Here is a 54,788-nt window from a genome sequence, read left to right on the forward strand (position 1 = left end):
ACCTTCGGGATCGGCGCCCGAAAGGGTGAATTCGTCGGTATGGCAGATGCCGGTGGCCTTGATCTCGACCAGAACCTCGCCCGCCTTCGGACCTTCGAGATTCACCTCCATGATTTCAAGCGGTTTGCCGGCTTCAACGGCAACTGCGGCGCGGGTTTTCATCGCGTTCTCCTCCCTTGACGCCGCTATCTGGGCGATTGATCCCGAGTATAAGTGGGGGTCGAAACCGAACAATTGCGACCTTGGTTGGTATTCGGCGAGATGGACTTCGAAACACGCTCTGCTAGAGTTCCAGGCAGGGAGGAAAGCCATGAAACCAAAGCTGGGAACGCTGGTTCTATGCGCTGTGCTAGGCCTTGGCGCAACGGCGCAGGGGGCGGATTTTTCCGATCCAGGCTGGCCCTGCATTCAACGAAAGGTTGAATCTCTCTCCGTCGGGCTGATGTGGCCCTACCCCGTGGAAGAAACAGAAATATCCGCCGACGTTCAGGCCGATATCGACGAACTGGCGAGCCGGTTCGCCCTGCGCCGCCTTGAGCTGGAAGAGATCGAACCCGCGCTCTCCGCGTTCACCGCCAAGCATGGGCGAAACCCGGATCTGATGGGCGCTGTCTTTGTCGATGCCTTCGACCGGCTGTCGGCGACGCGCAAGGTGATCATGAAGGGAATCAGTGACTATTCATTCTCGCAGATTGCGCTTGCAGAAAAGATCGACGCGGCGCGAACCGAGATGACCGAACTGATGGCGGCGGAAAAGCCCGATTTCGACATGGTCGACGCGCTTGAGGCGCAGGCCGACTGGGACGAACGTATCTATACCGACCGCGCAAAATCGCTCACCTATGTCTGCGAGACGCCGGTGCTGCTGGAAAAACGTATCTACGCAATCGCGCAGATGCTGCTCGCTGCGGCCGAAGAATAGCTTACTCCCATTCCAGTTCCGAAAAGGCCACCGTGGCGTTGCGGCGGTTGAAGGCGTCGAACAACTGCCAGTGCGGAGCCTGAGACGTGGCGATGGTAGTAACCGCGTCACCCATCCGCTGTCCTTCGGCAATGGCCGCGCGTGTATCGCGGGCAAGCGTATTCAGATAGGCCTCAAGCGGGTCAGCCCCTTGGGGCCAGTCCAGAAGCGGGCCGCCGTGACCGGGAACGACGCGTTTGGCAGGAAGAGTCTTGAGTTCCTCGAGCGCCGACAGCCAGCCGAGCAGGCTCCCATCAAGCGCCGGGGTATGTTCGGCAAAGACAAGATCACCGGCAAACAGGATACCACTCGTCGGATCGAAAGCCGTCAGATCATTGCCGGTATGGGCGGTCGGCCATGCCCTGAGTGACAAAACCCGACCGCCAAGGTCAATCTCCCTCGTACTCTCGACCGCGATATCGACCTTCGCCGCTTCTGTGCCGATCAGTGGCACGGCACCGATAAGCGTACGCAGGCTTTCCATATAGTTTTCGCGCCGGTCCGCCAACGCGCGTTCAAGACCGGCATGCGCAACAACCTGCGCCCCGGCACCGGCAAACACGCTGGCGCCAAAGACGTGATCCGGGTGCATATGGGTCAAAATCACATGGCTGACCGGCAGGTCGGTGCGCGCCCGGATCGCCCGCCAGATCGCCTCACCCATCCAAGCGGCACTGCCGCTGTCGATGACAGCAACCGATTGCGCGCCAATGACAAACGCGATGTTCGAGACATCGCCGAGGTTGCCGGCATCGGGTTCCGCGATCTCTCCACGGTGCAGAAAAATGCCCGCGCCGACGTCTTCAAAACCCAGTCCCGGAGGAGATTCCCTGCAGAACGCTCCCGGTTCCGGAGGCTGTCGATCCATCAGCGCCGCCTCGCATCCGGCTTTGTCCGTGGCTTCGTAGTCCGGCGATAACACTTCCCGGCAGTCGGAACTACCAAGAACCAGGCAGAGGGTCACGACGGCCTCGAACATGGGATGGCTCCGCTGGATGATCCTTGGCCAAGACTGGCCGATCACGGTGATTTCAGACCACCCCGACCAAGGGATTAGTGATTTTTGCCCGCTTACGGCGTAAGATCAGCCATGCATGCCGCGTCGTGAGGAGAACCGGAATGCCCTTCAAACTGATACAAGCCGCTGCGCTGGCGGTTATTGCGGCTGGTGCCGCAATGGCTGCGGACCAGGAAATCAAGAACCCGCTTGTCGAGGGTGAGACTTGGGCGGATCTGGAATATGACATCGTCGGGGATCGCGAGATCGGGGATGGGTCGGCGCTCATCGCGCTCGATGCGCCCTATCGTGCCGAGGATGCGGCCATCGTTCCGCTGCACCTGACGCAGACCGATCCGGATGCAGATATCGACAGCCTCATGATCGTGATAGATGAAAACCCCGCCCCTCTGGCGGGCGATTTCACTTTTGGTCCCGGCATGACGCCACTGGATTTCGAGCTCCGGGTGCGCGTCAATCAATATTCCAACATCCGCGTCATCGCGAATACGGGCGACGGGCTGGTGATGACAGGACGGTTTGTCAAAGCCTCGGGCGGATGCTCGGCCCCGGCCAGCAAGGACCCCGAAGTGGCACTGGCCTCGATGGGGCAGATGCGGCTGCGGTCCTTTGGTGACAAACCCGCGATGTCGAACACGCGGCGCGAGGCACAGATCATGATCCGGCATCCGAATTACTCAGGGCTGCAACGCGATCAAATCACACAGCTTTTCATAAACGCGCATTTCATCGACGAACTTGAGGTCTATCAGGGCGAGGAATTGCTTTTCACCATGGAAGGCGGGATTTCCATTAGCGAGAACCCAGTGTTCCGCTTTGCCTATCGCGACAATGGCGCGCCTGCGCTGCGGGTTCGCGCGCGCGATACCGAAGGCAATATCTTTGAACAGATACTGCCCAAGGATGGCGAAATCTGAGGGTTCAGAAACAGACGATTTCGGCTTCGGCCTGCGCGCGGCGCAGGTCCGCGACAAAAGCGCGGGGCATAGCGGCGGAGCGGAACATCGACATACGCTCCCCCCCGGTCTGCTGAAGCGAAAGCACCGTCTCGGCCTCGACATATTTGTCGTAAGGCAGGATCGAGGCGATCACGTCGATGGAACAGGAACACTGCCCAAGCACCTGGCGCGACTGCCCGTTCACGGCCATGCAGGCAAACACGTAATCCGCCCGGGCGGCGGTGGGGTAGTCGTTCAGCCTCTCCTGCACCGAGGTCTGTGCATAGAGACCTCCGCCAATCAGGCTCAGGAAGACAGCGAGCGGTTTCATTCGCTGTCTTCCATTCCGTCAAAGCTGAGGGTCGAGGAATAGATCGGCGCGCCGCCATCCGGGGCGGGAACACTGGCCGAAAGCGAACGATACCAGCCGGGAATCTCGTCCGACATGGTGACGGTTAGCGCAAGATCGCCAAAACCATTCATCCGCGCCGCGTTGGGATCGCCGTCAAAGGGACGCAGGATCACGTCGACGCTGTCGCCCTCCTCATGGCGTTCGGCGGGGCGGATCAGCGACTCTTTCACGCGGTTGCGAATGTAAAAGGGGCTGCCACCCGCCGATTCAGCCATGTCGCGCACAACGGTTTCAACGAAATACATGATGATCGGATTGCCGACGCTCGCCGGAAAACTGCCAAGGTTGCGATACTTGCCGTCCTGCCGGAATTTTAGATTGGCCTGCCCCGCATCCTCGCCACCGAATTCCAGAACGATGCGTCCGGTGTCGCGGGTGGCGGTGTCGGGCAGCAGCCGGTTGCTGACGTGGCGATCATAGACGAGCGACTTGTCACGCGACACGTCATCAAGCGTCCCGTCCCGGAACAACAAGTCATAGGTTTCCGTCTTGGTGGTCTGGGCCGTGTCGGCAAGAACCGGGCCAGAGAGCAGGGTTGTCAGGATGAAAAGCCGCAACAGTCGCATAGAGTCCTCCTTTCGGATCAGCCTAGATCAAGCGTGCCGGGCGTCATCCGAGACTTTTGTCGGTGACGGCGGTTCTCGCTCTGGCGAAACGCGCGTTTTCCAGCCGATCAGGCTGCGCAGCCGCGAAAGTTCGACGGGTTTGGGCAGCACGGTGAAATCATGCACACTGCCAGTATCGACAAGCGACGCGCTGCGGTTGGCGGTGATCATGATGGCAGGCACGTGGAAACCGGTTTCGGCCCGCACCGCCTGTATCGTCTCGATGCCCGTGGCATGGCCGTCGAGCTGGTAATCGGCAAGGATGATGTCGGGTGGCATCCCGAGGTCGCGCACCATTTCAAGCGCCTCCATGGTGGACTGCGCGCCCAGAACGCTGGCCCCCCAGCTGTCGAGTTTCTGGACCGTGGCAAAAAGCACATCGGGATCGTTTTCGACCACCAGCGCTATAACGTCCATATCGGCGAACTGATCGCTTTTCACATCCGGCGACGGGGCGGTGATCATCGGGCGTTCCTCGATCACGTCCATCTCGATGGAAAAGACCGACCCGACATTGGGTTTGGACCGGACCCCCACCTTGTGGCCAAGGTGGCGACAGGTACGGTCGACGATCGAAAGGCCAAGCCCCATGCCAGATCCGGGGGGCACGTTTTCGGCGCGCGTGAATTCCTCGAAAACGCGTTTCTGGTCGCGATGCGAAATGCCGATGCCCGTGTCCCAGACTTCGAGCACGACCTTGTCGCCACGGCGGCGACAACCGATCAGGACACGGCCCTTTTCGGTATACTGGATCGCGTTCACCACGAGGTTCTGGATCGAACGCAACAGGTAGCGTTGGTCGCTGCGGACCCAGACCGTCGAAGGCACCATGTCGAGCTGCACGCCTTTCTTGCGGGCAATCGGCTCCTGGTCCTCGATGACGGTCTGCATGATCGTGCCCAGACAGAAATCTGACGGCGACAGCCCGCTGCCGGTGCTTTCCAGCCTCGATATGTCAAGAAGCGCGTGCAGCAGCGTCTCCATCGAGTTGAACGACCCGTCGAGCCGTTCGACCATCGATTCCATGTTGGTGCCCTGCGACATGTCCCTCAGCGTGGAAATCAGCAGTTTGGCCGCGTTGATCGGTTGCAGCAGGTCATGGCTGGCCGCCGCAAGGAAACGGGTCTTTGAGGAAACCGCCGCTTCGGCCTCTTCCTTGGCAAGGCGCAGTTCCTCTTCGACGCGGGCCTGTTCCTGATACTGCTCGGTCATCTGCGCATTGGCGCGGGTCAGTTCCGAGGTCCGCTCCTGCACCCGTTTTTCCAGCATCGCCGTGGTGCGAGATTCCAGCGTCACATCCTTGATGTCCACCAGAAACCCCTGATCGGGCAGCAGGTGAACATGCAGGTCAAGCACATTGCCGCTGCGATGGCGGAGCCTTTCGCGCAACCGGCCCTCGCGCCGCAGCTTGCGCGACCAGCCGTCATTGGCATTCAGCCCGTCGGCGGAGACCTCGTAGTTTTCCTTGATGAACCGCAGGATGCGCGAGAACTTGGTCCCGTCCTGCGCGAGGACAAAAGGCAGGCCAAGAAGCTCGCAGAACCGGGCGTTATGGATCATCACCGTGCCCGCGTTGGAAAAGGTACAGATGCCAAGGCTCATGTGATCGATGGCCGCCTGAAGGTAATGGGCGTGCCGGTCGATCAGCAGGTCTTTCTCGGTCCGGTTCTTACGAACGATATCGGTGATCTCGGTTTGCAGGACGACGATATTATCAGCGCTCGCGTGCTGCTGGCTGATCTGGAACCAGCGATCACCGACCACTTCGAGCACGAAAGAGATCAACGCGGAACCGGGGGTGGCATTACCCGCACGGCGCAGGTTGCGCCGGGTCTTGTCATCGCGCGTGACGATATGGCTGCTGTTGCGCACCGCCTGAAAGTAATCGGCAACGCTCAGATCGGGCAGGATCTTGTCGGTGATATCCGGGAGCAGAGTCTTGAAAAGATCGTTGCAGACCTGAAGACGCCCGTTGGTAAAGAGTGCAAATCCGCCTTCCATGACCGAAAGCGCATCTGCAAGATTCTTCTGCGTGCGCTCGCGATCAAAGCGCAGCAGTTCAAGTTCGTTCGAAGCGCGTTCAAGATCGCGGGTCTTGGCCCAGATCTGACCCTGCAGCGCGATGGCGGACTGAAAGGCGGAATACGCCGAGCTTCCTACATCGTTCTGCCTCCCGGCGCGGCGCACCAGCGCCTCGATGATCTTGGCCTGCTTGGCTACCTGTACTTCGAGCGGGTCGTCGCTGTTGATCAATGCAAGTCCCGCCTTTGAGGTTCAAAGAAAGCCACGCCGACAAAGGTCTGGTTCACGTGCACGCCGCAATGCTGCTCACCATAGGTGTTGAAACCGATCACCTTGCGGGCCTGCAGAATGCGCGAGGCCGGTTCCCTCAGTTGTTTCTGTTCGATCTCGAGTTTGCGCAGGAAGCAGTCGAAACCCAGCACGAATTCCGGCGACTTGCCGCGCGCGTTGCGCACGTCGAGCTCCTCGTCCAGCGTCCGCAGGATTTCCTGACCCCGCCCGAGGGTCAGCACCAGCCCCACGTCAATGGCCGAAAAGAACGATAGCCCGCCATTTCCCTGCACCTCCTGAATGGCGCGCACATGGTAAAGTGTGTTGTTTCGCACCAGCACGGGGTTCTCGGCAAAGACCTGCGGCGAAAGCTGGTCGACCGGAACGCCGATCAGCCGGGCATATTCCTCGGCGGCCGGTGCCCCGTTCAACTCAAGAACCATCCGTTCGCCGGGGACGGCCTCGGTCACCACCATCTGTTTCTCGGTCGGCAGGAAATGGTCAAAGCCCAGGCCGGTGAATTCGAGATCGGTTTCCAGGATCAGCACCAGCGCGGCATTGCGGTGAAACTTGCCCATGTGCAGCACGGATGTCTCGCGGAACTGCAACCCGTTTCCCGCCGATCCGCCAAAGACCGGCATTTCACCAAGACCCGCGGCAAGCGCCGCAACCAGCATGTCCTCCTGCTTGGACAACCCGTCGGTGAATGTCAGCGCCAGCCGGTTCCAGTTCGCCGTCTTCTGGAACTGTGCAGAAAGGCGATGCACATCCGCCGCGATCTGCTTGATCGAAAGGGGTTTCAGCGGCGACACAAGGAGCGTCGCGCAGCGGAACCGGGATTTCGGGAAGGACACGACAAGAAGCGCGTCATCCTCATAGCCCTCGGGCGTGATCTGACCTGCCGTGGTGCAGCCGAAAACCGGCACCCCCGCGAACCCCTGATCAAGCGCCTCGGCCAAATTGTCCGGGTCAAGCCGGTCGGGCGCGAACACCAGCAAAAAGCAGGAGTCCGAGGTGTCGAGCGTATCGACGATTTCACGCACGGCCTCTCCCGCATCGGACAGGTATGAAATGCCGATGCGGATCGAGGATTGCTGCGGGGCGATCTGAAGCATCAGGGCGCCTTGGGCACTACTGGCTCAGGAAGGCCCGGGCAGCCGCGTCACTGCTTTGGGATTCCCCTTCGAGATTCGCGCTTTCGACCAGCATTGCCGCCTGCGTCCGGTTCTGTACGCCAAGCCGCCGCAGCAGGGCGGTGATATGCGCCTTTACCGTCGCTTCGGCGAGAGACAACTCATAGGCGATCTGCTTGTTCGGCTTGCCTGCACAGATGAGCTTCATGATGCGGGTCTGCTGCGGTGTCAGTTCCGCGATCTTCCAGCTTACATCATGCAGGGCGGCAGCACGCGCGGCGGGGCGATAGCTCTGACGGTGCTCTTTCGGCAGATAGCGACGGCCCATGCTGACCTCGCATAGCGCCTCTTGCAGAACCTCGGAGGAGATATCCTTTGGCACGAAACCCGCAGCGCCCGCGTCCATCAGCGTATGCACCACGTCGGCCGAGGTCAGCGCCGATATAACCACGATGGGCGTATCGGGCAGACGGTCGCGCAGACGCAGGTATCCACTGATACCCGTGACGTCCGGCAGCCGCAGATCAAGCATCACCATATCCGGCTTAAAATCGCCGGTCAGCAGGTTGAGCCCGTCGCAAAGTGTGGAAGCGGTTTCGATGTGGCAACTTGGAAATGCGTGCCGAAGGGTCGTCGCAAGCGCGTCGCAGTACAGCGGATGATCGTCGATCACCATGACAGACTGCACGCGGCAAGGTGAGTGCCTTACCGGTTCGTGTTTCATGAAAGTTCCTCCCGATGGGAATCTAACAACCATCGGAAGATTCGCGCAAGAGTTGCATACCACCGCACACCGGATTGGGCCGGCATGCGGCGGTGCCTGTTCCTCGCGGTCAGGGTCTCATGAAAACTGGACGCCGTTCGCTTTGGCCGTGTGGGTCGCGATAAGATCCATCAACGGCGGCGACAGGCAGTCATAGGGTTCAAGATCGAGCTCTCTCAATCGGCCCCGAATCCCGTCCATCCGGTCCGGTGACACCCCGGATTCGATGATAGACGAAACAAAGGCCGCGAACTCGGGCGCGGACCAGCCGCTTTGGGGTGAAAGCTCGGTATGAACGAAATCGAGCCCGTGGAACGGGTGCCCGGTGTTTTCGATCCGGCCGTACATATGGGTGCCGCATTCCTTGCAGGCGTGACGCTGGATCGCCGCCGAGGCATCGATCACTTCCAGCTTGTCCTCGTTCGCGGTGACCTTGACGTTATCACGGCCAACTACGGCGATCTGTGAAAATACCGCGCCGTCGGGTTTCCAGCACTTGGTGCATCCGCAGACGTGGTTATGGGCGGTCTGGCCCGACACCTCGACGGTTACCTTGTTGCTCGGACACTTGCAGGACAGCGTACCGCCCGAAAAGCTGCCCGATCCGGGTTTGACCCCGCCATCTACAGCGGGATGGATCTTGACGTGGCTGAACTTTGCCCCACCCCCATCGCCGCCGCCGCCCAGCATTTTAGATAGTAATGTCATTGAACTTCCTCCCATGACCTTTCCGGTTGCTCTTGGACGTAAGTCCGACAGAGCGTCGCCGATGCCGGGGATTCGGACAATTCAGCCTTAGGTGGCGGTAGATCGCACGAACTCGCGTCTGTTTTCGCGTATTTCACGGCTCAGCCGGGCCGCGAATTCGCGTGCGAATTCACGCTGATCCCGGGCGATACCGCCTTTTCCAAAAACCGCCTCGTCGAACTCGCGCAGCAGATGCTGCCCCGTTCCTTCGCGCGCGATCAGTGCCGCCGCATGATGGCGAAGGCCGGAAAGATCGCCGCGTCGCGCGGACTGGCGAAGCCTGAACCGCAGCGGATCGAAGGGGCCGAACCGGTCAGTGGCAAGCGCAAGATCGCGCCCCGGCCAGAGCAGCCATGTGCCCGCCCCAAGCGCCACGACAAACGCCAGCGTCATCAGCAGCGGATGCAGCCGGGTGGGTTCAGGGGTCGGCATGCTGGGCGGTGCCGCGCTTTCCTCCATCGCGATCCGCTGGGCCGAGATCGTGACCGTCTGCATCTTGCGGGTCGTGGTATCGAAATAGTCGAACTCGATCGGTTCGATGATGGCCGAGGTGTTGTTGGTGGGCCGGATCGTCCAGCGCCAGAACGCAATGGAAACCGGACCCATCGGTGAAAGTTCAACAAACCGCTTGTCCGGGTGCGGAAAAATCATCGCACTGGGCGAATGCAGTTCGGGCATCGGCGGGATCATGTCCGGCGACACGCCGATGGCCTGAATACGGATCACCCGCAACACGCCCTCGCCCGGTTGCAGCTGGTCCGGCGCATTCGACCATTGATCCGAGATTTCAAGCCGGCGCACCGGAAACCACCAGCCCTCGACCGCAGGCGCGGGGCCCACGTCAAGCGAAACCGGGGCCGAGGCTATCTCATGCTCGAACCAGTCATCGCCCTCATCCGTCAGGGTCAGATGATGCACGAAAGGCGGGATCGTCAGCGCCCCGGTCCGGTCAGGAAACAACGCCATCCGACGCCGGAAATTCTTGATCGGCTGGCCACGCTCGCGGGTCTCGTACCACGTGTCCTGCCCCAGTTGCATCCAGTTGAAACCGTCAAGCTCCGGCGTTTCGAGCTTTTCCAGCGTGATATGCCTTCGATAGCGACCGTGGATGGTGACCAGCACCATTTCGCCCTTCAGGATATCATCGGCCGAGGTTTCAACGCTCACCTCCAGCGCCAGTTCACCGGGATTGACGGCGCGGGTCTGAGCACAGGCCAGCCCAGGCAACATCAACAGGCAGAGCAACAGGAGTCTCATCGCGGATCTTCCGGCTCGGGTGGAGAGAGACCAAGCTTTTTGCGGCGCTTATGTTCCTGCGCGATCCGTGCCTTGAGGTATTCGCCGGGCACGTCCGACAGCGTAGCCAGCCAGCGGGTGTTGGCGACCATGAACCGGTCGTCGAAAATCTTGCGGATGCGCTCGTCGCCGTGGCTTGCCAGTTCCGGCAGACCCAACAGCGCGCCGGTATTGGTGGTGCCGTCCCCTGCCCCGGCGGCGCGGGCGTTGCCTTGCGCAATGGAAGATTTCACCACCGCTCCCTCTCCGCCGTCCTTTTCGGTGAACCACGCAATCGGCGCCTCGGGGTCAAGCGCGAGGCTCGCGTAAAAGGCAGCGAGCAGGTCGAAATTGGCCGCCGCCTGTTCATCGCCCGCAAGCCGCGCAACGTCATAGGCTTCGAGCGCGGCGGCATAATTGCCTGCCTGCGCTTCGGCATTGCCGAGATTGAAAAAATCGCCCGCCCGTCGAAATTCCTCCGCCGCGCCCGCATGATCGCCAGCCCGGTACAGCGCGATGCCTTTCCAACCCGGTTCTGCCAGCAAAGGCTCGGCAAGGCGATTCATCCCAAGCCCAAGCGCAAGACGGCCAAGCGGCGCGGTCCCGTGCCCGGCAAGCAGCGCAAGGACAAGGCAAATCATCGCCGCCACCGCGATATAGGCGGGACGTTTCATGCCGCCGCCCTACGGAACATCAGCAGCACCGGGATCAGCGCAAGCAGCAACAGGTATCGCCCAAGGTCCATCCGGAACAGCAGCGGGTAATCCTGTCGCTCCAGTCGGTCACGTGCATCCTCTTGCAAGAAGCTGGCCAAAGCCTGTGTATCCGAGGTGCGAAACACCTCTCCGCCCCCGGTGCGGGCCAGCGTTTCGGCAGCGGCGACATCTCCCGGCACCACGACCGAAAGCCGCGCACCCTGCCCCGCAATATCTGCTGCAGCCTGCATCGCGTCGGGGCCGATGCCCGCGCCATCGGTCAACAGGATGACATCCCCGGCAAGCGTACCGGATTCAGCAAGGATCGTCGCCGCAAGGGACAATCCCCGCTCGGGCCGCGACCCCTTGTCCGGAACGGTTTCGCCATCAACAAGAGACAGGGTCTGGCCAAGTTGCCGTGTGTCCGCCGTCATGTCGGCCGCCACATAGGCGTCGCCCGCATAGACCACCAGCGCGGCGGGACGGCTTTGCAAGGCCGCCACCCCCACCCTGCCCGCCGTCTGTAAAGCCAACCGGTTGCCGTCCTCCTCAAGCAACTCCGAAGCATCCATTACGAAAACCACGCCGTCGAGATTGCGATAGGCGGCAGCGTCCCGCCGTTCCACCGCCGGACCGGACAGGGCGGCAAAGATCAGACCTGCCGCAAGCAGAGGTGCCAGCGCCGCAAACCCGCGTCGCCCGGCGTCTACCCGGCCAAGCGCCTGCAAAGCCGCTTTCAAATGCGGATCAAGGGCCATGTCCCAGCCCCCCAGACGCGCTGGACGTCGCCCAATCACCAGCACCAACACCGCCAGAAACGGCAGGAGCAACAGCCAGAGCGGGCGCAGAAGCTCTAGATCGCTCATCGCGTTCCCCTCCACCCGATCCAAAGACAGCAAAGACCGGCCAGCAGCGCCGGGTAAATCCAGAGTTCGCGGTAGACCTCGGCGGCAAGACCATCGCCTGTAGTGGCCTCGAGCCGGTCCAGCGCCTGCGTGACCTCCAGCAGATCCTCGCTGGTGCGGACACGGAAACTGGTGCCGCCGCTCAACTCGGAAATCGCACGCAGGGTGGCCGCATCGACGACGCCCCGCTCTCCCGGATCGCTGGTCTCAAGGTCCCTGGGGCCAAGGGCTATCGTATGCACGCGCACGCCCATATCCGCCGCAAGACGGGCCACCGCGCGCGGGTTCGTGGACCCGGCGTTGCTGATACCGTCGGACAGCAGGATCACCACCTTGGTCGCGGCGTCCGACTGCTCCATCCGCTTCAGCGCAAGCCCCAGCCCGTCAGAGATATTCGTCGCCCGTCCAGAAATGCCGATGCTCGCCTCTTCGATTCGGCGCGCGATGGCCTCGGTATCGAATGAAAACGGCGCGGCGTAATAGGCCTCTGACCCGAACACGATCAGCGCAACGCGATCCCCCGCCCGGCGCCGGACGAAATCCGACCCTACCTTTTGCACCGCCTCAAGCCGGGTAACCTGCTGCCCATCAAGGTGGAAATCATCGCGCACCATGGACCCCGACAGATCGATGGCGATGGCAAGATCGCGCCCCGAAACGCGCAGGGCCGATACAGGTTCAAGCAGGCGCGGTCCGGCTAGCGCGAAGACAAGCAGCAGCCAGACCAGACCCGGCAGCAGCAACCGGCGCCCGGATTTCAGCATCTGTTGCTGGCCCGCCTTTAGCAGGGTTTGGGCGACGCCGTCCGGCACAGCCAGGGCCGCGCCCCTATGGGCGTGCCCGGGGATCAGCCACAGGACAACGACCGGCAAAGGCAGCAGTAGCAGGAACAGCGGATCGGCCAGATCAATCACGCCCCGAGACCTCGCGTTCAAGGCCATGCAGATCGGGCATCCCGCCCGGTTCGTATAATCGGGCCGATATCCGCGCGTAAACCTGCGGGTGGTCCTGCTTAAGCAGATGAAGCAGCGCCAGCCTTTGGTCGTCCTCGGGCAACGTGCCAATGCACGTCAGCCTGTCTTTCATACTGACCGGCTTGGTCGACGGTCTGGACCGCAGGAGAAACCGCAAGAGCAGCGCGACAACAACCGCAAGAAAAAACCCCAGCGCGACGGCGGCGAGGAAATCCGCCAGAACACCACCCGCGGAATGCGAAGGCAGACGGATGTCATGCAGCCCGGCCAACATCGCTTCCTGACTGAGGGCGCGGTCAGCCATGAGACATGCCTTCCCGCCTCGGAAAACCTCCGTTAATCACCCGCGCCATCTGCGCCACAGGCGCGGCGGCGTCGACCCGCAGCAAGGGGAACCCGGCGAGCGGTTCCGGCGGGATATCTTCGCGCCCCTCATCGATACGGCCCAGCCGGTGCGACCCGTCGGCAAGCCGGATCGGATAGCTGCCCGGCGGCAGCGCGTCTATGCCATCGCCAACCATCACCAACCGGGGATGACGCCGTCGCGCCAACTGGCCCAGACGGTCCGAAAGATCGCCCCCCGGTCGGTCGAAGCCCGAGGCAATCACCACCTCGGCACCCGCCGGGGCAAGCCGCGTCACCCGGGCAAGCGCGCCGTCAAGATCGGGGTCGTCGAGCCTCCCACTTTGCGCCTCTTCCAGAACCGTTGCATGGGCGCGGGCCATGGCGCCTATCACGGCAAGCATTCCCCGCACCATGCCGCGGATCGATGTCACGACCGGCATCTTCGGACCGATCACCAGCAGCCCGACGCGGCCGCCTTCCTCGATGGCGCGCCACCCGATCAGGGACAGCGCCTCGGCCGCCGCGACGGATCGAAAGGCGCGCCGCGTCCCCCAGAGCATCGAAGGCCTGAAATCGGCAACCAGAAAGGTCACTTGGTCCCGCTCCTCCTGAAACGAGCGCACGTGGAGCACACCGGTGCGGGCGGTGCTGCCGCGATCAAGATGCCGGATATCGTCGCCGGTCACGTATTGCCGCACGTCGGCGACCTCCTGCCCTTGTCCGCGCCGCCGGGTGACGAACCCGCCGGGCAATGCGGCCTGCACCTCGGTCTCTGCACCGTGCAGCAAATGGGTGCGAAGCGCGATCAGTGACCGGGCATCCAGCCAGACTCCGGGCGCTTGCAGGGCCGGGTTCACAGCGGTTCGACGGCTTTCAGCACATCGGCTATCAAGGCCCGCGCCGTCCTCCCCTCTGCCACCGCCCGCCATGCCATTACCAGCCTGTGCGCCAGCGCATCTGCGGCCACCGCCTGCACATCCTCGGGCAACGCATGGTCCCGCCCCTTCAGATAGGCCCGTGCCTTGGCCGCGGCGGCAAGGGCCAGCGATCCGCGCGGCGACACAGGGTGGTCGATATCCTCGGAAAATGGCGGCTGCCGCGTCGCCGTCACCAGCCGCACGATGTAATCTCTAAGCGGCGAGGCAAGATGCACGGCCATCGCCTCGGACCGCGCCGCACGCATATCGTCGAGGTGCAGCCTGACCGGCGCCGCGACAGGGGCCTGATTTTCGGCTTCGACAAGATCAAGGATCTTCCGTTCGGTTTCCTCGTCTGGCAACGACAGGACGACATGAAGCAGGAACCGGTCGAGCTGCGCCTCCGGCAGGGGAAAGGTGCCATCATGTTCGATGGGGTTCTGCGTCGCGACGACAAGGAACGGGTCCGGCAGCCTGTGGGTCGCATTGCCGCTGGTAACCTGCCCTTCGGCCATCGCCTCAAGCAGCGCGGACTGGACCTTGGGCGGAGCGCGGTTGATTTCGTCGACCAGAACGAGGTTGTGGAAAACCGGTCCCGGAACGAACTCAAAATCGCCGGTCTGGGGGCGAAACACCGGCGTGCCGGTCAGGTCCGAGGGCATGAGATCCGGCGTGCATTGGATCCGGGCAAACCCACCCTCGATCGCCTCGGCCAGTCGTTTTACGGCGCGGGTCTTGGCAAGACCGGGCGCGCCCTCGATCAGAAGATGACCGCCCGACAGGATCCCGATCAGCAGACGTTCGATCAGAACGTCATGGCCGACAAGACCGGCGACGAGATGATCGTCGAGCCCTGACAGGCGGGTCTTTGCCTGAACATCCATGCCGCATTCCTCCCCCTGATCGCTCAGGCGACTATAGGCAGGATGCTATCTCTTCAGCGAGGTCAGGCAAACACAGCCCAAAGTCTCAGTCCGGATCGAAATTGAACCTTACCGAAGACAGCGCGGCTGTCAGGCGAACGTAAGAAAGAGCTGTTACGCTTCTTTCTCGGCCAGGTTGACCGACTTGCATTTCCAGTTGGCGATCTGCCAGTTTGGATGCGCCTCGGTCCATTTGGCGAGCTCCGGCTGGGCGCGCATGAGGCAAGTCATCGGGGAAATATCAGTATAAAGCATACTTCTGCTCTCGCACTCGGCGGGCGAGGCGCTCAGGCAGGCAACAAAAATCAACTCAATCATCATACCCTCATGTCAATACAACCATTAGTAGCGGTCCTCAATGTAAAGCTCTGCGGTAAATATAACCCTCACGAAAGCGCACAATCTGCGATTTAAGTCACAAAAGCCCGTATCACAGGCCCAAAGCCGGGGGATTGCACAGATTTCACTCGCATTGCAGGCGGGCCGCCGCACGTGTCCCTGAAATTCAGTTCACTCAAGGCCAAACTTGCCCTTGGGGCAGGGCTGGTGGCGCTGGTTGCATTGCTGGGCGCCGCGCTCAGCATCATCGGCATGGAAATCGTCTCGAGCCGCATCGAGGCCTCGGTTCAGGCAGAAAAACGGGTCGAGCGCTATTCGGTGCTGTCGACGCAGGTCACCAGTTTCATCGTGGTCGCGGCCGAAGCCGCACAATCCGGCCTGTCGCCAGAAGCGCGCGCCGACAGGCTCGACCGGCTGGCCGTGAACATCTCGGAAACTTTCGAGTCTCTCCGTCGCGACCACGAAGCAGCGGTAAGCGGTGCTGCGCCCTCGGGGCTCGACGCTCAGTCACGCCGCGCGACGCAAAGCATCGGACTGGCTCGGATGCAGGCGCTTTTCGATACCACGCTAAATGGGCTTTTGGACGAAACCGCCGGGCCGGAACGCTTGCAGGGGCATATTGACAGTTTCGCGCATGGTTTCGATCCGCTGCTGAATTCGGTGATCAGCGAGGAAATCCGTGACCGGCGTGAAATCATCGCCGGCATCACTGACCTGCGGCAACAGTTGATCCCGATGGCGCTGGCGATATCCGCGGCCACCATCCTGCTGCTGATCGGGTTTTACCTTGTGCTGATCCGGCCCCTGTTCCGGCGGCTGGACCTCTTGCGCGACGCCGCCCGGCAGATCCGGCAGGCGGATTTCGCGGTCTCCCTGCCCGAAAAGGACGATGAGCTTGGGCACGTCCTTGCCGAAACCAACCGCATGGCAAGAACGCTCTCGGACCGAAGGGATGAGGTCGAGGCGGAATGGACCCGGCTGAACAACACCATCGAGGAACGCACCGAGGAGCTGCGCGAAGCCGTCGAAGAACTGGCCCGAACCGATGAAAACCGGCGTCGCCTGTTTGCCGATATCAGCCACGAGCTTCGCAACCCGCTCAGCGTGATCCTGATGGAGAGCGAAATCGGTCTGAACGGCAGCGATGTCTCGAAAGGGTCCTTCCAGACGATCCGGACGAGGGCGCTGCGGCTGAACCGGCGCATCGACGACCTGCTGCGGCTGGCCCGGTCCGAAACAGGGCTGCTGCAACTTAACGCCGGACCTTTTGATCTGGGTGAGACCGTCAGCGAGGCGCTCGAGGACATGCGCCCGCAGGTCGAAAGCGCCGGGATGAACATCACACTCAGCGGGGCAACGGCCCCAATGGCGCAGGGGGATCGCAACTGGGTCCGGCAAGTCGTGGCCGGGCTGATCCAGAACGCGATACGCCATGCAAGGGAAGGGAGGGAAATCGCCATGACGCTGGAGCAAAAAGACGAACGGATCTGCATCAATGTCATCGATCAGGGCCGCGGCATCGACCCCACTGAACAGGACCGGATCTTTGACCGGTTCCGGCAGGGCTCCAGTAATACCGCCAGCGAAGGGTTCGGAATCGGGCTGGCCTTTGCCAAATGGGTGATCGAGCAACAGAGCGGACGGATCGACCTGCAAAGCCCCCTGCCAAGGGCCGAACGCAAAGGCCCGGCACCCGGTACGAAAGTCACGCTATGCCTCCCCGTGGCCCAAGGCTAGGCTTTCGGTATGAGCAGCATCGAAGACCCCGTCCTTATCGTGGATGACGATCCTGAAATCACCTCGGCCCTGTCGAGGGGGCTGGCCCTGCACGGCCTGCGCAGCGTCAGCGAAAACCGTGTGGATACGGCGCTGGAACGCTTTGCCGATACGGCGCTCAGTGCCGCAATCATCGACGTCATGATCGGTTCGGACAGCGGTATCGATCTTGTGCGTAACGTCCGGAACGCCGGGCACAGGACACCGATCCTGATGCTGAGCGCCCTTTCCGAAGTCGAGGACCGCGCCCGTGGGCTCGAAGCCGGGGCGGATGATTACGTGGTCAAACCGTTTTCCTTCGACGAACTCGTCGCCCGCCTCAAGGTGCAGCAACGCCGCGCCCGCCCGGATAAACCGCGCGCCACACTGGACATGGCAAGCTGGATCCTTGCATCCGACCACCGGCGCGTCGAACTCACCGAACGCGAAGTCAACCTTCTGGCGCTGCTATCGCGGCACGCGGGCAAGCCCATGTCGCGCGAAACTGTTTTCGATCAGCTCTGGGCCAGCCAGGGCGCAAGCTCGGAAAACGTGGTCGATGTCTATGTCGGCTACCTGCGGCGCAAGCTTGACCCGGCGCAAGAGTTCGGATTCGAGATAAAGACAATCCGGAATCAGGGTTTCATGCTCGATGGCACGGCACCGAAAATCTCACAACATACTGAACAACAGTAACATTTATTTTTTCTTATAACATTCCCTTTGACGAAACGGGCAGGCAAGCCACATGATAAGCAATACATCCCACATGTCACTTCACTCAGGAGGAGATGAACAATGGCCTGGAACAAACCGATCATCCGCGAAATCGAATGCGGTATGGAAATCAACATGTACGGACCCGACGCGGACGACGACGGCGTACTGTTCTAAGACTGCCGCGCGGAGGGCCTGATGGAATTCCGCGCGCGAATACTTGGTGCGGCCGCCGGAGGGGGGCTGCCGCAATGGAATTGCGGGTGCGAGAATTGTAATCTCGCTCGCGCTGGAAAGATCCCTTCGCAAACGCAGTCCTCGGTCGCTTTTACCGGCAATGGTAAGGACTGGGCTGTTCTGAACGCATCACCTGATATCCGACAGCAGTTCGCAGATTGTCCCGATCTGCACCCAACGGGATTGCGGACCCTCCCCCTGCATTCCGTACTGGTGACCAATGGTGACATCGACCACGTCGCCGGATTGCTGACGCTGCGCGAGATGCAACCTTTCAGCATATTCGCCACCAAGGGCATCCATGACGTGCTTGAAGAGAACCCGGTGTTCTCCGCGTTGAATGCCTCTGTTGTCCGGAGGGAAACCGTCAGCCTCGACACGCCCGTCGAAATCGCCCCGGGACTGATGGCCGAGCTGTTTGCCGTGCCCGGCAAGGTGCCGCTCTATCTCGAAGGCGATGAGGTCGAGACCGATATGATGGGCGAACAGACCGTTGGCGTGCATCTGCGCGCCGAAGATAAGGACGCCTTCTATATTCCGGGCTGCGCCCGCATGAACGACGACCTGCGCGAACGGCTTGCCGGTGCTGCGCTGGTAATGTTCGACGGAACACTCTGGGCAGATGATGAAATGGTACGCGCCGGGCTGGGCCAAAAAACCGGCAAGCGGATGGGCCATATGTCCATGTCCGGGCCTGATGGCAGCATCGCCGCCTTCGACGGGCTGAAAGTCGGCAATCGCATATTTGTCCATATGAACAACACGAACCCGGTGCTGCGCCCCGATTCAGAAGAACGCGCCAAGGCCGAGGCCGCCGGATGGACCATAGGTCGGGATGGAATGGAGATCACGCCATGACACAGGCACCCGCCTCACGTGAGGATTTTGAATCCCGGCTTCGCCAAATCGGAGCCGAGCGGTATCACGACAAGCACCCGTTCCACGACATGCTGCACGGCGGGAAATGCAATCCCGACCAGGTGCGCGCCTGGGTCATCAACCGCTATTACTACCAGCATTCGATCCCGATTAAGGATGCCGCTTTTATGTCCCGCGTCGAAGACCCGGACCTGCGCCGCATCTGGCGCAAGCGCATCGAAGACCACGACGGGACCGATGAAAACGAAGGCGGTATTCGCCGCTGGCTGCGGCTGGCAAGCGCGGTAGGTCTTGATCCCGATTACGTCGCCTCGACCAAGGGGGTGCTACCGGCCACGAAGTTCGCCGTCGATGCCTATGTCCGTTTCGTGCGCGACAAGACCCTGCTCGAAGCGGTGGCGGCATCGCTGACGGAACTCTTTGCGCCAAAGATCCATGCCGACCGGATCGAAGGCCTTCTGAAGAACTACGATTTCGCCGATGACAGCAGCCTCAGCTACTTTCGAAACCGCCTGAAAGAAGCGCCGCAGGACGTGGCCTTTGGCCTGTCATGGGTGCTGGATCACGCGGATACGGCGGAAAAACAGGATCAGGCCGCAGCGGCGCTGATCTTCAAGACCGATGTGCTCTGGTCGCAGCTTGATGCGCTCTACGGGGCCTATGTCGAACCGGGACGGATACCGCCGGGCGCATGGGTGCCGGGCGAAGGCATGGCACTGGCGCGGGCCTCATGATCGAAAAAGAAGACATACCCTTTCTGCCCCGTGGCGTACGTCTGCATTTTGACAAGGTTCGCGATCAATGGGTGTTGCTGGCCCCCGAACGCGCCGTGACGCTGGATCAGGTCGGTCAGGCGATCCTGTCGGAACTCGACGGCATCAGATCGTTCGGCACGATCACCGAAGATCTCGCCAGCCGCTACAATGCGCCCGCCGAGGAAATCGCCAAGGATACCGGCGGCTTTCTTGGTGCGCTGCTTGACCGCCGTTTTCTGGAGCTGCGCCAATGAACGCCCGTCCCCCCATTGCCATGCTGGCAGAGTTGACCCATCGCTGCCCGCTCTCCTGCCCCTATTGCTCGAACCCGATAGAACTGGCCCGGATCGACAGCGAACTGGATACAGAAACGTGGAAGCGTGTCTTTCGCGAAGCGGCCGAGATCGGCGTCCTGCAACTCCATCTCTCGGGCGGCGAACCGGCCAGCCGCCGCGACCTGACCGAGCTTGTCGCGGCTGCGCGCGAAGCAGGCCTTTACACCAACCTCATCACTTCGGGCATCGGTCTGACCGAACGCCGCCTGCGCGAACTGGACGAGGCCGGGCTGGATCACATCCAGCTTTCGCTACAGGGCACCGATGCGGCGATGGCCGACGACATTGGCGGCTACCGTGGCGGGTTTGACCGCAAGATGCAGGTGGCGGGCTGGATCAAGGAGATCGGCTTTCCCCTGACGTTGAACGCGGTCATGCACCGTCGCAACCTGCACCAACTGCCCCGCTCGATCGAGCTCGCAGTCGAAATGGGTGCGCGCCGGATCGAGGTCGCCACCGTGCAATTCCACGGCTGGGCGCTGAAAAACCGCGACACGCTGATGCCGACGATGGAACAGGCGCGGGAAACCGACGCCATCGTGACCGAGGCCCGCAAGCGGCTGAAAGGCGTGCTGGTGATCGACTACGTGCCCGCCGATTACCACTCGGACTATCCCAAACGCTGCATGGGCGGATGGGCGACCACAGGGCTGAACGTGACCCCGGACGGAGAAGTTCTTCCCTGTCACGCGGCGCAGACGATACCGCATCTGCAATTCGACAATGTGCGTGACAGTCACCTGCGCGACATCTGGTACGACGGATCGGCGTTCAACGCCTATCGCGGCACCGACTGGATGCAGGAACCCTGCCAAAGCTGCGACCGCAAGCTGAAGGATTTCGGCGGCTGCCGCTGTCAGGCCATGGCCATTGTCGGGGATGCGGCGGCAACCGATCCGGTCTGCATCAAGTCACCGCATCACGGGGCGCTACAGCTACAGGCCGACGCCCATGCCCATAGCGACCGCAAAGATCTGGTGCACCGCACGGCACCGGGAAAACCGATCCCGGAACCGGCGGAATAGAGTTGGATCAGGCGGCTTCGGCCGCCAGTTCACGGCACCCGGTATCGAGCAGCGCGAAAAGATGCGGCGCAAAGCTGTTCCAGACATCCATGCGAAAGCTGTTCTCGCCGTCACGCCAGATCAGCACGGTCGCGCCATCGAACACGGTCCGGCGACCGGTGCCAACCTCGATAGTGGCGATGTCGCGCGGACAGCCCAGCGTGAGCAGTTCTGCCGCCCGGACTCCTTCGATCACAAAGCTGACCTCACGTGCCGAAATATCGACGAGCGCATGCGGCAGCTCGGCATAGACCTTGGCGCAAGCCTCCGCGATCCCCGCCACGGCGCCGGTTTCGGTTTCCAGCTTCCATTCGTCGGGCCCAAGGCAGATCGCCTCAAGATTGCCTGCCGACACCCGCTGGCCGATCTTTTCGGGCAGGGTCAGGCCAAGCGCCGCGTTCAGCGGTGCAAGATCGCCACGGGCCCGCAGGGAAAGCCGCCCGCAGGGCGATGCCACGCGCACCTGCGCCGCCGAGGTTTCAACCAGCGCGAAGGGATCGAAAGAAGAAATTGGAGCGTTCATCATCGCCTCCGTTTCAGATTTTCAGACGGGCGTTTTCGGGATCAACAAAGATCGTCGAAGTGATCTTGGCCGCGATGGTCCGGTCGGGCATCGGGATATAGACGGTATCGCCCATCCGGTTCTGCCCCCCCTGAACCAGCGCCAGCGCAATCGGCTGGCCGACCTCTTCGGATTCGTAGGAAGAGGTGACATGGCCAACCATCGTCATCGGGATCTGCTGTTTCGGGTCGAACACGATCTGCGCGCCCTCTTCCAGCTTCGATCCGTCTTCGGTCAGCAGGCCCACGAACTGCTTGCGGCCTTCGGCAACAAGGTCAGGGCGGGCCAGACCGCGCTTTCCTACAAAGTCCGGCTTTTTCTTGCCCACTGCCCAGCCCATGCCGCAGTCATAGGGCGTAACCGTCCCGTCGGTGTCCTGACCGACGATGATATACCCCTTCTCCGCGCGCAGAACGTGCATTGTTTCCGTGCCATAGGCCGTCATGTCATACTGCTGGCCCGCTTCCCAGAGAGTCTCCCACAGCTTGCGACCCATCGGGGCAGGCACGTTGACCTCGAACCCGATCTCGCCGGTAAAGCTGACCCGGAACAGACGTGCAGGCATACCTGCCACGGTGCATTCCACGCATGACATATGCGGAAAAGCCTCTTCGGTCAGCGTCACGCCCTCGACAAAGGGTTGCAGCAGCTTGGCCGCGTTGGGACCGTTCAGCGCGATGGTCGACCACTGCTCGGTCGTCGAGGTCAGCCAGACGTTGAGATCGGGCCATTCGGTCTGAAGGTAATCCTCCATCATGTTCAGAACCCGCGCCGCGCCACCCGTGGTGGTGGTCACGTGGAAACGGTCCTCGGTCATGCGACCGATCACCCCGTCGTCGCGGATATAGCCGTCATCGCCCAGCAGCAGGCCATAGCGGCAGCGCCCCGGCGCCAGCTTGGTCCACGGGTTCGTATACATGCGGTTCATGAATTCGACCGCATCGGGGCCAACGACCTCGATCTTGCCAAGGGTCGAGGCATCGAAGATGCCGACGCTGGACCGGGTGGCCTTGCATTCGCGACGTACGGCGGCGTCCATGTCCTCGCCCGGCTGGGGGAAGTACCATGCCCGGCGCCACTGGCCCACGGGTTCGAATACCGCGCCGTTTTCCTCGGCCCAGGCATCAATCTGGGTCTTCCGCGTCAGTTCGAAATGGGCCCCACGGTGATATCCTGCAAACGCCCCGAAGGAAGTCGGCGTATAAGGCGGGCGGAAGGTCGTAAGTCCCACCTGCGGCTGTTTCTTGCCAAGCGCATCCGAAGCGATATTGAGCCCGTTAATATTGGACATCTTGCCCTGATCGGTGGCCATACCGTTGGTGGTATAGCGCTTCACATGCTCGATGGAACGCATGCCCTCGCGCACCGCCAGCCGCAGATCCTTGGCCGTCACATCGTTCTGGTAATCAACGAAAGCTTTCGCCTTGCCGGGGCTGCGATCCGTTGGCAGTTCCTTGTGCGAAACGCCGGTGCCCGTCCGGTCCGCTTCAACCGCATAGGCCACCGCATTGCCGGTGACGCCAAGCGCGTCGGCCACGGCACGGCCCTTTTCGGCCCCGTCCGTCAGCGCCGCCTCGATCCCCCAAAGACCCCGGCTGGCCCCCGCGATCACGCAGTCTTCGGGCGTGACATCGGGCAGAAAGGTCGTGCGATCATCGTCCCACGCCAGCTTGCCCTTGGTATGCGAGAACAGGTGCAGCGACGGCGTCCAGCCGCCGGACATGAGCACGGCATCGCAAGCGATCTTTTCCCCTGCGCCGACCGTATCGCCACTGACTGGGTTCACCCGGATCGAACTCACCCGCAGGCGCCCCGAGGTGGCCGTGGCGGTGTGCGACAGCTTTACCGGAATGCCCAGCGATTTCGCCTCGCTGACCAGCTCATCACGCACGCTGCCGCGCGTATCGACAATGGCCTGAACCTTGGCACCGGCGCGTTGCAGATCGAATGCCGCATACCACGCGGAATCATGGCAGGTGAGAACGACAGGACGCTTGCCGACCAAAACACCATAGCGGTTGAGATAAGTCTGCGCCGATCCGGCCAGCATGACGCCGGGACGGTCATTGCCGTGGAACACCAGCGGCTTTTCCAGCGCGCCCTGCGCCAGCACGACCTGCCGCGCCCGCACGCGCCACAGGCGTTCGCGCGGAGTGTCGGCGGGCAGTTCCGCCAGGTGATCGGTCAGCTTTTCGCAAAGCCCGATCATGTTCTGGTGGTAATAGCCAATCGCGGTGGTGCGCGTCATGATCCGCACGCCCATCTCGCGCAGCGCGGCCAGTTCCGACGCGAGCCAGTCCCAGGCAGGTTTACCATCGATCTTCGCCTGCGGTTCGGACAAAAGTGTGCCACCGGTCTCGGCGTTTTCATCAACGAGGACAACGCTGACGCCCTTTACGGCCGCTGCCCGAGCTGCCGCAAGACCTGCGGGACCGGCACCCACGATCAACACGTCGCAATGCAGGTTGCGCGAGGCATAGGTATCGGGGTCTTCCTCGGTCGGGCTGACGCCCAGACCCGCAGCCGCGCGAATAAAGGGTTCGTACACCTTATCCCAAAAGCTCTTGGGCCACATGAAGGTTTTGTAATAGAACCCGGCCGAAAACAGCATATAGGCCGCGTCATTCACTGCGCCGACATCGAATTTAAGGCTCGGGTACTTATTCTGCGAGCTTGTCTCGAGACCGTTCCAGATTTCCTGCACCGTTGCACGGGTGTTCGGTTCGAACCGCCCTGCCCCACGGCGGGTGCCGATCAGCGCGTTGGGTTCCTCGGATCCCGCAGCGACCGCACCACGGGGACGGTGATACTTGAACGACCGGCCCATCAGGTGAACGCCATTCGCCAGCAGGGCAGAGGCCACCGTGTCGCCCTTGAAACCCCGATAGGTGGCGCCGTCAAAGGTAAAGGTCACAGGCTGGGTGGAGTCGATACGGCCCCGGCCGGAAACGCGGTATTCGCTCATTTCACCTCTCCCGTCAGAGTCTCGAGATCCGGACGCGGCGCGCCCGCCTTGTAGGTGGTCAAGAACCGGTCGCTGACCGTATCACGGACAGCGTTGAAGAACCGCCCGCAGCCATGCAGATGGCGCCAGCGTTCGTAATGCGGCCCCTTCACGTTCGAACGGATGAACAGGAAGTTTTCCCATTCCTCGTCAGTCTGTGCCGAGGGGTTCTCGGGCCAGATGATATGGGCCTGACCGGCATGGGCGAATTCGGCCTCGGGGAGGGTTTCTTCGCAATAGGGGCAATGGATCAGCAGCATGGTCGGTAATCCTCAATGCGCAACGGCGGCAGCGGCGGCTTCGTCGATCAGACGGCCGGTACGGAAACGCTCAAGCGTGAAGGGCGCGTTGATCGGGTGCGGTTCGTCCTTGGCAATGGTCCAGGCAAAGGTATGCGCCGCGCCCGGCGTGGCCTTGAACCCACCCGTACCCCAACCGCAGTTGACGTAAAGGTTTTGAACCGGTGTCTTGCCAAGGATGGCGGACCGGTCAGGCGTCACATCGACAATGCCGCCCCATTTGCGCAGCATCCGCATGCGGTTGAAAATCGGGAAGATTTCCGTGATCGCCGCAACCGTGTGCTCGATCAGCGGAAGCCCGCCGCGCTGCGAATAGCTCGTGTATTGATCGGTACCAGAGCCGATCACCAGCTCGCCCTTGTCGGACTGGCTGATATATGCATGGACCGCGTTCGACATCACGACGCAGGGAAAGATCGGCTTTACCGGCTCGGAAACCAGTGCCTGCAGAGGGTAGCTCTCCAGCGGCAGACGCACGCCCGCGCTGTCCATCACGACCGAGGTATGCCCGGCGGCGGATACGGCGACTTTCTTGGCCTTGATGAAACCCTTCTCGGTATCGACACCGGCCACCGATCCATCGACATTCCGGCGGATCGCCGTCACGGCACAGTTCTGGATGATATCGACACCACGCGCGGCGGCCCCACGGGCATAGCCCCACGCGACCGCATCGTGACGCGCGGTCCCTGCCCGCTCCTGCAAGGCACCGCCCATGACAGGATACCGCGCCTTGTCCGAGATATTCAGCGGCGGGCAGTATTCCTTGCATTCTTCAGTTGTCAGCCAGCGGTTATCAACACCGTTCAACCGGTTTGCATGGATATGCCGCTTGAAGCTTTGGACGTCATGCACGTTATGCGCCAGCATCAGCACGCCACGGTTCGAATACATGACGTTGTAATTCAGCTCCTGGCTCAGGTCCTGCCAGAGATCGACCGCGTGATCGAACAGCCGCGCGCTCTCGTCATAGAGATAGTTCGACCGGATGATCGTCGTGTTCCGACCGGTGTTGCCGCCCCCAAGCCAGCCCTTGTCGATCACGGCGATATTGGTGATGCCGTGCTGAGTCGCCAGGTAATAGGCCGCACCCAGACCGTGCCCGCCTGCCCCGACGATAATCACGTCATATTCGTTTTTGGGCTGGCTGTCGGGCCATTGCTCGGTCCATTTCTTGTGACCGGAAATGGCATGTCGCAACAGATTGAGAGCATTGAAACGTGTCATCTGCGAGCCTGTTCTTGAGGGGAAGACTGAAAGAGCCTGCTACCGTTTTATGACATTCCCGCACTGGACATTTGCGTCTGTCCGAGTGAATATTTGCGTCATGCCCGAGGTTCGTACCAAGAAGCGGCTGAGTGTCGCCTTTCTCCTTGCCGATCGCTTTACGCTTTCGGCCTTTGCAAACTTTGTAGACGTGCTGCGCCTTGCCGCGGACGAGGCCGACCGCTCGCGTCCGATTCTCTGTGAATGGTCTGTTCTATCGGCGGATATGACCCCGGTTCCGTCGAGCTGCGGCGTCAAAGTGCAACCGGATACGCGGCTGCGGCAGGCCGGTCATTACGACTACATCGTCGTGGTCGGCGGTCTGATCGGCGATCACAATACGCTCGCCGGGGAGGAACTGCGGTTTCTTCAGGAGCGGGCAGCAGAAGGCGTACCGGTTGTCGGATTATGCACCGGTGTTTTCACCCTGCGCGAGGCCGGGCTGCTTGAAGGGTACCGGTGTTGCGTCAGCTGGTTCCACCATCAGGACTTTCTGGACCGTTTCGAGAGCCAGCAACTGGTGTCGGACCAAATCTTCGTCGTGGACCGGGACCGGCTGACATGTTCCGGCGGGCATGGGGCGGCGCATCTCGCCGCCTTTCTCGTCGAGCGCCACATCGGACAGTCCGCCGCCACGAAAAGCCTCAACATCATGATGATCGACCGGGCGCTGAGCGGTGAAAAACCGCAGCCCGGTCAGCAATCCCTGCGCCAGCCCCGGGACGCACTCGTGAAAAAAGCGATCCTCAGGATGCAGCAGAATATCGAAACGCCGCTTTCGGTCTCGGATCTCGCCAAAGGGCTGGGCGTCGGACGGCGGTCGCTCGAACGACGCTTCCAGAAGGATATGAACCTCGCCCCGTCGCGCATCTACCTCGAACTGAGGCTCGAGCGCGCGCTTTTGCAACTGCGCACGACGCAGGAAACTGTAACCGACATCGCCCTTGCGACCGGCTTTTGCGACGCACCCCATCTTGCCCGCGCCCTGCGCGCCGGACGCGGACTTGGCCCGCAGGAATACCGCCGCGCGCAGGTGGGCACCATCACCGGCGAGGAACCCCCCGTTGGGGTCCTGATGCCAACAAACGCAATCTGACTGGCGAGATATCAAGAGAACTTTCACCGGACTTCCGGTGCCGCTGTTTTCTCCAAACTCCATCCATGGACGAAGGCAAAATAAGAATTTTCAAGCCCTTCGCATCAGCGCGTCATCAATCGCTTGTTAACTGAAATTGGCCCGCCCACGCCGAAATGTCATACGGGAGGTGTACAGGGGGTGTACGGATATCATACAGCCTGTGCCCCGGTTTTGGGCCGCCTCACCGGCTGCGTCCACGCTTGCGCCACCATTGATTCAGGGCCTGATCCGCGTTCTCGAACTCCTCGGCCTGTTCAACCTGCTGCCGCAGCCGCGCCTCGGCAGCCTTGCGCACGGATTCATAGGTTTTCATCTCGCGAAAGGCCAGTGACATGCGGTTTTCGATAGCCCGCAGATCGGGATCGATCCGCGCACGATCGCGCTCGGCACGGCCGATTTCGCTGCGCAGCGATCGGACATAATTGCCCAGATAAGGCACGAGTGACGGGTCGGAATTGTAACTCGCCGTCTGCGACTGTTCGAGCAGTTCCTCGCGTCGGCGCTCCAGCCTGTTGGCCTCGCTGCGCAGCCGTCCCATCTCCTGTGCCTCGGCTTCCATCTCGTGCCGCTTCAAACGTTCAATCAGACCCAGCGCCCGGATGCGTCGCGCTTCCATGTCAGTGACCAGAGGCCGGTTTGGGAGCTTCCTGCTCCTCAGGCTCCTCTTCCAACTGCCCGGTTTTAATGAGGATTTTTCGGCGCATGTCTTCCAATATCGTGCTGGGGAACCGATGTCGGGCGGCGGGCATCGTCGTCTCATAAGTCGGTGGCGAAGGGTAGGTCACCGCCGGTTCCTCGGGCGCATCCTCTGCGCTTTCCTCGGGCGCCGGCGCCGGACCAGCGGCCAGGGCCGCCCCGGCCCAGAGCAATCCGGCCAGCGCGGCGCACGTCAGTTTCATGAGACCGAAAGCTCTTTCTGCGACGCTTCGACAGCGTAGAAGTCGGGCTGCATCCGGGTCGGGATATTCCCGCGACCGATCTCGACGCAGATGTTGGGCGAATGGTTCGCAACGATGGCCACAAAGATATCGCGGATCACGTGGTAGAACGCGCCGTCTTCGTCCTCGATCTGTTTGAGACGACCGGAGATTGGCTGCACCATGCAATAGGCAAGGAACACGCCAAGGAAGGTTCCGACAAGCGCGCCGCCGATCATACCGCCAAGCACCTCTGGCGGCTGGTCGATCGAAGACATCGTCTTGATCACGCCGAGAACAGCCGCGACGATCCCGATCGCGGGCAAACCGTCCGCCATCGTCTGGATCGCATTTGCCGAAGCTAGGGATTCATGGTGATGCTTCTTGATCTTGCGATTGATGATTTCCTCGGTCTGGAACTTGTCATCGAACTGCATCGACAACATGCGGAAACTGTCGGTGATCAACTCGGTCGCAAAATGATCCTTCTGGATCTTGGGATAGCGCTTGAAGATCTCGCTGTTGCTCGGATTCTCGATATGGTCATCCAGCGCAAGGATGCCTTTTTGCTTATAGATCCGTGCGAGTTCGTACATCAGGTTCAGCAGATCCTGATAGTCGGCGGCTTTCCATTTCGATCCTTTGATCACCCGAAGGATACCCGCGATGCTGCTTTTGATAACCGAAAAGGAATTAGCGATCACGAAAGCGCCGATGGCGGCACCCCCGATCATCATCCCTTCGAATGGCAGCGCGTGGAGCACGATATCCATCTTGCCGCCGGACAGCATGAAGCCACCGAAGACAAGCCCGAAGACGAGAGCAAGGCCAAGGAATAAAGTCATCTACACATCCGTCTGAACAAGTTGCCCGCAGGCGTTGTTGTACTTTCATGTATAAGATAAAGATAATTGACTTCCATACAAGTATAAACAAGAATAGTTTGTGGAACAATTTCAATCTCGGCGAGCAAAAATGGATAGCGACGATTTCTTTGCCTATATCCTGGACAGCGACCTGGTGCAGATCGCCCTGCCCGACTGGCCGGCCCGGATGTCGCTTGCCGTTTGCCTGAGCGCAGATGGCGATTGCAAAATGATCGTCGGCCAAAGCGACGAGCCCGCAAAACTTCTGACGCGGGTCGCCAGCGTCATCGAACGCCCCGAGCGCAGCTTCAAGGTCGCCCCGCAGGTCGAAGGCTGGCCAACTCGTGCGGTGCGGTTCTCGGAAGAGCAGAACATCCTGCACCTCGTCTCCGAAGCGCAGCATCTGGTTGAAATCGCGGAAGAGTTTGCCAAGGATCCTAAGCGCGCCGAGGCGAACGCAAGTGAAGAGGTAACACGCGAAGAAGTCGCCCGTACGGTTCGCCGTCGCCTGAACCTCGCCCTTGTTGCCAACCGCAATATCGCGAAACCGAAAGCCGCCGAGCCTACTGAATCGAGCGAAGGCATGCCCGCCGGATTCGCCTCGCTCAAGGCGCCAAGCCGCCGCGACTGCCAGTTTTCCACCGGCCATATCGGCGGCCACGGCAAGATGATCCGGGTCATGCTGCTGCCGGATCAGGTCTCGATCCAGACCGCGCCCGCCAAGGCGACCACCATCGGCTTCAGCTCGGATTTTAGGCATTTCTTTCTGCCGCGCACCGTGCTCAAGGGCTGGAAAGCCGGTCAGGCCGCGATCATCGATATCGATCCCGAAGACTTTCCCCCTGCCCTGCGGGCGGTCTTCCTCAAGCAGCGCTTCATGATCGATGCAACGGTTACCTCGGAGGGCGTGTTCCTGACACACGGCCTCGCTGTGCCCGCAGAGACACCGGCGACCGCCGTACCCAAGCGTCGGTCCCGTCTACCTCTGCGGGCGGCAGCGGTTGCCGCGCTGGCCCTGATCGGTGCCGGTGGCGGGCTGGCGACCCTCGCCGTGCAGCAGGACGCCAACCATATCGCCGAGATCGATCTCGCGTTCTGGGACGACCAATGAAATGTGCGGTCATTACCCCGGTAGGTCCGGGGCACAAGACCCTTCTCGCTGAAAGCTGCGCGCCTTCGATCGCGCAGGCCAAGGCATTCGGACAGGGCCCGTTCGAAGCAGTCGACCATCTGGTGATGGATGACACAAAGGGCGAACACGGTCGCTCGAACAGGCGGAACGAGGCGCTGCAGCAGGCGCTTAGCGGCGGATACGAATGGGTTTTCTTCCTTGACGCCGATGACGTCATGACCCCCAACGCCCTTGAATCCTTTGGGGCGGTTCTTGCGGGAGAGCCCGATCTTGATGCGATCTGGGGCCTAATCTGCACCTTTGACGAAGCGGGCAATCCCGAATTGCGAGAAGGCCAGCCCGAACGGATCGACAGCCGCGAAGCCCTTTTGCGGGTCGCGCCCTATCTCTCGCTACAGATCGGCGCCTTCATACGCACCGAATGGGCGGCAAAATTCGGGTTCGACCCCGACATGGATACGGGCGAAGACTTCAAATTCTACTATCAGCTCTGGGCCAACTGCCGCTGCGCCAAACGCCCCGAGATCTTTTTCGTCAACCGGCGCGGCCAGCATTCCGGCGGCCCGCGCGGCGCGACGGGGGCGGACTGGTCAAAATCCGTGCATGAGCAATGGGCCGAACAACTTGACCAAAGCCCCGTCTGGGCCGAGATTCCCGACGGCGGCGACGTGCCGGCAAGGATGCGCGTCACCAACCCGCGCGACCTTATTCAGGCGGCGCATCTGCGGGGAGAATTCTTCGAACAGGATTCTCTGGCCAAGCTCAAGTCGCTGCTGAAAACGGAAAAACCATCCATCGTCGAGGTCGGTGCAAATATCGGGAACCACGTCGTCTGGTATGCCCGGCATCTCGACGCATCCCGTATCTTTCCGGTCGAACCCAACCCCGAGGCGCTGAATCTGCTGGAGCAGAACATCGATGCCAACGGCATTTCCGAACGGATAGACCGGCGCGGCTGGGGTCTTGGCGCGGGACGGGGCGAGGGCCGTTTCTCGGCAGTCACCGACGATGCCGACAACCTTGGCGCCACCCGGCTTGTCGCAAGTGACGAAGGCGGGATCGAAACCCGCAGCCTCGACGAGCTTCTTGGGCAGGATCATGTCGATTTCATCAAGATCGATGCCGAGGGCATGGAGATGGACGTTTTGGCCGGGGCAATGTCGCTGATCGAGCGCGACAAACCGGTGATCTGGATCGAGGTTCTGCGCGCCAACATGATGGATTTCGTTCAGGGCTGGTGCCGCAAGGCAGGGTATCGCGTCGTGGACAGCACCGCCTACATGAATACCGTCGATTATTTTGCTATTCCGAAAGGTTCCTGACCATGCAAAGCGCCGCGCCAAGTCGCAAGGATCGTCGCGCCCAGATGGCCAAGGCGGCCCGGATCTACGGAATCAAGGGGCAGGAATCACTGGACCTGCACAACGCCTATAACGCACTGGCGCGGGGCGAAATCGCCGAGGCCGTCAGGCTGTCGCATCCGATCACGCAGAACCATCCAACCAACCACCACGCGTGGGTCGTAATGGGCGGCGCGGCGCTTGGGCAGCGTGAAGGCAAGACGGCACAGTCCTTCTTTACCCTCGCAGGTCAGATCCGGCCAAAGGATCCGGTGGTTCTGGCCGGACTGGCAAAATCGCATGTTCTGCAGGCCCAGGTCGAAGAGGCAGTGCTCTTCGCTGCACAAGCCCTCAACGCCGGAAGCGACGATCTTGGGCTGGCGGGGATCTATCTTGATTTCATGTCCCGGCTCGGACGGCGGCTGGCGGCGGCCGAGGTTCTGACACCCGTCGCCCATCGCCTCAAGAACGCCGATCTCAGCTTCCGCCTTGCGGAAATGCTGGTCGAAGCCGAAGAAAACGGCAAGGCGGCGCCATGGTATGAACAGGCGTGGCAACTCGATCCGGCACCGGAAAAGTATAAGATCGGTTATCTCCGTGCGTTGGTGATCCAGTGCCGGTTTGACGAAGCAGAAAAGCTGGCGCTCGATCTTTTGGACAAGGTCGAAGATCGCGATTCCGTGGTCGGCCTCTACCTTCTTCTTCTGCGCAGTTCGCGCCGCTATGACGAGGCCGAGAAGCTGGCGGAAGAGAACGATTTCAAGACGCCCGAAGGGTATGCGCTCGCCCGTGGGGTGATGGCGAACATCCATCAGGACCGCGCCGAATGGGACGAGGCAGACGCCGCCTATCTCGAAGCGATTCACGTCACCGGTGACGGCGGCAACATCAACAAGGCCTACGGCGTTTTCCTTTTTCGGTCAGGGGATTACGCCAAGGGTGCCAAGTATTTCGAACGACGTCTTAGCGACCAGCAACGCGCCCGGCTGCCCGCCGCGAATGCGGCGCCCGAGAACCTGTCGGGCCTGAGCCGCGTGACATTGATGGCCGAACAGGGGGTGGGCGACCAGCTGGCGCTCCTGTCTCTGTTGCCGCTTGCGCCGATCGCCAAGGGCGTACCCGTCCGCTTTGTTTCAGAGACGCGATTCAAGCCGCTTCTCGCGGATAACGCGCTGAATGTCGAACATGTGGACATGGACGAATTCACCACCACGGCACAAGAGCTTAACCCAAGCGAGCTGGTCTATGTCGGCGACCTCACCCGCTATCTCGACGGTGCTGGCAAAAGCGATTGGACCGGCAACTTCTTGCGCCCCGATCCCGCCCGTATCCAGATCCTTCGCGACAAATATGCCGAGATGGCACAAGGTGCGCCCGTCATCGGCGTAGCGTGGAAAAGTGTCAGCCTTATCGGTCTCTTGCGCTCCATGGAATTGGCAGAACTCGTCGATGCCCTCCCCGAGAACGCGCTGCTGGTGAATCTGCAATACGGCGAGACCACCGCCGATATTAAAGCCGCGCTTGGCCGCCGCCCCGACCTGCGGATCATATCCGATGACACGGTTGACCAGATGCAGGATCTCGCCGGTTTCGCCACGCAAATCGCCGCGCTGGATCATATCGCGACCATCGACAACACGACGGCGCATATGGCCGGGGCCATCGGACACCCTTCGACGCATGTTCTTATCCCCACCGGGGCGGAATGCATGTGGTACTGGGGCGATCAGCCGGGCGCCGATCCATGGTACGGCACTCTTAACCTGCATCGCCAAGAAGTTTCCGGCGACTGGAGCGTGCCGCTTGCGGTACTGAAAAGCGAACTTTCCGCAAGCTAATCCGGCTGTTTGACCTCGAACATGTATCCGGCCGAACGGATTGTCTGGATCGCGTAGAGCCCCTTGAACGTATCCCTGATCTTGCGCCTGATTCTGCCGATATGAACGTCGAACCGCCGATCCTGATAATCCCACTCGCGCCCGTAGAGATGCTGGGAAAGCTCATCCCGGGTCACGATCCGGCCCATGTGAGACACCAGAACGCGCAGAACGCGCTGCTCTGCCGGAGTCAGGTCAAGCTTGGCAATCAGCGGGTCCGCATCATTTCCGGATCTGGCGCTTTTGGGCGCAATCCACATCAGTCGCCGGGCAAGCCGCGCGTCGAATTCAGCCTTTCTGAACGGCAACCGCACAACATCGTGAGCGCCGGCGGAAAAGGCCCAGGCAACGCTCGCCTCTGAATCCACATGATCAATTGCAAGGATCAGACACCCGGGAAACACGAGACGCAGCCGGGATATCAAAAACAGCGGCGCATCCGTTGGTTGTGTCACCGCGATCACGGCAAGGTCGAGCGGCGGCAGCTCATCGAAAAGCGTCTGAAGAGACGTCTCGTCAGGGTTTTCGATGATCGCCTGCTGCCCTGCCTCGGCAAGACCGGCGAGGATCTGGTGTCGACGGGCATCGACCGGATCAACGACAATAGAAATGCCAGACATGGTCAGCCCCCTAAGATTTGCGCAAATAGAGTGTATCTGGCGATGGAACAATCATAGCTTGAAAACGTTTTATTTATGCCGTCGATGAACAAAAATATCCAACTTTTTGAATTATTCTTAACCCAGCACCCCTAAATCAGATTTGAACATACACAAAGGTCGTGCCTGAAAAAAGGCAGACCGAACGGAGGATGATGCATGACGGTCAGAACTGTCAGGAAAATTTGGCAGAAACTGATCGCAGCGCATCAGAGTTGGCGGTTTTGCATTAGCGGCCGTAACCTTAATGATTCCAATCACTTCTCCGTAGAAGACGGGGTGACAGACAATTTCCTGATCTGCCTGGAAACCGGAACAAGGCATGTCCTGCTCAGGCGGCATATTGCCGAAACCTTGGGCATGACGCCAGCGCAGTACCGCCGACGCTGGGGGCTTCCTGACGACTATCCTATGATCGCCCGTTCCTATTTGCGTCGGCGCCATGCAATAAAAGAGTCATCGTATGAACAACACGAGTAACTTATCAAGAATTGCCAACATCACCGAAAGATGTTTGGCCATGATGACAAAGATAGTGGTAAAGCGTTCGAATCTAGGGCACACTTTCAACCATAGATTTAGTTGCCACGAAACTTCGTTCCGGAGACAACACAATGAGTGATAGTAATACCAAGAATTTTTTCGACCAAAACTCCAACGAATTTATGAAAACGCAAATCGTTTCTGCCTATGCGGGCCGGTCCGATGTCTCAGTTGACGACATCATGAACCTGCTGGCGCGCCTGACCGAATTCGTCAACGGCGCATCACCCTCTTCTGCTACAGCTGCGCCAACCGCTCCATCTCAGGTTGAACCAGCTGTGCCATTGGACAAGGCTATTACCAAAGATAAAGTGTTCTGTCTTTGCTGCGGCAAAGGATTCAAGATGCTGAAACGCCATCTTGGTGCGGAGCACGGCCTGACCGAGGCTGAATATCGTACGATGTTCAGCCTCCCGGATGATCTGCCGCTTGTTGCGCCCAGCTACTCCAAGAAAAAAGCCGCTTACGCAAAAGAAGCCGGGTTTGGCAAATACTCTCGCGAAGGCCGAGCCGGCGCGGGCAAAAGCGAAACGATCACGTAACAATTTTCGTCTCCCCGGCGACCGGTCCGCGAGAGACCGGCGCCCGGGTGACGATTTGTCGAGCAGGTAAGCAATGTCCAACGAACCCATCATCATAAAACGTGTCGAAGAAGATTCGCACGACGGGCACCATGGCGGTGGCTGGAAAGTCGCCTATGCCGACTTTATGACCGCGATGATGGCGTTCTTTCTGCTTCTGTGGATTCTCGCCGCATCGGATGAGGAAAAACTGCGCGGACTCGCTGATTACTTCACCCCGTCGCTCTCGGAATCGGGCGGACGCGGCGATGGCGTGCTCGGCGGCGAAGTGCTGGGACCGGATGGCGTGCTCAGCGGGACAGACGGACCACAAAGCGAAATCCAGCTTCCAAGTTTTGGACAGGAAAACCCCCTGTCAGTTTTCGACAGCCGCATCGAGGCCGAGCCCGAAGTGATCGTCGAATACGAGCCTGCCGCAGAAAATATGCGGGACGGTGCGGAAATTGCCGATGAACCGCAGGAACAGACAGAGGTTCCGGGCGATCAGGCGATGCCCCCGGATATGACCGAAATTGTTAAAGCGCATGATCAGCGTGAACGTGACCTCGACGAGATCGAGCAGATGATCAGCGAAGCAGTTCGCGGCCAGCCGGAACTGATCGATCTGATGAAGAACATCAACTTCGAACGCACGCCGCAGGGGCTTAACGTGCAGATCCTCGATCAGGAGGGACGCTCCATGTTCCCGCGCGGCAGTTCGCGTATCGAGGACCACACCCGCGAATTGATCCAGATCGTTGGAGATGCAATTTCGGACATGCCGTATCCCGTTACCATTTCCGGCCATACGGATGCGGTGCCTTTCAGCCGGGCGTCGGGTTATTCAAACTGGGAACTTTCCGCAGATCGCGCAAACGCGACGCGACGCGTGCTGGTCAGCAATGGAATTAATCCCGCGCGGATCGAACGTATTTCCGGCATGGCAGATACCAAGCTGTTGTCGCCCGAAACACCCGATGCGCCACAGAACCGCCGTATCGACATTCTGCTCGCTTATCCCGATCCGATGCCAGGCTCTCTCCCATAGGCGGAAATCCCGCATCTTCTCCTTCCGGGCGAGCGGATGATCAATGGAAACGTGGAATTCCGCCCCTTATCCACAAAAAACTGGTGTCAATCCCAAGAATTGTAAACGCTTGTTTTCACAACTAATGCGGGTTTCCGGCGCTACAATTTCAAGGCATAATTAAGGCAGCCTCCCCTTCCCAATTAAAAACTCCATAAAACACAAGGCCATAAGCATCGCTGAAAACCTACGCTAGATATAGGAAATCGACTATATATTGTGTGATTTTAACGCAACCAAGGGTGTATATAGTTGTTCTAGTTAACCGTTTGAAACTGGAATACACAGTAAATAACGGGTTAATTTGGTGTTGGGTGTGACGGAATTTTTCTGGGGAGCAAAATGTCAAATCGAACGCTAGAGCTCATATGGCAGGGTGCCATCCTGCCTATGGAACGCAAGCAGGCTGATCGCCTAATGCGGGTATTGAAAGTGCTTCTGCCAATGCACTTTGTCTGCCTTTCCGCCGAGCGAGGCATTGATGGCCTTATGATCCTTCCCGACGAACTCGAGTTAATGCCCGCGCTGCCACTGGGCGATGTCGTTGTCGAGGAACTTGCCGTAGACGTTCCCTATGGTTCGCTGCTGCTGGTCTCCGAACCTGACAATGCTATCCGGATGAGCTCTCCCCATGCATTCTCCCACGATATTGGCATGGCAGTCGGTCAGACACTTCTGAGCGTTCTACGCGTCGGAGCGTTTCCGCTCGAACGCGAGAACGAGGCGCTCTACATCATGGCTTGCGCATTCGATCAGATGGCGCGAACAGCCGAGCTTCGCAATCTCGGGCTTGTCCCCGAGGAGTTCTCAAAGGGCCTTGCGGCGTGTCTTGGCGATTACTGGTCCGGTTCGCGCGGCAAGGATTGCCAGGCCGCACGTCTTTTCGCGACAGAGGATTGTCTGCACGGGCCCCAGCTGCGCAAGTACCTCACAACCCTCGATCCCGGATTCTCGGCGCCGATGTATCACCTTGTCCCGACCGGGCTGCTGAATTTTTCCAAGGACAAGCTGGGCTTTGGCGACTGGCTCAAGAAAGCAAGCGCAGCCGTTGGCAGCCTGATGATGCCCCGCCAGCAGCGCCTGATCGAAGGTTGATAAATTGCTCCTTCTCAGGGGCAATTTAACCATCGCTAAATCAAACAAAACTTTCATCTAATCATGTCTTATGATTATCTGTTCATGCAGGTATGAATTATCAGGCATACATCCATGATGTTTATCACCCGCCACGCGGCGATGAACGAACCGATGTTGTCGGTCGAAGAAGAGCGCGAGGCAGTCAGGAACTGGCAGGATAAGGGCGACCGCGATGCGCTGGAGTTGTTGATCCGGTCGCACGCCCGACAGGTCTATGCACAGGCGTCCCGCTGGTCGGACAATCCCTCGCACCGCGAAGACATGGTGGCCGAAGGCATGATCGGGCTGATGCGCGCCGCCGATAATTTCGACCTGTCGCAGGATGTCCGGTTTTCGACCTATGCCGGATGGTGGGTTCTTAACGGTGTGTCCTCGGCGATGGTAAAGATCAAGACCGTCGTGGATATTCCGGTAAGAACCTTTCTGGACGCCAGCGGAGGAAGGCTGGACGGAGAGCGCAAGGAAATCGCGCAGGTCGCGATGAACAGTACGGTAGAAATCGGCGTGGCAGGTGAAACGCTGCTGAGCATGGCCTGCCCAAGTCTGACGCCCGAGGAAGAGGCCACCCTGTCATCCAGCAAGGACGAACAAAGGCGGATGCTGCGCGCGGCGCTGGACCAGCTGAAACCAGAAGATGCAAATATTATCAAGAAATTGAAACTGAACGATCCACCGATGAAACCCGAAGAACTTGCGCAGGAAATGGGGATTACCCGCGATCGGGTGCGGCAATTGGAAGGCCGCGCCTTGTTGCGACTGCGGAAACGCCTGATTGACGGCGGCTTTGGGCTTCACGCTCTTACCTGAGGAAATTATTATGCTGTCTACACTTTCATCAATTACTTCTCTGCCCGGGCTTGCTTCGGCAGGCGCGTCGAAAACCAGTTCGACGACCTCCCTGACTTCGACCGAAGGCACCGCGGCAATGGGCTTTGCCGCCCTCCTCGCGCGGCTTGGCGCGTCGACGGCATCACAAGACCCGAACACGGGCGGTGCCACGCTAAAGTTGCCCGGAGACTCCACCCAGCGGGAATTCGCGCTCAAAGATCTTGCGGAAGATCTGGATGCTCTCGCGGCTTGGATGATGGCGCAGACAGGAACGCAGCAAAATGGCGTGACCACCGAGCCCGGCAACGCCGGCTCCGGTCTCGACCTTGGCAAGCTTGCCGAAAAGCTGAACACGCTGCTTTCGGAATTCGACAAGGCCTATGGCGCGAACACGCGGGAGGTTTTACTCAAGAACGCCGCCATCCTGCCTGAGGTCACCCTGCCGGAGAACACCGCCAAAGCGGGGCAAGCCTTTCTTGGGATGGCGCGGGTGCTGATCGGGCTTGAGCCGTCGGACGCACCGGCAGCGCCTGCGCTGAGCTCGGTTGCTGCCAGCGCTCAACCTGTCGAGCTTCGGAGCAGCACCGCAAGCAAAGTCGCCAGTGATCAGGCGCAGCAGGCTGTCACACAAACGGCACCGCAAAACACGAGCGAAACACGCAACCCGGTAACTTTTCAGGAACTGCTGAACCTGCGTCCCGCTGAAACACAGCAAACCCAACCGTCCTCCCCTTCCCCAAGCAGCGCGTCAAACGGCCCGACGCCCCAACAGCAACCGCAGGTTTCCGGCTTTGCCGCCAATCTGGTCGGGCAGATAAAGGGTACGCAGATCGCCGACGGCACGACGCGCGTTGAGCTATCTCCGCGCGGATTGGGAGGAATCGAAATCGATCTCTCCCGCGACGATGAAGGCACTTTGAAAGTGACGGTCCGGGCAGAGAACCCCAGCGTCATGGGCGCGCTGCGGGACAACCGGGAAGCTCTCTTGCTGGCCCTGCGCGACAGTGGCGTCAGCCTCGAAAACAATAGCCTTGGTTTTGAAGAATTCGGACAGGGCAATCGCAACGCCAATGAGCCGTCCGAACAGATTTCCATAGTAATGGGCGAGACCGAAGAAGAAGAAGCGGCGACGCCAGAGGCAATGACTGCCACGGTCGGTGAAGGCCGCGTCGATATCATCACGTAACGCCTCTTCGCGACGAAAAGGAACAGAGAAATGGCAATCGATCCAACCACAGGCGCGACGACTGCAAGCAATTCAGCCGCCGGCAACGCCCAGGTCAAGCTGACTGCGGATTACGAAAGCTTCCTGAAGCTGCTGACCGCGCAGGTCGCAAATCAGAACCCGCTTGAACCGATGGATTCGACGACCTTCGTGTCCCAATTGGCGCAACTTTCGCAAGTTGAACAGTCGATTCAGACGAACTCGAATCTGGAACAGGTGAACGCCTATCTCGCGGCCTATGGCGCGCTGTCGGATATCCAGCTGATTGGGCACGAAGTCACTCTTGCCAGCGACCAGCTGACCCTGAGCAATGGAGCCGCCGCGTTTGAATACGATCTGGCCGAGACAGCCTCGACCGTTTCCGCGGCGATCACGACTGCCGATGGCACGGTTATCCGCACGCTCAAGAACCTCTCGGGAACGGCGGGCGAAGTGCACAAGGTTGAATGGGATGGGCTGGATACCGACGGTCTGCCGGTGCAGGACGGCGTCTATACGATCCGGATGACTGCCACCACGGCCGAAGATGCGGATGTATCCGCCAGCACCTATACGGCCTCGACCGTTAAGGAACTGAACTTTGAGACAGGTGAATCAGTCCTGATGCTGGATAACGGCAGTGTAGCACTGGCCGGAAGCGTGATCTCGATCAGGTAGAGATCGGGTGCCGCGCTTAGCTGCGCGGCACGTCTTTCTTGTAGAGCGACAGGAACAGGACTTCCTGTGCTTCCTTGAATTCGCTGCGCACGTTGTCCGTGATCTTTTCCGACAGCCAGTCGGAATCGATTGCCGCCCGCTTCATCCGTGAATTCTCGGCCGCTTCACGGAAGGAAACGAGGATCTTGTCACGCAGACGCGCCGAGTTTTCGGCGATCCGGTAATGAGCCGCCGAGGTCGAATCCGGCATGGAAACGCCAAAGTCGGCAACGACGTAGGTTACCGATTTCGCCTTGTAGACCGGCACCATCATGGAGCCGAGCTGGACGACATTCTTGGAATCCTTGGCGTCCTCGACATCGGTTTCGATCAGCGCCTCTTCCTTGCCCGAGTACTTGTGTACGCTGGCGAGGTGGAGCACCTCTTTCTTCTTCGCCGGTTGCGGTGCTTTTTCCGCCGCATCGTCGAAGAGATTAGGTTGTGGCGCCGGTTCGTGGGTATCGGCAGCGGCGACTTCGGCAGCCGTGGCTTCCGGACCCTTCATCTGAAGGCCCGCACCATAGCCGATGCCAATGCCTACGATAGGTAGGACGGCGCCGAGGATCAGTATTTTTTTCATTCCGCCACTCGAGTAAATTTGATTCAAGTAGCTTTATGAATGCCTATTGAGGCGAAAATAGCGTCCTAAAAAGGCAAAATAATGTCGAGAGCACCTTCGCCATAGCTGCGGCGCTGCTGACGCGAAATCGATCCGTCCCCGCCATAGGTTATCCGTGCTTCGGCGATCTTTTCGTAAGGAATGGTGTTGTTCATCTGGACATCTTCGGGGCGGATGATCCCCGCCACACGCAATTCACGAAGTTCCTGATTTACTTTGACTTCCTGACGTCCCGCCACAACCAGATTGCCGTTCGGCAGTTCCTGGACGACCAGGGCGGCAATCTTGAGATTGATCGATTCATTCCGGTTGATCGTCCCTGCCCCAAGCGCGCTCAGCTCGCCCGAGATATCGACGATGTCGTCCGACGGCAGATCCTCGGGCCCAACGCCCGGCAGGATCTTGTCGATCTGTGTGCCATAGCCGAAGAGCTTGGGATAGCCGATGGAAGCACCGCCGCTGCGGGCGCGTGTCGAGGCATTCCTGAGCTGCGCTTCGTCTTCGATCTCGATCAGGATGGTCAGGATGTCGCCAACCGTGCTCGCCCGCTGGTCCGCGAAGAACCCGGCCGATCCCGTCTCCCAAAGCGAGGCGCGTTCGGCACGGACAGGCCGGCGTTCGGGTTCAGGCACGGGCATCGGTACGCTTACCCGTGTAGCCTCGGGCATGGTGCCCGAGTTGAACTGAATGCCCGACACTTCGGGATCAAGGTTGAACGGGTCGGAACCGCAGGCCGAAAGCGCAGTCAGCGCCGAGGCCAACAGGAGAATTCCATGTTTCATCTTATGATCTCCACCACGCCTTCCGCGCGGGCAATACCAGTTACGAGATTGTTGCTGACGAGGTTTACGATACTCAGCTCCTGCTCGCGATGCGCGTCTTCCATCGCACGTCCAGGCGCCGTCAGCGCAAGCCTGCCGTCACTATAGCGGATCGAGACCCGGTCGCCGCGCGTGATGACCAGCGGCTCCATAACCGATTGCACCATAACCGGACGCCCCTGAATCAACACGCGGCGCACTTCCTTGCCGACCAGCTTGGTTTCATCGATTTCGGCAAAAGCGCTGATCCGCGCGTAGGGCATGTCAACAATCTGAATATCGCTCGCCTTGAGGATTTCACCGGGCAAAAGCCGGCGTGTCGGAACCGGGACCTTGACCGACAAGATCGCAAGACCCTGAAAACGCTCGATCGTTCCGTCAGCCGTAACAGCGTTAGCAAGGAATTGCCCGGTAGATTTATCCATCCAGAAAGCCGAGAGCATGAGCGCATCAACGCCTTCGCCGCGCTGGAAGGAGACGTTGAATTCGGCACCTTGGGGCAGCTCTGCGCCGTAAGTGTCGCGCGCCTTTTCGATCACCAGTTCGCGCGCGGGCTCTGCCCCGGCGGAAAACCCAAGGCTTATCAATGCGATGGAGAGACGGGCCAGAAAACGCATGTTACTTGATCTGGTTGGTCGAGGACATCATCTGGTCAGCGGTCTCGATCGCTTTCGAGTTCATCTCATAGGCGCGCTGAGCAGAAATCAAATCGGTGATCTGCTGGATGATGTTCACGTTCGAGTTTTCAAGATAGCCCTGACGGATCATGCCGACGCCCGGATCGCCCGGCACCGCCTGGATCGGATCGCCCGAGGCGTTTGTCTCGGCCATCATGTTGTTCCCGAGCGGGCGCAGACCTGCTTCGTTGATAAAGGTCGTTAGGGTGATCTGACCCAATTCTACCGGGACCGGATCGTTTTCGACATAGGCGCTGACGATTCCCTGTTCGCTGACTTCAAGCTGAACCGTGTTCTCGGGCACCACGAGACCGGGATCGATTTCATATCCTTGAAGCGTCACGATCTGACCCTCGGCCGATAGCTGGAATGATCCGTCGCGGGTATAGGCCTGCGCTCCGTCGGGCAAGTTGACGGTAAAGTAGCCGCGTCCATCAATTGCCATCGCCAGCTCGTTCTCGGTGCTGATCAGACCACCCTGCACGTTGAGCCGGACGGTGCCGACGGTGCGAACGCCAAGGCCAACGTCTACGCCGGTCGGGCGTACCGTGCCTTCTTCGGCTGTGATGGCGCCTTCGCGGGTCTGGCTGTCATAGATCAGATCCTGAAACGCGGCTCGGCTGGATTTGAAACCGGTCGTGTTCGCGTTGGCAATATTGTTCGAGATGACATCGACATTCGTCTGCTGCGCCATCATCCCGGTGGCTGCAATTCCCAAAGCTCTCATCTGTTCAGTCCCCTATCACGTCGTCTGGCCAACACGGCGCAACATGTCGCGCCGCAGGTCGTCTTCGCTGCTCATCAGGTTTATCGCCCGCTCATAGGCGCGCTGGATTTCGATCATCCGGGTCATCTCCGTGACCGGCTCGACATTGCTCCCTTCGATGGAGCCCTGTACGATTTCACTGGTGATCGAGTTAATCAGGACGGGCGCACCCGACCCTTCTGGCTGCACCAGCAGACCGCCGCCAATGCGTTCAAGCCGCTGGTAATCGGCGATATCGAACAGTCCAAGCTGTCCGACCACGCCGTTGTTTTCAGTTGATATGGTTCCGTCACGCGCAATCGTAATCTCGCCCGCGTCCTGAGGAATAGCGATCTCTCCGCCACCCGCATCCAGAACGTTCGACCCGTTCAGCGTGATCAGGTTGCCCTCGGCATTTATGGTGAACCGGCCATCGCGCCCGAACGCCGTCTGACCGTCGGGCGTGCGGTACGAAAGCCAGCCTTCCCCGAGCACAGCAACATCCAAGGGATTGCCGGTCTGCTCAATCGGCCCCTGCCGATTGTCGAGGTAAGACCCGTCCTCGATGACAAAACTAATGTCCTGACCGTCCGCTGTATCCTCGGGTCTATGAACATAGTTGTTGAAGACGATATGCTCGCCCTTGAACCCGGCGGTATTTGCGTTCGCAATGTTGTTCGTCGTCACATCAAGATCACGGCGCATGGCCTGCGCCAGGGATAGCGCCACGTAGGTCGAGTTATCCATGCTTGCCCCCGCTTACGATGATCAAGTTCATATCTGTTCTTGCGTAGAATGAATTTTATTCTACAATAACGCAAGAACTTTGATAAGATATGCGGGCAATTTTGCGATTTAATACTTGTATATCCTTGTTTGCGACGATGATTGCGCTTACGCCGCAGGCATCGACTGCAACGTCCGGCGCTCCGGAGACGGTGAGCCACGCCGAGGCCGGTCAGCCGGCCTTTCGGCTGTCGAGATACAAGACGGAAAACTTTCTAAGCGACCGGCGAAGGCTGCAATCAAAGCTGTCACCTGATCGCGGGCAAACACCCCGGAATCTGCTCAACCTCGCAGAGTTTTACCTGGCCCATGCGCTGATGCCCGAAGGGCTTTCGGTTTTGTCGGAACTCGGTGACGATCTGCCGGAGCATATGGCGCGTCAACGCGCGCAACTTGAACTTGCGCTAGGCATGCTTGATACGCGAACACGTGATCTGACCCCTCATGCAGAGCGGCTTTTATCGGATAAGAGCCTCGATTGGCCGGATCGGTCGGTATTCGAGGTTCTGAACGCCTATGAGCAGGGAGATGACGACGCAGCGGCTGAACGGCTTGACGCGGCATCGGCCCGGATTGCCGCCTATCCCGAAGCCTTGGTGGAACGTATCCTGCCAAGGTTCCTCGATCTGGCAATAAGAACGTCGCAATGGTCGACCGCGAAGGACCTGGCCGCGCGTTTCGAGGAAGACCCGGAACTCGCGAAACTGCCAGCCTATCCTTACCTTCTGGGCAAGACCGCCGAAAAAGGGGGCGACTTGCTGATGGCCTTCGAGAACTTCCAGAAAGCCGGCGAAGGCAACGATATCTGGGCCCATCACGCACGGCTTTCCCTGATCGAGTTGGGACTCGAAAGCAAAACGCTAAGCCGCGAAGACGCGCTGTCGATGATGAAACAGGCAAGCCGGTCGTGGAGCGGTGATCGCAACGGGATTGAGTTGTTGCAGCGCATTGTCGAACTGGAAATAGAACTCGATGATACGGTCGCTGCACTGGGGACATTGGGTGCCATCATTTCCCGCCATCCGGACACCCCCGCCGCCTCTCTCGCGCGGCAACAAGCGCGGAGCCTTTGGACGACATTTTATGCGAAGGGACGGAACGAAGAGCTTTCGCTGACAGAATTCCTTGCAGGACACTATATCATCTCGATGGATTACCGGTTTGAACCGGGTTTTGGCGCCGTGACCGAGGCACTCGCCGATCGCTTCATGGCAGCCGGTTCGACCGTCGTGGCGGCGGATGAGTACCGGGAAACCCATGACTACCTTTTAGTCGGAAGAGACCTTGGGCTGCTTGAGGTCGATGACGTCAAGCTGGATTCACTGAAGCTGAAACAGGCGGAGGCGCTCTATCGCGGTGGCCAGATTGAGCAGACGGAACACATTCTTTCCGAAGGTCTGCTAAGCGACGACACAAAACTTGCGGACCAGTTGAATATGCTCAAGGCGAAGCTTTTCGCCGATCAGGGCGACGCGGAAGATGTCGTAAGAACCAGCCAGACCGACCCAAGCCTGAACTATCAGCGGCTGCGGGCGGCAGCCCTGTTTGATCAAGGGGACTGGGAGAAAGCGCAGGCCGCTTATACTAAAATCGTCGACCAGACCTCGGATAACGTTGATTTTGTGGATGTGGTCCGACTTTTGCTGGTTGCACACCGTTCCGGCGACCGTGGGCAGGTCAACGAACTGGTCCAAAGATACCCCTACCTTAACGACCGCCCGCAGTGGGAGCAGATCGCGCGCGGCTTTAGCGACGATGCCCCTGCCCTTCTGCCGCTCCGCTCGGACACGGCGAGAGCGCGGGTCGATCTAGCAAGCGAGACTTTGGATACGCTGAACAGTCTGAAGCCCGGTACTGACTGACCTCACGGCCGCAACCAAGTATTGTCTGATCTTGGGTCAAGATTCGTCGGGCAAAATAAAATTCAATTCTTTAACCGGCATGAAAATCTCTCTTCCTATCTTTACGGTGGAAGAAAACGTAAACGGCATTCGGGGAAAAGTATGGGTATTTCGGACGCAATGCAGTCAGGTGTCAGCGGCTTGCTGGCCAACTCGACCGCAGTCGGTCAGATTTCGGCAAACATCGCTAACGCGAACACGGACGGATATCGCCGCAGCTTTTCCCAGATGGTCACGACCGCCACACCGAACGGCAGCGTCGGCGGGGTTAACGCGGTTGCACGCTCTGAAATCGACACCGACGGCACCGCGCGTTCGACCGGGGTCAATTCCGACCTAGCGATCAGCGGTAATGGGTTCTTCGTTGTGTCCCGCTCGCCTAATGAGACGGTTTCGACAAACTACGCCTTTACCCGTGCCGGTTCTTTCAGCGCGGATGAAGAAGGCAACCTTGTAAACGCGGCTGGCCTGTTTCTTTCCGGCTTTGCCTATGACAGCAACGGCAATCTCGGTTCCGTTGACCGGTCGAACTTTCGCGACCTGACCACCGTCAACGTCGCATCGGCCACCATCAAGGGCGAGGCGTCTACGACCGTTGGCATCAGCGGCAATCTTCCTGCACAGCAGACGGGCGCGTCGAGCACCGGTCAGGCGTTCGTCAGTTCACAGGACTATTATACCGCCCTAGGTGCGGTTGAGCAGATGGAGTTCCAATGGACCCCCTCGACCACGGCGAACGAGTGGAATCTGCAGATTTCGGCCAAGGGATCCCCAATGGGATCGGTGGATGTCACCTTTAACGATAGCGGCGCAGCCGCCGGTACACCTGCTTCCTTCACCAATATCACGTCTCTCGCAACTGCTCCGGCCGCGTTCAGCTTTGACGCCGCCACCGGGGTTGCAAGCCTGACGATTGATAACGGGACAACGCCCCAGACCATCGACATATCGGTTGGCGCACCGGGTTCGACCGACGGCATGACGCAGTTCGCGGGAGACTACACACCGGTCGATGCCGATGTCGACGGGTTTGAAACCGGTCAGCTCGTTCGGTTCGAAATCGACGAGAGCGGTGACCTTTACGGTGTATTCGACAACAGCGCCCGCCGCCTGCTTTACAATATCCCGTTGGCCGAAGTGCCGAATCCGAACGGTCTGCAGCAGGTTAACGGCAACGCCTATATCACGACCCAGTCGTCGGGTGCATTCAACCTTGGATTTGCCAACACGGGGTCGATCGGGTCCATCGCGACCGGCGCACTTGAATCCTCGAACGTCGAATTGGCGGAGGAACTGACCCAGCTGATCCGGACACAGCAGGCGTATTCCTCGAACGCGACAATCATCACGACCGCCGATGAAATGATGGATGAAACGACCCGTCTGAAACGTTAATCGGTACCAAAAAGTTGAAAGGGGCGCTGGATGAGTATCAATAGCGCATACAATATCGCGAACACCGGGCTGAAAAGCACGGGCAAATGGGCCGAACTGGTGTCTAATAACATCGCGAATGCCGATAGCGACAGCTATGGAAGGCGCACCCTCTCGAAAACGACGACCGCGATGGGAACCGCCGTGGCGAACGGCGTGAACCGTGCGGTCGATCAGTCGCTAACCCGCATGTATCATTCGGAACTGGCACGGATGACACGGCAGGACGCGATCGCGGACGGAGTTTCGGCATACGCAACGTCGCTGGGCGACGTGGACGATCCGAGTTCACCGGCAGCGCTGCTGACAAACTTTCAAAGCAACCTTGATCTGCTTTATAACGATCCTTCGGACGCTTCCGTGCAACAAGCCGCAGTTCAGTCAGCGGGCGCAATCGCGACCGGGCTCAACACCTTGTCGCGAGATCTGGATACGAGCCTCAGGGAAGTGCGCAACTCTCTGCTGGCGAGTGTCGATGAAGTCAACAATCTGCTGAGCGACGTTGCTCTGCTGAACCAGCGCCTTGAGAACACCCTGCCGAATTCGCAGCAGCGCGCAGCGCTTGAAGACCAGATGGGCGACAAGCTGAACCAGCTCGCCGAATTCATCGACTTCAGGACCGAAACGAACGGCAATGGCAGTGTCGACGTGATGACCAAGGACGGCTACCGACTCGTCGAAGACGACGCCTCTTTTGACCTCGACTACAATGTCGGTTCGGGTGTCCTGACCGCTGGAACGGTCGACATCACGCCCCCGAACGGTATTGCCGAAGGTCGTCTTGCCGGACAAATCGAACTGGTTAACGACGTCATGCCGCAAATGCAGCTGCAGCTTGATGAATTTGCCCGCGCGCTGATCCAGACTTTTGAAGCAGCCGATGCGAGCCTGAGCGCAGGGGATACCGGGCTGTTCACGGATGAAGGCCTTGCCTACGACCCGGCGCGTATCACCGGTCTTGCCGCGCGGATCGAAATCAACGACGCGGTCCTGCCGGAACAGGGCGGTGAAATCTCACGTATTCGCGACGGCATGAACGCGGTGACACCCGGTCCTTCCGGCTCCGCCACGCAAATTGGCGCATTCCTTGATGGTCTCGACGCGCCCCAGACATTTGACGGCGCAACCTCACTGCCGACGAATATATCCCTTTCAGATTATGCCTCGGCATTGATTGCGGATCAGCAAAACACGCGGGCAACCGCGGAAAAAGAACAGGAAGGCTTGGCGGCCTCGGCGTCGAGCCTGAATTCCGCCCGGCTGAACGCCCAGGGCGTGAACATTGATACCGAGCTGCAGGATCTTCTGATGATCGAGCAAGCCTATGCTGCGAATTCCAAAGTGATCAGCACTCTTAACGAAATGATCGACTCGCTGCTTGCAGCGGTCTAACGGGAAAACCGGCCATGACGACTTTCGTAAACAACGTATCGAACCTTCAGTCCTCGCTGGCGCGCCAACAGCAGGCGTTGCGGATCACCCGGGAACTTTCGAAAGCCGAAGAAGAAGCGACAACGGGGCTTCGCGCGGATGTGTTTCGCGACCTTGGCGCCCGCGCCGCAAGTTCGATTTCGGTGCGCAACCAGATCGACCGGACCAAATCCTTTGTGACATCGAACAAGCTGCTCGAAGGTCGGATGGACGTAACAGTCAATGCGATGACTGAAATGCGGACTGCCATTCGGGACGTGATGGCGATGGCTGTCGCCAACAAGGAAAGCCCCGTATCAACCGCGCCCGAAGTTCAGGCCGCAGCCCGGACAGCGCTCGAGCAGTTCATCGGGTTTGCAAACACCCAGTACCAAGGCAAGTCCCTGTTCGCCGGTGTCGATGATGACAAGATCGCGCTGAACAAGTGGGATCAGGACATTGACGGCATGGGCACCACGCCGGAATCCGTTCTGACCGCCATTACCGGCACTGGACCGGTCAATTCTGCCGATGCAACGGCGATGATCGCATCGCTCAACACGCTGTTCAGCTCCACCGACTACGAAAACGTGTTCTTTAACGGAACACCGGCGGCGACAGGCGAACGTGTGACTGCGCGGATTGAAGAAGGTGTAACGCTTGCCTACGGCGTACAAGCGAACGATCAGGCGTTTCGCGACGTGATCAAGGGGCTGACGATGCTTGCCTCGGTAGATATCTCGCAGATCAGCGATGATGACGCCTATACCGCTTACATGACAGAGGCCGTTTCGGCGATTTCATCCGGTACCAGCGGTGTACTCGAAGCAGAAGCGCGCCTTGGTTCACAGCAGCAGCGGCTGGAGAACACTGTCACCGGTCAGGAAGACCTGCTGAGCGTGCTGAATTCCCGCGTTCTTGCGCTTGAAGCTGTGGACCCCTACGAGGCCGCGACGCGGCTTCAGCTTCTCGAAACACAGCTTCAGTCGAGCTATGTCCTGACGTCACGTCTCGCCAATATGACGTTGCTTAACTACCTCGGGTAATCAGCTGAGCGCCGCCTGTATCGGCGTAACCCCGGCCGAATGACGGCGTTCAGACGTGGCGTCACGCTCGGCCGTGTCGAGTTTGTAGCCGCGCCCGTGGACCGTTTCGATATATGGATGACCCGAGAGCGCGGCCTGCCCGATTTTCTTGCGGATCTTGCAAATATAGACGTCGATTACCTTATCGAATGGCTGATCTTCCGCCATTCCATACACCGCGTCGTAAATGGCAGCTTTAGAGATGACGCGCCGCGAATTCAGCACCAGTTGCTGGAAGATCGCATGTTCGCGGCGCGAAAGCTTTACCCGCTGCCCACTGACCTCCGGATCCCGCCCGTCAAAGAACGCGGTGACCTCGCCTACCGTCACGCTGTCCGCGGAATGGCCGTGGATGCGGCGCAACACCGCGTTAATACGCGACCGGATTTCGGGCGCGCGAACCGGCATGACAAGAACATCATCGGCACCCGCATCGAGAGCGCTGACCGCCTCTTGCGCATCGCGCGTGTCCCGCAGGACAATGATCGGCTGCGCGCAACCAGCGCGCCGCAGTTTTCGCAGTTGCTCGATAACATCGGGGCCCGAGACCAGAAGGATCGCATGATTTTCATGCCCGGCCCGGTTCAACAGACGAAGGTCACCCCTGAAGAACGCGGGGCCGATCTCGATCGCCTTGATCCGATCAGCGTGTAGCTCGTCCAGCAACTTCTGCCGCCGGTCCTGGCTATGGTAGAGATAGACGTTCATCGCGTCCCCTGTCCGAAATCTCCGCACACTATTCGCGGCAACATTTACTAGGATAAAGTATTACTCGAAGTATAGTCAACAAAAACTATGAATATCCTTTACAGAGCGCCAATCTATTCTTGCAATCCTTACGTTTAATAGTACTTTAATGCTTGAAATCTTCACCCTGCCCTTCTGGGCGACATGGGAAAAGCCATGCGTTACGCTATTCTTTCTGCGCTCAAGTTCCTGCCGATCGCTATTGTGACCGCTCTGAATATCGGCTCCGCACACGCCGATGTCCGCATCAAGGACATCGCGAGCTTCGAGGGCGTGCGAGAGAACCAGCTTGTCGGATACGGGCTGGTGGTCGGGTTGAACGGCACCGGGGACACGCTACGCAACAGTCCTTTCACCGAAAAGAGCATTGAAGGCATGCTGGAACGCCTCGGTGTCGGCAACCTGAGCGAGGATAAGATCAAGACGGAAAACACCGCCGCCGTCATGGTGACGGCGATGCTTCCGCCGTTTGCGCGGCGTGGATCGACCATCGATGTCGTGGTTTCGTCGCTGGGGGATGCTGACAGCCTGCGCGGCGGTACTCTGGTCGTGACCCCGCTTACTGGCGCGGATGGCGAAGTCTATGCCGTCGCGCAGGGCCCGATTGCCGTTGCCGGTTTCGCGGCGCAGGGCATCAACGCATCAGTTGTTGAAGGTGTCCCGACCGTCGCCCGTATCGAGAACGGTGCCACCGTCGAGGCCGAGATCGATTTTCGCCTCAACGATATGGACTCGCTCAGGATCGCTCTGCGTACACCGGATTTCACCACAGCCGTCCGGGTCGCCGATGCCATCAACGATCAGCTCGGACAGCGCAAGGCAGCCGCACTGGACCCGACCACAATCGAAATAGCGCTGAACAACAAGGAAGACGTGCCGCAGCTCATGGCAGGGATCGAGAACCTGACGGTCGAACCGGACAGCGCGGCGAAGGTGGTTATTGATGCCCGCTCCGGGACAATCGTTATCGGATCAAACGTTCGGATAGACGAAGTTGCCGTTTCCCAGGGCGGACTGACCGTCGTCGTACGCGAAGATCCTGTGATCAGCCAACCAGAACCCTTCTCGGTCAGCGGTGCCACTATTGTCGTGCCGCAAACCTCGGTTGCCGTGAATGAAAAGGAAGCAAAATTCACCATTCTCGAAGGGGATGTCAGCCTGCAGCGGCTTGTAGATGGACTTAACGCCATTGGCATCGGTGCAAGCGAGACCATATCTATATTGCAGGCGATCAAGGCCGCCGGTGCACTGCACGCTGACCTTGAAATCATCTGATCAGACCGGACCGGGGGGCACGGGCAATGGAAATCAGTTCGAAAATGGCGGCAGAAACGCCTTCCGCAACCTACAAGATCGGGCACTCCGGCGAAACGCCTGAACAGCGGGCCGCGCGGGAGTTCGAATCCGTTTTCCTGACCAATGCAGTCGAAGAAATGCTGAAGAGCGTTGATATCGGCGAGTTCGGCGGCGGTCACGCAGAAGAGACATGGCGCGGGTTCCTCGCCCGGGCCTATGCGGACCAAATCGCCGGACAGGGTCTTACAGGAATTTCACAGCAGGTCGTGGGAACGATCCAGGCCTATCAATCCGGTCTTTCTGCCGGCCTTTCCGAGGATGAAAAATGAGCGCAGCCCATCAGATCATTGAGCGTCTGTCCCGCCTGCTTCACGACGAGATTTCCGCCATCGCTATCGGCGAGCTGGAAGTCGTCCGGAAACTCTACAGCGAAAAATACGCGCTGCTGAACGAACTCGAAGAAGCTTCGGGACAGATCGAAGCACACCTGAAAAAGGACGGAAAGCAATCTGCGAAGCTGCGCGAAGACCTTACAAATCTTTACGCTCTGATCCGGAAAGACCAGCTTTTGCTGGAGCGGATGGCGGATGCGACCGGTCGCGCGGCGCAGGAAATAGCCAAGATCCGGGATCGGTACGGGCTTGGCGGATTGTATGAATCATCGGGTACTCTACGCAAGGAGGATGTGGCGCGACCGCAACACATAGATCAGTCGATCTAATTTTTAACCCTGCTTTAACTTCTGCTCCAATTTTCCCTTTCACGGGCATGTCCCGTTTTCGTCAGAAAGACGATCTCGAGAAAATTCTTACAGGAACAGAAGATGTCCTCTATTCTCACGAACAACTCGGCAATGACCGCGTTGCAAACTCTGCAATCCATCAACAAGAACCTTGAATCCACTCAGAGCCGTATCTCTTCGGGTCTGCAGATCTCTTCGGGCAAGGACAACGCTGCTTACTTCTCGATCTCCGAGACGATGAAGGGCGACTCGTCCATGTACAAAGCGATTGATGAAGGCCTGACGCTTCAGAAAAACTCTGTCGCAACCGCTCGCCTTGGCGCGGAAACGGTTCAGGAAGTGGCAAGCTTGTTCGCAGAACGTGTTGCCTTTGCACAGGGCGGCACTGCAGAAGTACGTGCAGACATCCAGAACGAACTGGATGAACTGGTTGCACGTATCAACACGTCGATCTCGCAGGCGACCTTCAACGGCACCAGCCTTGTCGAAGGAACCGCGACCGTGACGGTTGTGACCGGTATCAGCCGCAGCGCGGCAGGTTCGATCTCGACCACCACGATCACTTTCATGCAGCAGGACCTTGGCGCTATCGCCTCGACGCTGGGCGCGATCGACCTGACCACCGCATCGACCACGGCACTTATGCAGACCGCGCTGCAAGAGGCAGAGACCCAGCTTGACGCTGCTATCGTTTCAGCAACCGCGCTCGGCATCGCCGAAAAGTCGATCGAAACCCAGAAAGAATTCCTGGGTGCACTGACCGATACGCTGGATAGTGGCGTCGGTTCGATGGTCGACGCTGACATGGAGCAGGAAGCGGCACGTCTGCAGTCTCTCCAGGTTCAGCAGCAGCTGGCCACGCAATCGCTCTCGATTGCGAACCAGGCGCCACAGAATATCCTGAGCCTGTTCCGTTAACAGATTAGGATCACTGGCTTACGCTTTGGCGTAACATAAGACCGGACGGGCCCGTATGCGGGCCCTTCCACAAGTTGGGGCACGATTCATAACGCACTTCCGTACACGGAAGGCACATACAACGACCAGTCCGTACAGAAAGTGCGGCAAGGAAAGGCAGAATATGAGCATTAATGCTTATCGGCGCACGCTCCGAGAAGTTGAGACGCCGCGTCAAATCGAACGTCGCTTGTTATCCACGGTTACGGGACGAATGGAACAGATGGCAGACAAATTCGACAACGCCGAAAGTTCCTATGAAAGATTAGTGATACTGGCGACCGGGTTACGCGCCGCATTGGCAGAAAACCAGCGGCTCTGGAGCGCCATGAAATACGATCTCACAGACGAGGGGAACAATCTTCCGCATGAGCTTCGCGCCAGACTTTTGTCGCTGGCGATCTGGGTCGAAAAGACCACCTCAAATATTCTTGGCGGCACCGCCGGCGTCCGCGCCCTGACCACCGTCAACAACAATATCATCGAGGCGCTGACAGTTCAGCAATTGAGAGAGAGCGCGTGACACATGGCACTTAAACTCACCCTCAAACCCTACGAAAGAATAATCGTTAACGGCTGCCCGATGCGCAATTCGGGCCGCCGCCATACCATCATAATCGAGGAAAAGGCCGATGTGGTCCGCGGCAAGGATTTGTTGGACACGTCATCGGCGGTAACCTCGGTCAGCAAGGTCTACTATCTGGTTCAGACAGCGCTCACCCGGGCGGACCTGCGCGAAAAGCTGATCCCGACCATCCAGAAAAGCCTTGCCGAGTTGGCGACAGTCTTTGGTCCGTCGCGTGTCCACCACATTTTCGAGGCCGCGAACTATGTGAGCTGTTCTGACTATTACAAGGCGCTGCGTGAATTGCGTCCAGTGCTGGATTACGAACGCATGCTGATGAACGATATCGCCGCGCCAACCCGTGTTGAAGCGGAAGAGCCGGACGTGGAGAAGATTCGGGCATGATTCCGATCAGCGCATCATCGAGTCTGTTGGGTCTGAAAATCGCGGACGCGACCAAGGATACGCAGATAGAAACGATCAAGAACACGGCTCAACACGGCCGTGCCATTGAGACATTTCTTGAACGGATCGGTGATGTGGAAACTGTCGACCAGCTTGTCGATGACTATGAACTCTACACCTTCGTCATGAAAGCCTTTGATTTAGAGGACCAAATCTTTGGCAAGGCGATGATCAAGTCGATCCTGAAAAGCGACATCGACGATGACGAGTCACTGATCAACAAGCTGACCGACAGCCGTTTCAAGGACCTCTACGAAGTTATGGGTTTTGGCAACGGCGGTACCACGAACATCAATACTTTGCTGCCGACCTGGCAGAACGAAATGGTCGAGCGGTACACCAACACCATCTTTGTGAACAATCAGGCCGACCAAAACGAAACGGTCGCTACCGCGCTTGAGTTTCGATCCAAAGCCGC

The 54,788-nt window shown here is 59.5% G+C and carries 60 protein-coding genes and 1 pseudogene (1 of these 61 running past the window's edge); 31 read left to right on the forward strand and 30 right to left on the reverse strand.

Features of this window, described 5'->3' with window-relative positions; translation table 11 throughout:
- Window positions 1-162, reverse strand: a pseudogene (locus tag ACU0FH_RS02355) (S-(hydroxymethyl)glutathione dehydrogenase); the annotation flags it as partial.
- A 148-nt stretch (window positions 163-310) separates the two neighbouring features.
- Between ACU0FH_RS02355 and ACU0FH_RS02360 the strand changes: the two are divergent.
- Window positions 311-922, forward strand: a complete 612-nt coding sequence (locus tag ACU0FH_RS02360) for a hypothetical protein (protein ID WP_446193191.1) — start codon at window positions 311-313, stop codon at window positions 920-922.
- A gap of 1 nt (window position 923) precedes the next feature.
- Here the strand turns inward: ACU0FH_RS02360 and ACU0FH_RS02365 are convergent, their stop codons facing one another.
- The gene (locus ACU0FH_RS02365; protein WP_446193192.1) at window positions 924-1,940 is read right to left on the reverse strand and encodes a quinoprotein relay system zinc metallohydrolase 2; all 1,017 of its coding nucleotides are present in this window, start codon (window positions 1,938-1,940) and stop codon (window positions 924-926) included.
- A gap of 140 nt (window positions 1,941-2,080) precedes the next feature.
- Here ACU0FH_RS02365 and ACU0FH_RS02370 point away from each other — a divergent pair, with 140 nt between their 5' ends.
- Window positions 2,081-2,896 carry a quinoprotein dehydrogenase-associated SoxYZ-like carrier gene (locus tag ACU0FH_RS02370; RefSeq protein ID WP_446193193.1) on the forward strand — a complete coding sequence of 272 codons (816 nt, stop codon included), beginning with the start codon at window positions 2,081-2,083 and terminating at the stop codon, window positions 2,894-2,896.
- Between the two features lie 4 nt (window positions 2,897-2,900).
- Here ACU0FH_RS02370 and ACU0FH_RS02375 read toward each other — a convergent pair whose 3' ends face one another.
- The 14 genes from ACU0FH_RS02375 to ACU0FH_RS02440 all read right to left on the reverse strand — a co-directional run bounded on the left by ACU0FH_RS02375 (window position 2,901) and on the right by ACU0FH_RS02440 (window position 15,221).
- Complete coding sequence (locus ACU0FH_RS02375) at window positions 2,901-3,248, reverse strand: hypothetical protein (protein ID WP_446193194.1); 348 nt, start codon at window positions 3,246-3,248, stop codon at window positions 2,901-2,903.
- On the reverse strand, window positions 3,245-3,895 hold the full coding sequence (locus ACU0FH_RS02380; RefSeq protein ID WP_446193195.1) for a hypothetical protein: 651 nt from the start codon (window positions 3,893-3,895) through the stop codon (window positions 3,245-3,247). The genes ACU0FH_RS02375 and ACU0FH_RS02380 overlap by 4 nt, the downstream gene beginning before the upstream one ends.
- A gap of 27 nt (window positions 3,896-3,922) precedes the next feature.
- A complete protein-coding gene (locus ACU0FH_RS02385; RefSeq protein ID WP_446193196.1) occupies window positions 3,923-6,187 on the reverse strand; it encodes an ATP-binding protein in 2,265 nt (754 codons plus the stop codon).
- Window positions 6,184-7,341: an FIST N-terminal domain-containing protein gene (locus ACU0FH_RS02390; protein ID WP_446193197.1), complete on the reverse strand. Its 1,158-nt coding sequence runs from the start codon at window positions 7,339-7,341 to the stop codon at window positions 6,184-6,186. Before ACU0FH_RS02390 ends, ACU0FH_RS02385 begins: the two co-directional genes overlap by 4 nt.
- 16 nt (window positions 7,342-7,357) lie before the next feature.
- Window positions 7,358-8,083, reverse strand: coding sequence for a response regulator (locus ACU0FH_RS02395; RefSeq protein ID WP_238372763.1), 726 nt, complete (start codon window positions 8,081-8,083; stop codon window positions 7,358-7,360).
- Window positions 8,084-8,200: 117 nt separating this feature from the next.
- A complete protein-coding gene (gfa, locus tag ACU0FH_RS02400; RefSeq protein ID WP_369824815.1) occupies window positions 8,201-8,812 on the reverse strand; it encodes an S-(hydroxymethyl)glutathione synthase in 612 nt (203 codons plus the stop codon).
- A 105-nt stretch (window positions 8,813-8,917) separates the two neighbouring features.
- Window positions 8,918-10,126, reverse strand: a complete 1,209-nt coding sequence (locus ACU0FH_RS02405; RefSeq protein WP_446193198.1) for a hypothetical protein — start codon at window positions 10,124-10,126, stop codon at window positions 8,918-8,920.
- Window positions 10,123-10,818 (reverse strand): hypothetical protein, encoded by a 696-nt coding sequence (locus ACU0FH_RS02410; RefSeq protein WP_446193199.1) that lies wholly within the window; start codon window positions 10,816-10,818, stop codon window positions 10,123-10,125. Before ACU0FH_RS02410 ends, ACU0FH_RS02405 begins: the two co-directional genes overlap by 4 nt.
- A complete protein-coding gene (locus ACU0FH_RS02415) occupies window positions 10,815-11,705 on the reverse strand; it encodes a VWA domain-containing protein (protein ID WP_446193200.1) in 891 nt (296 codons plus the stop codon). The genes ACU0FH_RS02410 and ACU0FH_RS02415 overlap by 4 nt, the downstream gene beginning before the upstream one ends.
- The gene (locus ACU0FH_RS02420; RefSeq protein WP_446193201.1) at window positions 11,702-12,658 is read right to left on the reverse strand and encodes a VWA domain-containing protein; all 957 of its coding nucleotides are present in this window, start codon (window positions 12,656-12,658) and stop codon (window positions 11,702-11,704) included. Before ACU0FH_RS02420 ends, ACU0FH_RS02415 begins: the two co-directional genes overlap by 4 nt.
- The gene (locus ACU0FH_RS02425; RefSeq protein ID WP_446193202.1) at window positions 12,651-13,022 is read right to left on the reverse strand and encodes a hypothetical protein; all 372 of its coding nucleotides are present in this window, start codon (window positions 13,020-13,022) and stop codon (window positions 12,651-12,653) included. The genes ACU0FH_RS02420 and ACU0FH_RS02425 overlap by 8 nt, the downstream gene beginning before the upstream one ends.
- Complete coding sequence (locus ACU0FH_RS02430) at window positions 13,015-13,920, reverse strand: DUF58 domain-containing protein (RefSeq protein WP_446193203.1); 906 nt, start codon at window positions 13,918-13,920, stop codon at window positions 13,015-13,017. Before ACU0FH_RS02430 ends, ACU0FH_RS02425 begins: the two co-directional genes overlap by 8 nt.
- Window positions 13,917-14,864 (reverse strand): AAA family ATPase, encoded by a 948-nt coding sequence (locus ACU0FH_RS02435; protein WP_446193204.1) that lies wholly within the window; start codon window positions 14,862-14,864, stop codon window positions 13,917-13,919. Before ACU0FH_RS02435 ends, ACU0FH_RS02430 begins: the two co-directional genes overlap by 4 nt.
- A gap of 153 nt (window positions 14,865-15,017) precedes the next feature.
- On the reverse strand, window positions 15,018-15,221 hold the full coding sequence (locus ACU0FH_RS02440) for a hypothetical protein (protein ID WP_238372772.1): 204 nt from the start codon (window positions 15,219-15,221) through the stop codon (window positions 15,018-15,020).
- A gap of 174 nt (window positions 15,222-15,395) precedes the next feature.
- On the opposite strand from ACU0FH_RS02440, the gene ACU0FH_RS02445 reads away from it, so the two are divergent.
- From ACU0FH_RS02445 to pqqE, 7 genes are all read left to right on the forward strand, one after another.
- On the forward strand, window positions 15,396-16,979 hold the full coding sequence (locus ACU0FH_RS02445) for an ATP-binding protein (RefSeq protein ID WP_446193205.1): 1,584 nt from the start codon (window positions 15,396-15,398) through the stop codon (window positions 16,977-16,979).
- 9 nt (window positions 16,980-16,988) lie between these two features.
- Complete coding sequence (locus ACU0FH_RS02450; RefSeq protein WP_446193206.1) at window positions 16,989-17,693, forward strand: response regulator transcription factor; 705 nt, start codon at window positions 16,989-16,991, stop codon at window positions 17,691-17,693.
- Between the two features lie 102 nt (window positions 17,694-17,795).
- Entirely contained in the window at window positions 17,796-17,891 is a 96-nt protein-coding gene (gene pqqA / locus ACU0FH_RS02455) for a pyrroloquinoline quinone precursor peptide PqqA (protein WP_088634264.1), read from the forward strand.
- 21 nt (window positions 17,892-17,912) lie between these two features.
- A complete protein-coding gene (gene pqqB, locus ACU0FH_RS02460; protein WP_446193207.1) occupies window positions 17,913-18,809 on the forward strand; it encodes a pyrroloquinoline quinone biosynthesis protein PqqB in 897 nt (298 codons plus the stop codon).
- Entirely contained in the window at window positions 18,806-19,564 is a 759-nt protein-coding gene (pqqC, locus tag ACU0FH_RS02465) for a pyrroloquinoline-quinone synthase PqqC (RefSeq protein WP_446193208.1), read from the forward strand. The genes pqqB and pqqC overlap by 4 nt, the downstream gene beginning before the upstream one ends.
- Window positions 19,561-19,839 carry a pyrroloquinoline quinone biosynthesis peptide chaperone PqqD gene (gene pqqD / locus ACU0FH_RS02470; RefSeq protein ID WP_446193209.1) on the forward strand — a complete coding sequence of 93 codons (279 nt, stop codon included), beginning with the start codon at window positions 19,561-19,563 and terminating at the stop codon, window positions 19,837-19,839. Before pqqC ends, pqqD begins: the two co-directional genes overlap by 4 nt.
- Window positions 19,836-20,945: a pyrroloquinoline quinone biosynthesis protein PqqE gene (gene pqqE / locus ACU0FH_RS02475; protein ID WP_446193210.1), complete on the forward strand. Its 1,110-nt coding sequence runs from the start codon at window positions 19,836-19,838 to the stop codon at window positions 20,943-20,945. Before pqqD ends, pqqE begins: the two co-directional genes overlap by 4 nt.
- Window positions 20,946-20,952: 7 nt before the next feature.
- Here the strand turns inward: pqqE and ACU0FH_RS02480 are convergent, their stop codons facing one another.
- Genes ACU0FH_RS02480 through ACU0FH_RS02495 form a run of 4 tightly spaced genes read right to left on the reverse strand, consistent with a single transcriptional unit; the run spans window position 20,953 to window position 26,076 of the window.
- Window positions 20,953-21,507, reverse strand: coding sequence for a sarcosine oxidase subunit gamma (locus tag ACU0FH_RS02480; protein ID WP_446193211.1), 555 nt, complete (start codon window positions 21,505-21,507; stop codon window positions 20,953-20,955).
- Between the two features lie 13 nt (window positions 21,508-21,520).
- A complete protein-coding gene (locus tag ACU0FH_RS02485; protein ID WP_446193212.1) occupies window positions 21,521-24,511 on the reverse strand; it encodes a sarcosine oxidase subunit alpha in 2,991 nt (996 codons plus the stop codon).
- A complete protein-coding gene (locus ACU0FH_RS02490) occupies window positions 24,508-24,810 on the reverse strand; it encodes a sarcosine oxidase subunit delta (protein WP_446193213.1) in 303 nt (100 codons plus the stop codon). Before ACU0FH_RS02490 ends, ACU0FH_RS02485 begins: the two co-directional genes overlap by 4 nt.
- 12 nt (window positions 24,811-24,822) lie before the next feature.
- On the reverse strand, window positions 24,823-26,076 hold the full coding sequence (locus ACU0FH_RS02495; protein ID WP_446193214.1) for a sarcosine oxidase subunit beta family protein: 1,254 nt from the start codon (window positions 26,074-26,076) through the stop codon (window positions 24,823-24,825).
- Between the two features lie 100 nt (window positions 26,077-26,176).
- Between ACU0FH_RS02495 and ACU0FH_RS02500 the strand changes: the two genes are divergently transcribed.
- Window positions 26,177-27,211, forward strand: coding sequence for a GlxA family transcriptional regulator (locus ACU0FH_RS02500; protein ID WP_446193215.1), 1,035 nt, complete (start codon window positions 26,177-26,179; stop codon window positions 27,209-27,211).
- A 223-nt stretch (window positions 27,212-27,434) separates the two neighbouring features.
- Here the strand turns inward: ACU0FH_RS02500 and ACU0FH_RS02505 are convergent, their stop codons facing one another.
- Genes ACU0FH_RS02505 through motA form a run of 3 tightly spaced genes read right to left on the reverse strand, consistent with a single transcriptional unit; the run spans window position 27,435 to window position 29,015 of the window.
- Window positions 27,435-27,869 (reverse strand): hypothetical protein, encoded by a 435-nt coding sequence (locus tag ACU0FH_RS02505; RefSeq protein WP_446193216.1) that lies wholly within the window; start codon window positions 27,867-27,869, stop codon window positions 27,435-27,437.
- 1 nt (window position 27,870) lies between these two features.
- Window positions 27,871-28,152, reverse strand: coding sequence for a hypothetical protein (locus tag ACU0FH_RS02510; protein ID WP_446193217.1), 282 nt, complete (start codon window positions 28,150-28,152; stop codon window positions 27,871-27,873).
- Window positions 28,149-29,015 (reverse strand): flagellar motor stator protein MotA, encoded by an 867-nt coding sequence (gene motA, locus ACU0FH_RS02515; RefSeq protein WP_088634275.1) that lies wholly within the window; start codon window positions 29,013-29,015, stop codon window positions 28,149-28,151. The genes ACU0FH_RS02510 and motA overlap by 4 nt, the downstream gene beginning before the upstream one ends.
- Window positions 29,016-29,145: 130 nt before the next feature.
- Between motA and ACU0FH_RS02520 the strand changes: the two genes are divergently transcribed.
- From ACU0FH_RS02520 to ACU0FH_RS02530, 3 genes are read left to right on the forward strand one after another with little or no spacing between them, the layout of a single operon-like run.
- Entirely contained in the window at window positions 29,146-30,147 is a 1,002-nt protein-coding gene (locus tag ACU0FH_RS02520) for a hypothetical protein (RefSeq protein WP_446193218.1), read from the forward strand.
- On the forward strand, window positions 30,144-31,490 hold the full coding sequence (locus ACU0FH_RS02525; protein WP_446193219.1) for an FkbM family methyltransferase: 1,347 nt from the start codon (window positions 30,144-30,146) through the stop codon (window positions 31,488-31,490). The genes ACU0FH_RS02520 and ACU0FH_RS02525 overlap by 4 nt, the downstream gene beginning before the upstream one ends.
- A gap of 2 nt (window positions 31,491-31,492) precedes the next feature.
- Complete coding sequence (locus ACU0FH_RS02530) at window positions 31,493-33,346, forward strand: hypothetical protein (protein WP_446193220.1); 1,854 nt, start codon at window positions 31,493-31,495, stop codon at window positions 33,344-33,346.
- On the opposite strand, the gene ACU0FH_RS02535 is transcribed toward ACU0FH_RS02530, so the two are convergent.
- Window positions 33,343-34,005 (reverse strand): winged helix-turn-helix domain-containing protein, encoded by a 663-nt coding sequence (locus tag ACU0FH_RS02535; RefSeq protein WP_446193221.1) that lies wholly within the window; start codon window positions 34,003-34,005, stop codon window positions 33,343-33,345. The genes ACU0FH_RS02530 and ACU0FH_RS02535 overlap by 4 nt on opposite strands.
- A 198-nt stretch (window positions 34,006-34,203) precedes the next feature.
- On the opposite strand from ACU0FH_RS02535, the gene ACU0FH_RS02540 reads away from it, so the two are divergent.
- From ACU0FH_RS02540 to ACU0FH_RS02570, 7 genes are all read left to right on the forward strand, one after another.
- On the forward strand, window positions 34,204-34,524 hold the full coding sequence (locus ACU0FH_RS02540) for a MucR family transcriptional regulator (RefSeq protein WP_446193222.1): 321 nt from the start codon (window positions 34,204-34,206) through the stop codon (window positions 34,522-34,524).
- Between the two features lie 134 nt (window positions 34,525-34,658).
- A complete protein-coding gene (locus ACU0FH_RS02545) occupies window positions 34,659-35,129 on the forward strand; it encodes a MucR family transcriptional regulator (RefSeq protein WP_446193223.1) in 471 nt (156 codons plus the stop codon).
- Between the two features lie 73 nt (window positions 35,130-35,202).
- Window positions 35,203-36,195 (forward strand): flagellar motor protein MotB, encoded by a 993-nt coding sequence (locus ACU0FH_RS02550; protein ID WP_446193225.1) that lies wholly within the window; start codon window positions 35,203-35,205, stop codon window positions 36,193-36,195.
- Window positions 36,196-36,576: 381 nt separating this feature from the next.
- The gene (locus ACU0FH_RS02555; RefSeq protein ID WP_238372793.1) at window positions 36,577-37,329 is read left to right on the forward strand and encodes a hypothetical protein; all 753 of its coding nucleotides are present in this window, start codon (window positions 36,577-36,579) and stop codon (window positions 37,327-37,329) included.
- Window positions 37,330-37,443: 114 nt separating this feature from the next.
- Window positions 37,444-38,178 (forward strand): sigma-70 family RNA polymerase sigma factor, encoded by a 735-nt coding sequence (locus ACU0FH_RS02560; RefSeq protein WP_446193226.1) that lies wholly within the window; start codon window positions 37,444-37,446, stop codon window positions 38,176-38,178.
- Window positions 38,179-38,188: 10 nt separating this feature from the next.
- A complete protein-coding gene (locus ACU0FH_RS02565; RefSeq protein WP_446193227.1) occupies window positions 38,189-39,385 on the forward strand; it encodes a flagellar hook-length control protein FliK in 1,197 nt (398 codons plus the stop codon).
- 30 nt (window positions 39,386-39,415) lie between these two features.
- On the forward strand, window positions 39,416-40,081 hold the full coding sequence (locus ACU0FH_RS02570; protein ID WP_446193228.1) for a flagellar hook assembly protein FlgD: 666 nt from the start codon (window positions 39,416-39,418) through the stop codon (window positions 40,079-40,081).
- 16 nt (window positions 40,082-40,097) lie between these two features.
- On the opposite strand, the gene ACU0FH_RS02575 is transcribed toward ACU0FH_RS02570, so the two are convergent.
- The 5 genes from ACU0FH_RS02575 to flgF all read right to left on the reverse strand — a co-directional run bounded on the left by ACU0FH_RS02575 (window position 40,098) and on the right by flgF (window position 43,729).
- Entirely contained in the window at window positions 40,098-40,700 is a 603-nt protein-coding gene (locus ACU0FH_RS02575) for a hypothetical protein (protein WP_446193229.1), read from the reverse strand.
- Between the two features lie 65 nt (window positions 40,701-40,765).
- A complete protein-coding gene (locus ACU0FH_RS02580) occupies window positions 40,766-41,521 on the reverse strand; it encodes a flagellar basal body L-ring protein FlgH (RefSeq protein WP_238372798.1) in 756 nt (251 codons plus the stop codon).
- Complete coding sequence (gene flgA, locus ACU0FH_RS02585) at window positions 41,518-42,177, reverse strand: flagellar basal body P-ring formation chaperone FlgA (RefSeq protein ID WP_446193230.1); 660 nt, start codon at window positions 42,175-42,177, stop codon at window positions 41,518-41,520. Before flgA ends, ACU0FH_RS02580 begins: the two co-directional genes overlap by 4 nt.
- Before the next feature lies 1 nt (window position 42,178).
- The gene (flgG, locus tag ACU0FH_RS02590; protein ID WP_088634289.1) at window positions 42,179-42,964 is read right to left on the reverse strand and encodes a flagellar basal-body rod protein FlgG; all 786 of its coding nucleotides are present in this window, start codon (window positions 42,962-42,964) and stop codon (window positions 42,179-42,181) included.
- Window positions 42,965-42,979: 15 nt separating this feature from the next.
- The gene (gene flgF, locus ACU0FH_RS02595; RefSeq protein WP_446193231.1) at window positions 42,980-43,729 is read right to left on the reverse strand and encodes a flagellar basal-body rod protein FlgF; all 750 of its coding nucleotides are present in this window, start codon (window positions 43,727-43,729) and stop codon (window positions 42,980-42,982) included.
- A gap of 137 nt (window positions 43,730-43,866) precedes the next feature.
- Here flgF and ACU0FH_RS02600 point away from each other — a divergent pair, with 137 nt between their 5' ends.
- The 4 genes from ACU0FH_RS02600 (at window position 43,867) to ACU0FH_RS02615 (ending at window position 49,559) form a co-directional block, all read left to right on the forward strand.
- Window positions 43,867-45,630 carry a tetratricopeptide repeat protein gene (locus tag ACU0FH_RS02600; protein WP_446193232.1) on the forward strand — a complete coding sequence of 588 codons (1,764 nt, stop codon included), beginning with the start codon at window positions 43,867-43,869 and terminating at the stop codon, window positions 45,628-45,630.
- A 141-nt stretch (window positions 45,631-45,771) separates the two neighbouring features.
- Window positions 45,772-47,064 carry a flagellar hook protein FlgE gene (locus ACU0FH_RS02605; RefSeq protein ID WP_446193233.1) on the forward strand — a complete coding sequence of 431 codons (1,293 nt, stop codon included), beginning with the start codon at window positions 45,772-45,774 and terminating at the stop codon, window positions 47,062-47,064.
- Window positions 47,065-47,094: 30 nt separating this feature from the next.
- A complete protein-coding gene (gene flgK / locus ACU0FH_RS02610) occupies window positions 47,095-48,495 on the forward strand; it encodes a flagellar hook-associated protein FlgK (RefSeq protein WP_446193234.1) in 1,401 nt (466 codons plus the stop codon).
- Between the two features lie 14 nt (window positions 48,496-48,509).
- Window positions 48,510-49,559 (forward strand): flagellin N-terminal helical domain-containing protein, encoded by a 1,050-nt coding sequence (locus tag ACU0FH_RS02615; protein WP_446193235.1) that lies wholly within the window; start codon window positions 48,510-48,512, stop codon window positions 49,557-49,559.
- Here the strand turns inward: ACU0FH_RS02615 and ACU0FH_RS02620 are convergent, their stop codons facing one another.
- A complete protein-coding gene (locus tag ACU0FH_RS02620) occupies window positions 49,560-50,306 on the reverse strand; it encodes a response regulator transcription factor (protein WP_446193236.1) in 747 nt (248 codons plus the stop codon).
- A 195-nt stretch (window positions 50,307-50,501) separates the two neighbouring features.
- On the opposite strand from ACU0FH_RS02620, the gene ACU0FH_RS02625 reads away from it, so the two are divergent.
- The 7 genes from ACU0FH_RS02625 to ACU0FH_RS02655 all read left to right on the forward strand — a co-directional run.
- Entirely contained in the window at window positions 50,502-51,620 is a 1,119-nt protein-coding gene (locus ACU0FH_RS02625) for a flagellar basal body P-ring protein FlgI (RefSeq protein ID WP_446193237.1), read from the forward strand.
- A gap of 26 nt (window positions 51,621-51,646) precedes the next feature.
- The gene (locus ACU0FH_RS02630; RefSeq protein ID WP_446193238.1) at window positions 51,647-51,970 is read left to right on the forward strand and encodes a rod-binding protein; all 324 of its coding nucleotides are present in this window, start codon (window positions 51,647-51,649) and stop codon (window positions 51,968-51,970) included.
- Complete coding sequence (locus ACU0FH_RS02635) at window positions 51,967-52,362, forward strand: hypothetical protein (protein WP_446193239.1); 396 nt, start codon at window positions 51,967-51,969, stop codon at window positions 52,360-52,362. Before ACU0FH_RS02630 ends, ACU0FH_RS02635 begins: the two co-directional genes overlap by 4 nt.
- 102 nt (window positions 52,363-52,464) lie before the next feature.
- Window positions 52,465-53,301, forward strand: coding sequence for a flagellin N-terminal helical domain-containing protein (locus tag ACU0FH_RS02640; protein ID WP_446193240.1), 837 nt, complete (start codon window positions 52,465-52,467; stop codon window positions 53,299-53,301).
- A gap of 163 nt (window positions 53,302-53,464) precedes the next feature.
- Window positions 53,465-53,863: a flagellar biosynthesis regulator FlaF gene (locus ACU0FH_RS02645; protein WP_238372810.1), complete on the forward strand. Its 399-nt coding sequence runs from the start codon at window positions 53,465-53,467 to the stop codon at window positions 53,861-53,863.
- A gap of 3 nt (window positions 53,864-53,866) precedes the next feature.
- On the forward strand, window positions 53,867-54,310 hold the full coding sequence (locus tag ACU0FH_RS02650) for a flagellar biosynthesis repressor FlbT (protein WP_238372811.1): 444 nt from the start codon (window positions 53,867-53,869) through the stop codon (window positions 54,308-54,310).
- Window positions 54,307-54,788, forward strand: partial view of a DUF1217 domain-containing protein gene (locus ACU0FH_RS02655; protein WP_446193241.1) — the 5' portion only. 343 nt of this gene lie beyond the right edge of the window; the window shows 482 of its 825 coding nt (coding positions 1-482); it begins with the start codon at window positions 54,307-54,309; the stop codon falls past the right edge of the window. Before ACU0FH_RS02650 ends, ACU0FH_RS02655 begins: the two co-directional genes overlap by 4 nt.

The organism is Heliomarina sp., from assembly GCF_052826185.1.

What these genes read in the sequence shown, in the direction of transcription:
- ACU0FH_RS02360 (WP_446193191.1), top strand. Translation starts at nt 311, where the DNA reads ATGAAACCAAAGCTGGGAACGCTGGTTCTATGCGCTGTGCTAGGCCTT.
- ACU0FH_RS02365 (WP_446193192.1), bottom strand. Translation starts at nt 1,940, where the DNA reads ATGTTCGAGGCCGTCGTGACCCTCTGCCTGGTTCTTGGTAGTTCCGAC.
- ACU0FH_RS02370 (WP_446193193.1), top strand. Translation starts at nt 2,081, where the DNA reads ATGCCCTTCAAACTGATACAAGCCGCTGCGCTGGCGGTTATTGCGGCT.
- ACU0FH_RS02375 (WP_446193194.1), bottom strand. Translation starts at nt 3,248, where the DNA reads ATGAAACCGCTCGCTGTCTTCCTGAGCCTGATTGGCGGAGGTCTCTAT.
- ACU0FH_RS02380 (WP_446193195.1), bottom strand. Translation starts at nt 3,895, where the DNA reads ATGCGACTGTTGCGGCTTTTCATCCTGACAACCCTGCTCTCTGGCCCG.
- ACU0FH_RS02390 (WP_446193197.1), bottom strand. Translation starts at nt 7,341, where the DNA reads ATGCTTCAGATCGCCCCGCAGCAATCCTCGATCCGCATCGGCATTTCA.
- ACU0FH_RS02395 (WP_238372763.1), bottom strand. Translation starts at nt 8,083, where the DNA reads ATGAAACACGAACCGGTAAGGCACTCACCTTGCCGCGTGCAGTCTGTC.
- gfa (WP_369824815.1), bottom strand. Translation starts at nt 8,812, where the DNA reads ATGCTGGGCGGCGGCGGCGATGGGGGTGGGGCAAAGTTCAGCCACGTC.
- ACU0FH_RS02405 (WP_446193198.1), bottom strand. Translation starts at nt 10,126, where the DNA reads ATGAGACTCCTGTTGCTCTGCCTGTTGATGTTGCCTGGGCTGGCCTGT.
- ACU0FH_RS02410 (WP_446193199.1), bottom strand. Translation starts at nt 10,818, where the DNA reads ATGAAACGTCCCGCCTATATCGCGGTGGCGGCGATGATTTGCCTTGTC.
- ACU0FH_RS02415 (WP_446193200.1), bottom strand. Translation starts at nt 11,705, where the DNA reads ATGAGCGATCTAGAGCTTCTGCGCCCGCTCTGGCTGTTGCTCCTGCCG.
- ACU0FH_RS02425 (WP_446193202.1), bottom strand. Translation starts at nt 13,022, where the DNA reads ATGGCTGACCGCGCCCTCAGTCAGGAAGCGATGTTGGCCGGGCTGCAT.
- ACU0FH_RS02435 (WP_446193204.1), bottom strand. Translation starts at nt 14,864, where the DNA reads ATGGATGTTCAGGCAAAGACCCGCCTGTCAGGGCTCGACGATCATCTC.
- ACU0FH_RS02440 (WP_238372772.1), bottom strand. Translation starts at nt 15,221, where the DNA reads ATGATTGAGTTGATTTTTGTTGCCTGCCTGAGCGCCTCGCCCGCCGAG.
- ACU0FH_RS02450 (WP_446193206.1), top strand. Translation starts at nt 16,989, where the DNA reads ATGAGCAGCATCGAAGACCCCGTCCTTATCGTGGATGACGATCCTGAA.
- pqqA (WP_088634264.1), top strand. Translation starts at nt 17,796, where the DNA reads ATGGCCTGGAACAAACCGATCATCCGCGAAATCGAATGCGGTATGGAA.
- pqqB (WP_446193207.1), top strand. Translation starts at nt 17,913, where the DNA reads ATGGAATTCCGCGCGCGAATACTTGGTGCGGCCGCCGGAGGGGGGCTG.
- pqqC (WP_446193208.1), top strand. Translation starts at nt 18,806, where the DNA reads ATGACACAGGCACCCGCCTCACGTGAGGATTTTGAATCCCGGCTTCGC.
- pqqD (WP_446193209.1), top strand. Translation starts at nt 19,561, where the DNA reads ATGATCGAAAAAGAAGACATACCCTTTCTGCCCCGTGGCGTACGTCTG.
- pqqE (WP_446193210.1), top strand. Translation starts at nt 19,836, where the DNA reads ATGAACGCCCGTCCCCCCATTGCCATGCTGGCAGAGTTGACCCATCGC.
- ACU0FH_RS02480 (WP_446193211.1), bottom strand. Translation starts at nt 21,507, where the DNA reads ATGAACGCTCCAATTTCTTCTTTCGATCCCTTCGCGCTGGTTGAAACC.
- ACU0FH_RS02485 (WP_446193212.1), bottom strand. Translation starts at nt 24,511, where the DNA reads ATGAGCGAATACCGCGTTTCCGGCCGGGGCCGTATCGACTCCACCCAG.
- ACU0FH_RS02490 (WP_446193213.1), bottom strand. Translation starts at nt 24,810, where the DNA reads ATGCTGCTGATCCATTGCCCCTATTGCGAAGAAACCCTCCCCGAGGCC.
- ACU0FH_RS02495 (WP_446193214.1), bottom strand. Translation starts at nt 26,076, where the DNA reads ATGACACGTTTCAATGCTCTCAATCTGTTGCGACATGCCATTTCCGGT.
- ACU0FH_RS02500 (WP_446193215.1), top strand. Translation starts at nt 26,177, where the DNA reads ATGCCCGAGGTTCGTACCAAGAAGCGGCTGAGTGTCGCCTTTCTCCTT.
- ACU0FH_RS02505 (WP_446193216.1), bottom strand. Translation starts at nt 27,869, where the DNA reads ATGGAAGCGCGACGCATCCGGGCGCTGGGTCTGATTGAACGTTTGAAG.
- ACU0FH_RS02510 (WP_446193217.1), bottom strand. Translation starts at nt 28,152, where the DNA reads ATGAAACTGACGTGCGCCGCGCTGGCCGGATTGCTCTGGGCCGGGGCG.
- motA (WP_088634275.1), bottom strand. Translation starts at nt 29,015, where the DNA reads ATGACTTTATTCCTTGGCCTTGCTCTCGTCTTCGGGCTTGTCTTCGGT.
- ACU0FH_RS02520 (WP_446193218.1), top strand. Translation starts at nt 29,146, where the DNA reads ATGGATAGCGACGATTTCTTTGCCTATATCCTGGACAGCGACCTGGTG.
- ACU0FH_RS02525 (WP_446193219.1), top strand. Translation starts at nt 30,144, where the DNA reads ATGAAATGTGCGGTCATTACCCCGGTAGGTCCGGGGCACAAGACCCTT.
- ACU0FH_RS02530 (WP_446193220.1), top strand. Translation starts at nt 31,493, where the DNA reads ATGCAAAGCGCCGCGCCAAGTCGCAAGGATCGTCGCGCCCAGATGGCC.
- ACU0FH_RS02535 (WP_446193221.1), bottom strand. Translation starts at nt 34,005, where the DNA reads ATGTCTGGCATTTCTATTGTCGTTGATCCGGTCGATGCCCGTCGACAC.
- ACU0FH_RS02540 (WP_446193222.1), top strand. Translation starts at nt 34,204, where the DNA reads ATGACGGTCAGAACTGTCAGGAAAATTTGGCAGAAACTGATCGCAGCG.
- ACU0FH_RS02545 (WP_446193223.1), top strand. Translation starts at nt 34,659, where the DNA reads ATGAGTGATAGTAATACCAAGAATTTTTTCGACCAAAACTCCAACGAA.
- ACU0FH_RS02550 (WP_446193225.1), top strand. Translation starts at nt 35,203, where the DNA reads ATGTCCAACGAACCCATCATCATAAAACGTGTCGAAGAAGATTCGCAC.
- ACU0FH_RS02555 (WP_238372793.1), top strand. Translation starts at nt 36,577, where the DNA reads ATGTCAAATCGAACGCTAGAGCTCATATGGCAGGGTGCCATCCTGCCT.
- ACU0FH_RS02560 (WP_446193226.1), top strand. Translation starts at nt 37,444, where the DNA reads ATGATGTTTATCACCCGCCACGCGGCGATGAACGAACCGATGTTGTCG.
- ACU0FH_RS02565 (WP_446193227.1), top strand. Translation starts at nt 38,189, where the DNA reads ATGCTGTCTACACTTTCATCAATTACTTCTCTGCCCGGGCTTGCTTCG.
- ACU0FH_RS02570 (WP_446193228.1), top strand. Translation starts at nt 39,416, where the DNA reads ATGGCAATCGATCCAACCACAGGCGCGACGACTGCAAGCAATTCAGCC.
- ACU0FH_RS02575 (WP_446193229.1), bottom strand. Translation starts at nt 40,700, where the DNA reads ATGAAAAAAATACTGATCCTCGGCGCCGTCCTACCTATCGTAGGCATT.
- ACU0FH_RS02580 (WP_238372798.1), bottom strand. Translation starts at nt 41,521, where the DNA reads ATGAAACATGGAATTCTCCTGTTGGCCTCGGCGCTGACTGCGCTTTCG.
- flgA (WP_446193230.1), bottom strand. Translation starts at nt 42,177, where the DNA reads ATGCGTTTTCTGGCCCGTCTCTCCATCGCATTGATAAGCCTTGGGTTT.
- flgG (WP_088634289.1), bottom strand. Translation starts at nt 42,964, where the DNA reads ATGAGAGCTTTGGGAATTGCAGCCACCGGGATGATGGCGCAGCAGACG.
- flgF (WP_446193231.1), bottom strand. Translation starts at nt 43,729, where the DNA reads ATGGATAACTCGACCTACGTGGCGCTATCCCTGGCGCAGGCCATGCGC.
- ACU0FH_RS02600 (WP_446193232.1), top strand. Translation starts at nt 43,867, where the DNA reads ATGATTGCGCTTACGCCGCAGGCATCGACTGCAACGTCCGGCGCTCCG.
- ACU0FH_RS02605 (WP_446193233.1), top strand. Translation starts at nt 45,772, where the DNA reads ATGGGTATTTCGGACGCAATGCAGTCAGGTGTCAGCGGCTTGCTGGCC.
- flgK (WP_446193234.1), top strand. Translation starts at nt 47,095, where the DNA reads ATGAGTATCAATAGCGCATACAATATCGCGAACACCGGGCTGAAAAGC.
- ACU0FH_RS02615 (WP_446193235.1), top strand. Translation starts at nt 48,510, where the DNA reads ATGACGACTTTCGTAAACAACGTATCGAACCTTCAGTCCTCGCTGGCG.
- ACU0FH_RS02620 (WP_446193236.1), bottom strand. Translation starts at nt 50,306, where the DNA reads ATGAACGTCTATCTCTACCATAGCCAGGACCGGCGGCAGAAGTTGCTG.
- ACU0FH_RS02625 (WP_446193237.1), top strand. Translation starts at nt 50,502, where the DNA reads ATGCGTTACGCTATTCTTTCTGCGCTCAAGTTCCTGCCGATCGCTATT.
- ACU0FH_RS02630 (WP_446193238.1), top strand. Translation starts at nt 51,647, where the DNA reads ATGGAAATCAGTTCGAAAATGGCGGCAGAAACGCCTTCCGCAACCTAC.
- ACU0FH_RS02635 (WP_446193239.1), top strand. Translation starts at nt 51,967, where the DNA reads ATGAGCGCAGCCCATCAGATCATTGAGCGTCTGTCCCGCCTGCTTCAC.
- ACU0FH_RS02640 (WP_446193240.1), top strand. Translation starts at nt 52,465, where the DNA reads ATGTCCTCTATTCTCACGAACAACTCGGCAATGACCGCGTTGCAAACT.
- ACU0FH_RS02645 (WP_238372810.1), top strand. Translation starts at nt 53,465, where the DNA reads ATGAGCATTAATGCTTATCGGCGCACGCTCCGAGAAGTTGAGACGCCG.
- ACU0FH_RS02650 (WP_238372811.1), top strand. Translation starts at nt 53,867, where the DNA reads ATGGCACTTAAACTCACCCTCAAACCCTACGAAAGAATAATCGTTAAC.